Annotated in this window: 56 protein-coding genes, 1 pseudogene and 1 riboswitch (2 of these 58 running past the window's edge); of the genes and pseudogenes, 45 read left to right on the forward strand and 12 right to left on the reverse strand. The window is 72.9% G+C overall.

The annotated features are described in order from the left end of the window. A protein-coding gene (locus tag AB0C15_RS23600; RefSeq protein WP_357355213.1) for a primosomal protein N' crosses the window boundary here: on the forward strand, positions 1-1,346 show its 3' portion. The gene continues 565 nt to the left of window position 1, outside the view; only the last 1,346 of its 1,911 coding nucleotides appear in the window; the start codon falls outside the window, past its left edge; it ends in the stop codon at positions 1,344-1,346. A gap of 256 nt (positions 1,347-1,602) precedes the next feature. Further along, positions 1,603-2,586, forward strand: coding sequence for an AAA family ATPase (locus tag AB0C15_RS23605; RefSeq protein WP_357355215.1), 984 nt, complete (start codon positions 1,603-1,605; stop codon positions 2,584-2,586). Positions 2,587-2,665: 79 nt separating this feature from the next. On the opposite strand, the gene AB0C15_RS23610 is transcribed toward AB0C15_RS23605, so the two are convergent. Then, positions 2,666-3,958 carry a hypothetical protein gene (locus AB0C15_RS23610; RefSeq protein ID WP_357355217.1) on the reverse strand — a complete coding sequence of 431 codons (1,293 nt, stop codon included), beginning with the start codon at positions 3,956-3,958 and terminating at the stop codon, positions 2,666-2,668. A 241-nt stretch (positions 3,959-4,199) separates the two neighbouring features. Here AB0C15_RS23610 and AB0C15_RS23615 point away from each other — a divergent pair, with 241 nt between their 5' ends. The 4 genes from AB0C15_RS23615 to AB0C15_RS23630 all read left to right on the forward strand — a co-directional run bounded on the left by AB0C15_RS23615 (position 4,200) and on the right by AB0C15_RS23630 (position 9,701). Next, the gene (locus AB0C15_RS23615) at positions 4,200-6,668 is read left to right on the forward strand and encodes a tetratricopeptide repeat protein (protein WP_357355219.1); all 2,469 of its coding nucleotides are present in this window, start codon (positions 4,200-4,202) and stop codon (positions 6,666-6,668) included. Positions 6,669-6,778: 110 nt separating this feature from the next. Then, on the forward strand, positions 6,779-7,336 hold the full coding sequence (gene def, locus AB0C15_RS23620) for a peptide deformylase (RefSeq protein WP_357355221.1): 558 nt from the start codon (positions 6,779-6,781) through the stop codon (positions 7,334-7,336). A gap of 5 nt (positions 7,337-7,341) precedes the next feature. Next, positions 7,342-8,268: a methionyl-tRNA formyltransferase gene (gene fmt, locus AB0C15_RS23625; RefSeq protein WP_357355223.1), complete on the forward strand. Its 927-nt coding sequence runs from the start codon at positions 7,342-7,344 to the stop codon at positions 8,266-8,268. Further along, positions 8,259-9,701: a transcription antitermination factor NusB gene (locus tag AB0C15_RS23630; RefSeq protein ID WP_357355320.1), complete on the forward strand. Its 1,443-nt coding sequence runs from the start codon at positions 8,259-8,261 to the stop codon at positions 9,699-9,701. The genes fmt and AB0C15_RS23630 overlap by 10 nt, the downstream gene beginning before the upstream one ends. 46 nt (positions 9,702-9,747) lie before the next feature. Here the strand turns inward: AB0C15_RS23630 and AB0C15_RS23635 are convergent, their stop codons facing one another. Together AB0C15_RS23635 and AB0C15_RS23640 are read right to left on the reverse strand one after the other, a co-directional pair. Further along, positions 9,748-10,638: a septum formation family protein gene (locus tag AB0C15_RS23635; protein ID WP_357355225.1), complete on the reverse strand. Its 891-nt coding sequence runs from the start codon at positions 10,636-10,638 to the stop codon at positions 9,748-9,750. An 82-nt stretch (positions 10,639-10,720) separates the two neighbouring features. Beyond that, on the reverse strand, positions 10,721-11,611 hold the full coding sequence (locus AB0C15_RS23640) for a septum formation family protein (protein ID WP_357355227.1): 891 nt from the start codon (positions 11,609-11,611) through the stop codon (positions 10,721-10,723). Positions 11,612-11,864: 253 nt separating this feature from the next. Here AB0C15_RS23640 and rpe point away from each other — a divergent pair, with 253 nt between their 5' ends. The 7 genes from rpe (at position 11,865) to ribH (ending at position 18,068) form a co-directional block, all read left to right on the forward strand. Next, complete coding sequence (gene rpe / locus AB0C15_RS23645; RefSeq protein ID WP_357355229.1) at positions 11,865-12,545, forward strand: ribulose-phosphate 3-epimerase; 681 nt, start codon at positions 11,865-11,867, stop codon at positions 12,543-12,545. A gap of 1 nt (position 12,546) precedes the next feature. Then, complete coding sequence (locus tag AB0C15_RS23650) at positions 12,547-13,503, forward strand: response regulator (RefSeq protein WP_357355231.1); 957 nt, start codon at positions 12,547-12,549, stop codon at positions 13,501-13,503. A gap of 78 nt (positions 13,504-13,581) precedes the next feature. Then, a riboswitch (FMN riboswitch) is annotated at positions 13,582-13,752 on the forward strand. 166 nt (positions 13,753-13,918) lie between these two features. Next, on the forward strand, positions 13,919-14,980 hold the full coding sequence (ribD, locus tag AB0C15_RS23655) for a bifunctional diaminohydroxyphosphoribosylaminopyrimidine deaminase/5-amino-6-(5-phosphoribosylamino)uracil reductase RibD (RefSeq protein ID WP_357355233.1): 1,062 nt from the start codon (positions 13,919-13,921) through the stop codon (positions 14,978-14,980). 1 nt (position 14,981) lies between these two features. Next, entirely contained in the window at positions 14,982-15,620 is a 639-nt protein-coding gene (locus AB0C15_RS23660; RefSeq protein WP_357355235.1) for a riboflavin synthase, read from the forward strand. Continuing rightward, positions 15,620-16,303, forward strand: a complete 684-nt coding sequence (gene pnuC, locus AB0C15_RS23665; protein ID WP_357355237.1) for a nicotinamide riboside transporter PnuC — start codon at positions 15,620-15,622, stop codon at positions 16,301-16,303. Before AB0C15_RS23660 ends, pnuC begins: the two co-directional genes overlap by 1 nt. Beyond that, positions 16,300-17,565 (forward strand): bifunctional 3,4-dihydroxy-2-butanone-4-phosphate synthase/GTP cyclohydrolase II, encoded by a 1,266-nt coding sequence (locus AB0C15_RS23670; protein ID WP_357355239.1) that lies wholly within the window; start codon positions 16,300-16,302, stop codon positions 17,563-17,565. The genes pnuC and AB0C15_RS23670 overlap by 4 nt, the downstream gene beginning before the upstream one ends. A 2-nt stretch (positions 17,566-17,567) precedes the next feature. After that, positions 17,568-18,068 (forward strand): 6,7-dimethyl-8-ribityllumazine synthase, encoded by a 501-nt coding sequence (gene ribH, locus AB0C15_RS23675; RefSeq protein WP_130408438.1) that lies wholly within the window; start codon positions 17,568-17,570, stop codon positions 18,066-18,068. 95 nt (positions 18,069-18,163) lie between these two features. On the opposite strand, the gene AB0C15_RS23680 is transcribed toward ribH, so the two are convergent. The 3 genes from AB0C15_RS23680 to AB0C15_RS23690 are packed head-to-tail and all read right to left on the reverse strand — an operon-like array spanning position 18,164 to position 20,616. Beyond that, positions 18,164-18,907 carry an amino acid ABC transporter ATP-binding protein gene (locus AB0C15_RS23680; protein WP_357355241.1) on the reverse strand — a complete coding sequence of 248 codons (744 nt, stop codon included), beginning with the start codon at positions 18,905-18,907 and terminating at the stop codon, positions 18,164-18,166. Positions 18,908-18,910: 3 nt separating this feature from the next. Continuing rightward, entirely contained in the window at positions 18,911-19,747 is an 837-nt protein-coding gene (locus AB0C15_RS23685; RefSeq protein WP_357355243.1) for an amino acid ABC transporter permease, read from the reverse strand. A gap of 5 nt (positions 19,748-19,752) precedes the next feature. Beyond that, complete coding sequence (locus tag AB0C15_RS23690; RefSeq protein ID WP_357355245.1) at positions 19,753-20,616, reverse strand: ABC transporter substrate-binding protein; 864 nt, start codon at positions 20,614-20,616, stop codon at positions 19,753-19,755. Positions 20,617-20,748: 132 nt separating this feature from the next. On the opposite strand from AB0C15_RS23690, the gene AB0C15_RS23695 reads away from it, so the two are divergent. The 10 genes from AB0C15_RS23695 to AB0C15_RS23740 all read left to right on the forward strand — a co-directional run bounded on the left by AB0C15_RS23695 (position 20,749) and on the right by AB0C15_RS23740 (position 30,267). Beyond that, positions 20,749-21,012, forward strand: coding sequence for a phosphoribosyl-ATP diphosphatase (locus AB0C15_RS23695; protein ID WP_110566078.1), 264 nt, complete (start codon positions 20,749-20,751; stop codon positions 21,010-21,012). A gap of 48 nt (positions 21,013-21,060) precedes the next feature. Beyond that, positions 21,061-21,906, forward strand: a complete 846-nt coding sequence (gene hisG / locus AB0C15_RS23700) for an ATP phosphoribosyltransferase (protein ID WP_357355248.1) — start codon at positions 21,061-21,063, stop codon at positions 21,904-21,906. Between the two features lie 450 nt (positions 21,907-22,356). Then, entirely contained in the window at positions 22,357-22,830 is a 474-nt protein-coding gene (locus AB0C15_RS23705; RefSeq protein WP_357355249.1) for a PH domain-containing protein, read from the forward strand. A 905-nt stretch (positions 22,831-23,735) separates the two neighbouring features. Then, a complete protein-coding gene (gene infC, locus AB0C15_RS23710) occupies positions 23,736-24,383 on the forward strand; it encodes a translation initiation factor IF-3 (protein WP_357355251.1) in 648 nt (215 codons plus the stop codon). Between the two features lie 20 nt (positions 24,384-24,403). Continuing rightward, the gene (gene rpmI, locus AB0C15_RS23715; protein WP_007458415.1) at positions 24,404-24,598 is read left to right on the forward strand and encodes a 50S ribosomal protein L35; all 195 of its coding nucleotides are present in this window, start codon (positions 24,404-24,406) and stop codon (positions 24,596-24,598) included. A gap of 32 nt (positions 24,599-24,630) precedes the next feature. After that, positions 24,631-25,023, forward strand: a complete 393-nt coding sequence (gene rplT, locus AB0C15_RS23720) for a 50S ribosomal protein L20 (protein WP_007458417.1) — start codon at positions 24,631-24,633, stop codon at positions 25,021-25,023. Positions 25,024-25,052: 29 nt separating this feature from the next. Beyond that, positions 25,053-25,904, forward strand: a complete 852-nt coding sequence (locus AB0C15_RS23725; protein ID WP_357355253.1) for an RNA methyltransferase — start codon at positions 25,053-25,055, stop codon at positions 25,902-25,904. Positions 25,905-26,123: 219 nt separating this feature from the next. Next, on the forward strand, positions 26,124-27,203 hold the full coding sequence (pheS, locus tag AB0C15_RS23730) for a phenylalanine--tRNA ligase subunit alpha (protein ID WP_357355255.1): 1,080 nt from the start codon (positions 26,124-26,126) through the stop codon (positions 27,201-27,203). Between the two features lie 40 nt (positions 27,204-27,243). Further along, a complete protein-coding gene (gene pheT, locus AB0C15_RS23735) occupies positions 27,244-29,793 on the forward strand; it encodes a phenylalanine--tRNA ligase subunit beta (RefSeq protein WP_357355257.1) in 2,550 nt (849 codons plus the stop codon). A 3-nt stretch (positions 29,794-29,796) separates the two neighbouring features. Beyond that, positions 29,797-30,267 carry a S26 family signal peptidase gene (locus AB0C15_RS23740; RefSeq protein WP_357355259.1) on the forward strand — a complete coding sequence of 157 codons (471 nt, stop codon included), beginning with the start codon at positions 29,797-29,799 and terminating at the stop codon, positions 30,265-30,267. A 64-nt stretch (positions 30,268-30,331) separates the two neighbouring features. Here the strand turns inward: AB0C15_RS23740 and AB0C15_RS23745 are convergent, their stop codons facing one another. Then, positions 30,332-30,547, reverse strand: a complete 216-nt coding sequence (locus AB0C15_RS23745) for a hypothetical protein (protein ID WP_357355261.1) — start codon at positions 30,545-30,547, stop codon at positions 30,332-30,334. Positions 30,548-30,702: 155 nt separating this feature from the next. On the opposite strand from AB0C15_RS23745, the gene AB0C15_RS23750 reads away from it, so the two are divergent. From AB0C15_RS23750 to AB0C15_RS23760, 3 genes are read left to right on the forward strand one after another with little or no spacing between them, the layout of a single operon-like run. Continuing rightward, complete coding sequence (locus AB0C15_RS23750; RefSeq protein ID WP_357355263.1) at positions 30,703-31,257, forward strand: MauE/DoxX family redox-associated membrane protein; 555 nt, start codon at positions 30,703-30,705, stop codon at positions 31,255-31,257. Positions 31,258-31,291: 34 nt separating this feature from the next. Next, positions 31,292-31,831 (forward strand): hypothetical protein, encoded by a 540-nt coding sequence (locus tag AB0C15_RS23755; protein ID WP_357355265.1) that lies wholly within the window; start codon positions 31,292-31,294, stop codon positions 31,829-31,831. Then, the gene (locus tag AB0C15_RS23760) at positions 31,828-33,672 is read left to right on the forward strand and encodes an ABC transporter ATP-binding protein (protein WP_357355267.1); all 1,845 of its coding nucleotides are present in this window, start codon (positions 31,828-31,830) and stop codon (positions 33,670-33,672) included. Before AB0C15_RS23755 ends, AB0C15_RS23760 begins: the two co-directional genes overlap by 4 nt. Here the strand turns inward: AB0C15_RS23760 and AB0C15_RS23765 are convergent. Then, positions 33,642-35,477 (reverse strand): BTAD domain-containing putative transcriptional regulator, encoded by a 1,836-nt coding sequence (locus tag AB0C15_RS23765; protein ID WP_357355269.1) that lies wholly within the window; start codon positions 35,475-35,477, stop codon positions 33,642-33,644. The two genes, AB0C15_RS23760 and AB0C15_RS23765, sit on opposite strands and share 31 nt — an antisense overlap. 201 nt (positions 35,478-35,678) lie before the next feature. On the opposite strand from AB0C15_RS23765, the pseudogene AB0C15_RS23770 reads away from it, so the two are divergent. Further along, a pseudogene (locus AB0C15_RS23770) lies at positions 35,679-36,048 on the forward strand (N-acetyl-gamma-glutamyl-phosphate reductase); the annotation flags it as partial. A gap of 209 nt (positions 36,049-36,257) precedes the next feature. Here the strand turns inward: AB0C15_RS23770 and AB0C15_RS23775 are convergent. Further along, positions 36,258-37,256, reverse strand: coding sequence for an alcohol dehydrogenase catalytic domain-containing protein (locus tag AB0C15_RS23775; RefSeq protein WP_357355271.1), 999 nt, complete (start codon positions 37,254-37,256; stop codon positions 36,258-36,260). Positions 37,257-37,429: 173 nt separating this feature from the next. Here AB0C15_RS23775 and AB0C15_RS23780 point away from each other — a divergent pair, with 173 nt between their 5' ends. The 8 genes from AB0C15_RS23780 to argH all read left to right on the forward strand — a co-directional run bounded on the left by AB0C15_RS23780 (position 37,430) and on the right by argH (position 45,778). Next, a complete protein-coding gene (locus tag AB0C15_RS23780; protein WP_357355273.1) occupies positions 37,430-38,125 on the forward strand; it encodes a type 1 glutamine amidotransferase domain-containing protein in 696 nt (231 codons plus the stop codon). Between the two features lie 136 nt (positions 38,126-38,261). Further along, a complete protein-coding gene (argC, locus tag AB0C15_RS23785) occupies positions 38,262-39,263 on the forward strand; it encodes an N-acetyl-gamma-glutamyl-phosphate reductase (protein ID WP_357355275.1) in 1,002 nt (333 codons plus the stop codon). Between the two features lie 55 nt (positions 39,264-39,318). After that, positions 39,319-40,491: a bifunctional glutamate N-acetyltransferase/amino-acid acetyltransferase ArgJ gene (gene argJ, locus AB0C15_RS23790; RefSeq protein ID WP_357355277.1), complete on the forward strand. Its 1,173-nt coding sequence runs from the start codon at positions 39,319-39,321 to the stop codon at positions 40,489-40,491. Between the two features lie 114 nt (positions 40,492-40,605). Further along, positions 40,606-41,511 carry an acetylglutamate kinase gene (gene argB / locus AB0C15_RS23795; RefSeq protein WP_357355279.1) on the forward strand — a complete coding sequence of 302 codons (906 nt, stop codon included), beginning with the start codon at positions 40,606-40,608 and terminating at the stop codon, positions 41,509-41,511. Then, positions 41,508-42,737, forward strand: coding sequence for an acetylornithine transaminase (locus tag AB0C15_RS23800; RefSeq protein ID WP_357355280.1), 1,230 nt, complete (start codon positions 41,508-41,510; stop codon positions 42,735-42,737). The genes argB and AB0C15_RS23800 overlap by 4 nt, the downstream gene beginning before the upstream one ends. Beyond that, on the forward strand, positions 42,734-43,702 hold the full coding sequence (gene argF, locus AB0C15_RS23805) for an ornithine carbamoyltransferase (RefSeq protein WP_357355282.1): 969 nt from the start codon (positions 42,734-42,736) through the stop codon (positions 43,700-43,702). Before AB0C15_RS23800 ends, argF begins: the two co-directional genes overlap by 4 nt. Next, the gene (locus tag AB0C15_RS23810; protein ID WP_357355284.1) at positions 43,699-44,214 is read left to right on the forward strand and encodes an arginine repressor; all 516 of its coding nucleotides are present in this window, start codon (positions 43,699-43,701) and stop codon (positions 44,212-44,214) included. The genes argF and AB0C15_RS23810 overlap by 4 nt, the downstream gene beginning before the upstream one ends. Positions 44,215-44,314: 100 nt before the next feature. Beyond that, positions 44,315-45,778 (forward strand): argininosuccinate lyase, encoded by a 1,464-nt coding sequence (gene argH, locus AB0C15_RS23815; RefSeq protein WP_357355286.1) that lies wholly within the window; start codon positions 44,315-44,317, stop codon positions 45,776-45,778. A gap of 43 nt (positions 45,779-45,821) precedes the next feature. Here argH and AB0C15_RS23820 read toward each other — a convergent pair whose 3' ends face one another. Beyond that, complete coding sequence (locus tag AB0C15_RS23820; protein ID WP_357355289.1) at positions 45,822-46,175, reverse strand: MmcQ/YjbR family DNA-binding protein; 354 nt, start codon at positions 46,173-46,175, stop codon at positions 45,822-45,824. 133 nt (positions 46,176-46,308) lie between these two features. Continuing rightward, on the reverse strand, positions 46,309-46,734 hold the full coding sequence (locus tag AB0C15_RS23825) for a DNA-binding protein (RefSeq protein ID WP_357355291.1): 426 nt from the start codon (positions 46,732-46,734) through the stop codon (positions 46,309-46,311). 169 nt (positions 46,735-46,903) lie between these two features. Here AB0C15_RS23825 and AB0C15_RS23830 point away from each other — a divergent pair, with 169 nt between their 5' ends. The 5 genes from AB0C15_RS23830 (at position 46,904) to AB0C15_RS23850 (ending at position 50,937) form a co-directional block, all read left to right on the forward strand. After that, a complete protein-coding gene (locus AB0C15_RS23830; protein ID WP_357355322.1) occupies positions 46,904-47,548 on the forward strand; it encodes a DNA-3-methyladenine glycosylase in 645 nt (214 codons plus the stop codon). Positions 47,549-47,634: 86 nt separating this feature from the next. Beyond that, positions 47,635-48,720, forward strand: coding sequence for an exo-alpha-sialidase (locus AB0C15_RS23835; RefSeq protein WP_357355293.1), 1,086 nt, complete (start codon positions 47,635-47,637; stop codon positions 48,718-48,720). A gap of 2 nt (positions 48,721-48,722) precedes the next feature. Continuing rightward, positions 48,723-48,998, forward strand: coding sequence for a ubiquitin-like small modifier protein 1 (locus AB0C15_RS23840; RefSeq protein ID WP_357355295.1), 276 nt, complete (start codon positions 48,723-48,725; stop codon positions 48,996-48,998). Between the two features lie 164 nt (positions 48,999-49,162). Continuing rightward, the gene (locus AB0C15_RS23845) at positions 49,163-50,305 is read left to right on the forward strand and encodes an LLM class flavin-dependent oxidoreductase (RefSeq protein ID WP_357355297.1); all 1,143 of its coding nucleotides are present in this window, start codon (positions 49,163-49,165) and stop codon (positions 50,303-50,305) included. Beyond that, complete coding sequence (locus AB0C15_RS23850) at positions 50,302-50,937, forward strand: FMN reductase (protein ID WP_357355299.1); 636 nt, start codon at positions 50,302-50,304, stop codon at positions 50,935-50,937. Before AB0C15_RS23845 ends, AB0C15_RS23850 begins: the two co-directional genes overlap by 4 nt. Here AB0C15_RS23850 and AB0C15_RS23855 read toward each other — a convergent pair. Further along, positions 50,930-51,802, reverse strand: a complete 873-nt coding sequence (locus tag AB0C15_RS23855; RefSeq protein WP_357355301.1) for a universal stress protein — start codon at positions 51,800-51,802, stop codon at positions 50,930-50,932. The two genes, AB0C15_RS23850 and AB0C15_RS23855, sit on opposite strands and share 8 nt — an antisense overlap. Positions 51,803-51,926: 124 nt before the next feature. Between AB0C15_RS23855 and AB0C15_RS23860 the strand changes: the two genes are divergently transcribed. The 5 genes from AB0C15_RS23860 to AB0C15_RS23880 all read left to right on the forward strand — a co-directional run. Further along, positions 51,927-52,427 carry a helix-turn-helix domain-containing protein gene (locus tag AB0C15_RS23860; protein WP_357355303.1) on the forward strand — a complete coding sequence of 167 codons (501 nt, stop codon included), beginning with the start codon at positions 51,927-51,929 and terminating at the stop codon, positions 52,425-52,427. Positions 52,428-52,468: 41 nt separating this feature from the next. Next, positions 52,469-53,941, forward strand: a complete 1,473-nt coding sequence (locus AB0C15_RS23865) for a serine hydrolase domain-containing protein (RefSeq protein WP_357355305.1) — start codon at positions 52,469-52,471, stop codon at positions 53,939-53,941. 46 nt (positions 53,942-53,987) lie between these two features. Next, entirely contained in the window at positions 53,988-54,488 is a 501-nt protein-coding gene (locus AB0C15_RS23870) for a GNAT family N-acetyltransferase (RefSeq protein ID WP_357355307.1), read from the forward strand. Positions 54,489-54,497: 9 nt separating this feature from the next. After that, entirely contained in the window at positions 54,498-55,139 is a 642-nt protein-coding gene (locus AB0C15_RS23875; RefSeq protein WP_357355309.1) for a hypothetical protein, read from the forward strand. A gap of 180 nt (positions 55,140-55,319) precedes the next feature. Continuing rightward, positions 55,320-55,644, forward strand: partial view of a hemolysin family protein gene (locus tag AB0C15_RS23880; protein WP_357355310.1) — the 5' end (the start) only. It continues 1,007 nt past the right edge of the window; the window shows 325 of its 1,332 coding nt (coding positions 1-325); its start codon is at positions 55,320-55,322; its stop codon lies beyond the right edge, outside the window.

A 55,644-nucleotide genomic window follows, 5' to 3' on the forward strand; every position in this document is an offset into this window, starting at 1 on the left:
ACGCCGCGCTCACCGTCGTGCTCGGCCCGGGGCGGCACGTCAGCCTCTCCGCGGCGCTCGGCCCGGCCCGGCGGTACCGGGCGTTCCTCGCCGCTCGCCGTGACCAGGTGCCGGTGGTGATCGGCACCCGGGCGGCGATGTTCGCCCCGGTGGCCCGGCTCGGCCTGGTCGCCATCTGGGACGACGGTGACGATCTGCACTCCGAGCCCCGGGCGCCGTACCCGCACGCCCGTGACGTGCTGCTCACCCGCGCCCACCTCGCCGAGGCCGGCGCGCTCGTCGGCGGGTATGCCCGTACGGCCGAGGCGCAACTGTTGGTGGAGACCGGCTGGGCTCCGGAGGTGGTCGCCGACCGGGCCACCGTGCGGGCCCGGATCCCGGCCATCGCGCCGACCGGAGACGACCCGCAGTTGGCCCGTGACCCCGGGGCCGCCACCGCCCGGCTGCCCAGCCTGGCCTGGACCGCCGCCCGGGACGCCATCCGCCAGGACCTGCCGGTGCTGGTGCAGGTGCCCCGACGCGGCTACCTGCCGTCGATCTCCTGCGCCGAGTGCCGCACCCCGGCCCGCTGCGCGCACTGCGCCGGCCCGCTCGCGCTGCCCTCGGCCGGCGGCACTCCGGCCTGCCGGTGGTGCGCCCGGGTGGCGGCCGCGTACGCCTGCCCGGAGTGCGGTGGGCGGCGGCTGCGGGCCGCGGTGACCGGCGCCCGGCGGACCGCCGAGGAGCTGGGCCGGGCGTTCCCCGGTGTCCCGGTGCGCACCTCGGGGCGCGAGGAGGTGCTGACCGACGTACCGGGCGGGGCTGCCCTGGTGGTGGCCACCCCGGGTGCCGAGCCGGTCGCCGAGGGCGGCTACGGCGCGGTGCTGCTGCTCGACTCGTGGGCCCTGCTGACCCGGGCCGACCTGCGCGCCGGTGAGGAGGCGCTGCGCCGCTGGCTGGCGGCGGCGGCCCTGGCCCGGCCGGCGCCGGCCGGTCGGGTGGTGGTGGTCGCCGACGGTGCGCTCGCCCCCGTGCAGGCGCTGCTGCGCTGGGACGCCGGCTGGTTCGCCGGCCGGGAGTTGGCCGAGCGCCGTGAGTTGGGCTTCCCGCCGGCCGTCCGGATGGCGAGCGTCACCGGCCCGGCGGAGGCCGTGGCGGACCTGCTGGCCGCGGCCCGGCTGCCGGCCGACGCCGAGGTGCTCGGGCCGGTGCCGGCCGACGAGGGGCGGGAGCGGATGTTGGTCCGGGTGCCGCGGGCGCGGGCCGCCGCGCTCGCCGAGGCGCTGCACTCGGCGGCGGGCGCCCGGGCGGCCCGTAAGGCCGCCGATCCGGTTCGTCTCCAGGTCGATCCGCTGAGCCTGTTCTGAGGAGTTTCGGCCGGTGCCGCCCCTGGCGGGCCTCGCCCGCCGTGGTGGTCCTCGCACACCGCGTCCGGCGAAGCGGTGGCGTCCGAGTGGTAGCATCGCCCGTCATGCTGAGGCGTACGAGGGGCTCCGGGTCGCGAGGGAGCGTCAGACGCGCCGAGCTGGAGCCGCCGTCTGCTGGCGTGGCGACGGCGGGAGCGCGTCGGTCGGGCGCGAGGTCGATGATGTCAATGAGCCGGTGATCAGGGGTGGACCAGTCGTGACCGTTGGACAATCGATCGTCTTCAACGGCGACCTCGGCAGCGGCAAGAGCACCGTGTCGGTCGAGATCGCCAAGCGGCTCGGCATGCGCCGGGTCAGCGTGGGGGACCTCTACCGGGAGATGGCGCAGCAGCGGCAGATGACCGCGTTGCAGCTCAACCTGCACGCCGAGCTCGACCAGGCGGTCGACGGCTACGTCGACCAGCTCCAGCGGGACATCGCCGCTTCCGGCGAGCGCCTCATCATGGACTCCCGGTTGGCGTGGCACTTCTTCACCGACGCGCTCAAGGTGCACATGATCACCGAGCCGGGTGAGGCGGCGCGCCGGGTGCTCGCCCGACCGTCCGGGCCGGCGGAGAGCTACGCCTCGCTCGACGAGGCCAAGGCCAAGCTCCGGGAGCGCAGCGCGAGCGAGCGCAGCCGGTTCATCATCCGGTACGGCGTGGACAAGGCCCGTCTGCGCAACTATGACCTGATCTGCGACACCACCCGGGCGTCCGCCGCCGAGGTGATCGAGCACATCGTGGCCGCGTACGAGGGCACGCTCGGCGCCGAGGTGCTGCGCGACGGGCCGCCGCTGCTGCTGCTGGACCCGGCCCGGGTCTACCCGACCGAGGACATCGCCACCCTGCGGGGTCTGTGGGACACCGACTTCGTCGGTGGGGTGGCCGAGGCCGGCGACGAGGCCCTCGAACCGCTGAAGATCGGGTTCACCGGCGAGTACTTCTTCGTCGTCGACGGCCACCGCCGCCTCAGCGCCGCCCTGCAGAACGGGTTCTCCCTGGTCCCCGCCCAACTGGTCGCCGAGGTCGACGAGCCGGTGGTGGGCGGGATGACCGCGATCGACTACTTCGCCGCCCAGGTGCGCCCCGGCCTGATCTACGACTGGGGGGCGGCTCACAAGATCCAACTGCCGTTGCCCGAGCCGGCGCTGCTCCGTGGCGACGCGGTGCTCGCGGGGGACCCGGGCGCCAGCGTCTGAACCGGCGTGTGACCGGACCGACGCGCGGGGTACGCGCGTCGGCCCGGCCACCGAGTCGTTCGGCGGTCGCCGAGACGGCTCAGCCGAGGACGACGCCCGTGGCGCCGACGCCGGCCATGCCGGAGAAGATGTCCTCGTAGTAGAACCGCCAGGCGCAGACCCGGCCGGTCTTCACGTAGCCGGTGCAGGCCGTCGACGTGTTGGTGTCGTCGATGGCGGTGTTGGTGCCGGTCGCCCAGACCTGGAGCGTGTTCGCCGCGTTCACGATCTCCACCGGGCCACCGCTGTCGCCCTGACCGACGGCGTTGCCGCCGGTGGTGTTCTCCGCCTGGACCTGGCCGCAGACCTGACCGAAGTCGCGCACGTTGATGCACAGGTTGCGGGCCTTCACCTGGATCGAGCAGCGGGTGCCGGAGTACGCGCCCGAGGTGCACACCCAGTTGCCGACCTGGCTGGCCGACGCGCCGATCACCTGGTTGTTGAACTCACTGACCACGTCGCCGTTCGCGGCGGTGCTGTTGTTGAAGACCCGGCCGCCGGCGCCGGCCGACAACAGCAGCGTGTCGGTGCCGGCGTTGCGGGTGCTGACGGTGCCCATCGACTGGCCGGTCGGGTCGGTCGCGACGTTGTTGAGGTTGCCGCAGTGCGCGGCGGAGAGGATCCGCGCGTTCCCGTTCTTGAAGACCCCGAAGCCGGTCGAGCAGCCACCGCCGGTGCTGGCGTTGCGCCAGGCGGCACCGCCCCACCACGGCGCGCTGTCGTCCCACCGGGTCGCCGGCGCGGCGGCGACCTTGGTCTGCACGGTCACCGGCACGCCGGCCATGGCCGTCGCGCCGAGCAGCCCGTCCTGCGTGCCGACGAGCAGGCCGGCACCGTCGGCGCGCGGTCCGACCGTGGTGATCTCGTTTCCGGCCCTGGCCCGCAGCCGATCGGCTGCGGCGAGCAGTTCCCGCTGCGAGTACGCGGCGGGGAGCACCTTTGTCGCGACGGTGGCCCGAGCGGTGGCCACCAGGCTCGCCGGCGGCTCACCCTTCCAGTAGACCTGGAGGTGGCGGTTGGTGGGGTCGGCGACGATGCCGGCGAAGCCGGAGTTCGGGCTGCGCTCGGCCACCTTCGTGATCCGCTCGGCGGCGTTGTTCATGCGCTGCTGCAGCCGGAGCAACTCCGACCAGGAGGCGAAGCCACCGGGCACCGGCGTGCTGTCGACGAAGGATCCGGTGGCGGCGGCCTTGCCGCCAGGTGCGGCGGCGGGTGCGGCCGCGGCGGGTGTGGCGGTCATGCCCGCGGCGAGCAGCGCGAGACTCACCGCGGTGACGGCGGCGCGACGCAGCATCGCCACGGGGCGCCGGGTGGTCGGGTGTGGACGGATCATCGGGTACCTCTTCCCCCAGGGATCGTGGAGCGGGCCGTGCCCGCACCAGGGACGGTGGCAGGGGCGTCGGCGCGGCGCGGCGGATCCTGGACGGGGCTGGACACGGTTGGACACCGTCGGACGGGGGAACGGTCCGCAGTGGAACTGTCATACATTGGCTGTTGTCTATCGAGCGGTGCGGGGGTGGAATTACCCTGCCCGTGCGCATCCGGGGGGCCGGATGACCGGGGGTGGGGGCCGCATGTCCGACCAGTGGGTACCTTCCGGTACTCGTCAGACGTCAGACGGGTCGTCCGGAACGTTCGAACTGGGCCGTGCCGGCGCGGAGGCGCAGACCCTGCCGGAGCTGGCCGGGTTGCTGCGCCAACTGCGCCGTCGGGAAGCCCGCCAGCAGGGCGAGACGCTGCTGACGTACCGGCAGTTGGCCGCGAAGACCGGCTGGTCGCGCGGGATCATCGGGGAGTACTTCTCCGGCAACGTCCTGCCGCCGCCGGAGCGCTTCGACGCCCTCATCCGACTGCTCGGGGCGACCCCGGCCGAGCAGGGGGTGCTGGCCACCGCGCGGGACCGGGTCGAGGAGCGGCGTCGACACCTCACCAGGGACCACCCCACCACCGGGCGGGTGGGCGTTCGGCCCAGGGCCGGTGGCCCGCGCACCGGCACCGCGTTCCCGCCGCTTCCGGTGCCCCGCCAACTGCCCCCGGCGCTGCCCGGGTTCGTCGGACGGGCAACCCACCTCGCGCGGCTCGACGCCGAGTGCGCGGTGTCCCCGGCGCCCGGGGACGACGAGGTGGCGTCGGTCACCGTCCTGACGGTGTCCGGTACGGCCGGGGTCGGCAAGACGACCCTCGCCGTCAACTGGGCGCACCGGGTCGCCGACCGATTCCCGGACGGCCAGCTCTACGTCGACCTGCGCGGGTTCGACTCCACCGGAACGGTGGTGTCGGCCGTCGAGGCGGTGCGGGGCTTCCTCGAGGCCCTGGAGGTGCCGCCCGAGCGGATCCCCACCCACCTGCCCGCGCAGGTGGGCCTCTACCGCAGCCTGCTCGCCGGCCGCCGGATGCTGGTGCTGCTGGACAATGCCCGTGACGCCGACCAGGTCCGGCCCCTGCTGGTCGGCAGTGCGAGCTGTCTGGTCCTGGTCACCAGTCGCAACCGGCTCGCCGGCCTGGTCGCCACCGAAGGTGCCCGGCCGGTCGGCGTCGACCTGCTCAGCACCGCGGAGTCCTGGCAGTTGTTGGCCCGGCGGCTCGGTGCGAACCGGCTGGCTGCCGAGCCGGAGGCGGTGGACGACATCATCGAGCGGTGCGCGCGGCTACCGCTGGCGCTTGCCGTCCTCGCCGCGAGAGCCGCGGCGAACCCGGCGTTCCCGCTGGCCACCCTCGCGGCCGAACTGAACGCGGCGCCGCGACCACTCGACTCGTTCGACGGAGGTGACACCAGCACCGACGTGCAGGCCGTCTTCTCCTGGTCGTACCGGGGCCTGACCCCACCGGCGGCACGCCTGTTCCGGCTCCTCGGCTGCCATCCCGGCCCGGACATCGGGGTCGCCGCCGCGGCCAGCCTGGCCGGGCTGCCCCGGGCCGAGGTGCCCCGGCTGCTGGCGGAGCTGGCCCACGCGCACCTCATCACCGAACACGCCCCCGGCCGGTACGGCGCGCACGACCTCCTCCGGGCGTACGCGGCCGAGCAGGTCGAACGGCTCGAACCGGCGTCGGCCCGGCGGGCCGCGATCCGGCGTGGGCTGGACCACTACCTGCACACCGCGCACGCGGCGGCGCTGCTGCTGCAACCCGGACGGGATCCGGTCACCCTCGCCGCCGCCGCGCCGGGTGTGCTGCCGGAGGAGATCACCGACCTCGGTCAGGCGCTCGCCTGGTTCGGCGTCGAGTATCCGGTGCTGCTGGCGGCGGTAGCCCACGCCACCCGGGCCGGGTTCGACGGCCACGCGTGGCAGCTCGCCTGGACACTCGTGGACTTCCTGCAACGCAGGGGGCGGTGGCCGGACCTGGCGGTGGCCCAGCGCAACGCCCTGGACGGGGCGCGGCGGGCCGGCGACCGACCCGGGCAGGCGAACGCCCACCGCGACCTCGCCCGGGTGCAGTACCGGCTGGGCCGGGTGGACGAGGCGGCGAGGAACTACCGCCAGGCCCTGGTGATCTTCGCCGAGCTGGGCGACCACACCGGGCAGGCGCGTACCCACCGGGCGTTCGGCGCGATGCTCGACGGGATCGGCCGGCACGCCGAGTCGCTGGAGCAGAGCGAGCGCGCCCTGGCGCTGTACCGGGCCGCCGGGCACGCGGCCGGGGAGGCCAGCGCCCGCAACGCGGTGGGCTGGGCGCACGCCCAACTCGGCCAGTACGAGCCGGCGCTCGGGCACTGCCGGGAGGCGTTGCGGCTGCTCCGGACGACCGGGGACCGGCACGGTGAGGCGAACACCTGGGACAGCCTCGGCTTCATCCATGCCCGGCTGGGCGAGCACCGTGCGGCGATCCGCTGCTTCCAGCGGGCGATCGGGCTGTATCGGCAGGTCAGTGACCGCTTCGACGAGGCGGACACGCTGTCCCGGCTCGGCGAGAGCCGGCAGGCGGTGGGGGACACGACCGGCGCCGCGCGGAGCTGGCGACGAGCCGTGGGCATCCTCGACGACCTCGGCCACCCGGCCGCCGAACGGGTGCGTGACCTGCTGGCCCGGGCCGCCCGCCGGTGACGCTCGGCACACCGGCGGCGGGTGATCGAGGTGCGCCGCCGGGCCGGTGGCCGGGCACTCCGTAGACTGGTACGGCACCGCCCGTCCACCCACCGAAGGAGCCGTCCCGCGTGACCGTCCAGCCCATCCGTCTGTTTGGGGATCCGGTGCTGCGCACGCCGGCCGATCCGGTCGTCGACTTCGACGCCGAGCTACGTCGGCTCGTCGCCGACCTCACCGACACTATGCGGGAGCAGAACGGCGCCGGCCTGGCCGCGCCGCAGCTCGGTGTGAGCCTGCGGGTGTTCACCTTCGACGTCGACGACGTCCTCGGGCACCTGATCAACCCGGTGCTGGAGTTCCCCGACGAGGAGGAGCAGGACGGCCCGGAGGGCTGCCTGTCGATCCCCGGGCTCTACTTCGACACCAAGCGTCGGCAGAACGTCGTCGCGAAGGGCTTCAGCTCGTTCGGCGATCCGATGCAGATCGTCGGCACCGGTCTGATGGCACGGTGTGTGCAGCACGAGACCGACCACCTCGACGGGGTGCTCTTCCTGGACCGACTCGACCAGGAGGGGCGCAAGGAGGCCATGAAGGCGATCCGCCAGGCCGAGTGGTATGACGCGGCGGCCCCGCCCACGGTCAAGCTCAGCCCGCACATCAGCGATCCGTTCGGTCTGGGGCGCTGACCCGGATGCGCGTGATCTTCGCCGGAACACCGGCCGTCGCCGTGCCCGCCCTGGCCGCCGTCGCGGCCTCCCGACACGAGCTGGTGGCCGTGGTCACCCGGCCCGACGCGCCCGCCGGGCGGGGGCGGGGTCTGTCCCGTTCCCCGGTCGGTGCGTGGGCCGACGAGCACGGCGTGGAGGTCCTCACGCCGGCCCGCCCGCGCGACCCGGAGTTCCTCGACCGGCTGCGCGAGCTGGAGCCGGCCTGCGTGCCGGTGGTCGCCTACGGCGCGCTGGTGCCGCCGGCGGCCCTGGAGATCCCCCGACACGGGTGGATCAACCTGCACTTCTCCCTGCTGCCCGCGTGGCGCGGCGCCGCGCCCGTGCAGCACGCCGTGCTGCACGGCGACGAGCTGACCGGGGCCAGCGTCTTCCAGCTGGAGGCGGGCCTGGACACCGGCCCGGTCTACGGCACCCTGACCGACGAGATCCGCGCCGCCGACACCTCTGGTGATCTGCTGGAGCGGCTCGCCGACTCCGGTGCCGGGCTGCTGGTGGCGGTGCTCGACGCGATCGCCGACGGTACCGCCCGCGCCGAGCCGCAGCCGGCCGACGGGGTGTCGTTGGCGCCGAAGTTGACAGTTGACGACGCACGGGTGCGCTGGAGCGACCCGGCCTTCGCGGTGGACCGGCGGATCCGGGCCTGCACGCCCGCGCCGGGTGGCTGGACCACGTTCCGGGACGAGCGGGTGAAGCTCGGCCCGGTCGTCCCGGCGCCCGACGGCCCCCCACTGAAGCCGGGGGAGTTGTCGGTGGAGAAGTCCCGGGTGCTTGTCGGCACGGCGACCGTGCCGGTGCGTCTCGGAGAGGTTCGCGCCGCGGGCAAGCGGGCCATGGGCGCGACCGACTGGGCGCGCGGCGTCCGGGTCGGCGCCGGAGAGGAATTCGCGTGACGGCACCGGAGGGAACCCGCCCGACGCGCTCCGGCTCGTGGGCCGATCGGGGCGGGGATCGCCGCCCGACCCGACCACCGATGGACCGGCCGCGCCGCGCCGCGTACGAGGCGGTGGCGGCGGTGCACCGCGACGACGCGTTCGCCAACCTGGTGCTGCCGCTCATCCTGCGCGAGGAGGGGCTGTTCGGTCGGGACGCCGCCTTCGCCACCGAGCTGACCTACGGCACCCTGCGCCATCTCGGCACCCTGGACGCGATCCTCAGCGACGCCGCCGGCCGGGAGGTGGCCCGGATCGACCCGCAGGCGCGCGACGCGTTGCGGATCGGCGCGTACCAGTTGCTGCACACCCGGGTGCCCCCGCACGCCGCCGTGTCGTCGACCGTGGACCTGGTCCGCTCGGTCGCTCCGGGCGCCGCCGGGTTCGCCAACGCGGTGCTGCGTGAGGTGTCGACCCGCGACATCGACGCCTGGGTGGCCAAGCTCGCCCCGCCGATGGAGACCGACCCGATCGGGCACCTCGCGTTGGCGTACAGCCACCCGCAGTGGATCGTGCGGGCCTTCTCCGAGGCGCTCGGCGGCGACCTGGGTGAGACGACCCGCCTCCTGATCGAAGACAATGAGCGCCCGCCGGTGCACCTGTGCGCCCGGCCCGGTCTGATCGACCCGGTCGAGCTGGCCGACCAGGTCGGCGGTGCGCCAGGCGCCTTCTCGCCGTACGCCGTCTATCTGCCCGGTGGCGCGCCGGGCGACATCCCGGCGGTGGCCGACGGCCGCGCCCACGTCCAGGACGAGGGCTCCCAGTTGGTGGCCGCCGCGCTCGCCACCGCGCCGCTCGACGGCCCGGACGGGCGTTGGTTGGATCTGTGCGCCGGCCCGGGTGGCAAGGCCGGCCTGCTCGGTGCGTTGGCCGCGCAGCGGGGTGCCCGGGTGACCGCGGTGGAGGTGGCCGAGCACCGGGCCCGGCTGGTGTCCCAGGCGACCCGGGGTCTGCCGGTGGCCGTGCTCGCCATGGATGGTCGGGAGGTCGGCGGCGACCCGAAGCTGCCGGAGCAGCACTTCGACCGGGTGCTTGTGGACGCACCGTGCACGGGGCTGGGCTCGCTGCGTCGTCGGCCGGAGTCGCGCTGGCGTCGCCAGCCGTCCGACCTGCCGCCACTGACCCGGCTGCAACGGGAGTTGCTCGGCGCGGCGCTGCGGGCGGTGCGCCCGGGTGGTCTGGTCGCCTACGTCACCTGCTCGCCGCACACCGTCGAGACGCACGTGACGGTGACCGAGGCGGCGCGCCGCAGCGGGGTCCAGGTGGACTTCGTGGACGCCCGGCCGCTGTTGCCGGCCGGCATGCCCGGTCTCGGTGACGGGCCGACCGTGCAGCTCTGGCCGCACCGGCACGGCACCGACGCCATGTTCCTCGCCGTCCTGCGCCGAGGCTGACGACGTACGCGTCCGGCCGGTCGGGTGACCGGCCGGACGCCGTGCGCTAGGTGACCGGTAGGCCCTTGGTGCCGGCGTTCTTCATCGAGCGGGTCAGGTTCCGGTCGGAGATCCAGAGGAAGCACTGGACGCCCCGGTTGCCGTTGCGCCACTCCTCCTCGTACGGCTGGTAGTAGATCGTCCCGGCGCGGAAGTCGAGCTGGGAGTTGTCCGGCACCTTCGCGTACTTGGCGATCATCGACTGGCAGGCCCGGTGGGTGCGCTTGGTGGTGCGGGTGAACTCGGCGTAGCTGACGTCCGGGCCCTGCCACACCCCGACGAACTCGGCGTGGTGCTTGGCGGTGCAGGAGACCGGCACCATCTGGTCGATGTCGTCCTTGACCAGCTTCGGGTCGAAGCAGCGGTAGGCCAGAGGCGCGGCGCCGGACAGCGCGCCCCGCAGGCTGCCGGTGCGCAGGTCGACAGCGGTGTCGTCGATGCTGGCGATCTCGGTGACGTCACAGCGGTACCAGCGGGCACCGCCCGCCCACGCCGGCGGAGACGGGAGCACGACGGTCAGGCCGAGCCGCCCGGAACGCCAGTCGCCGCCCACCGCCTTGTTGACCGCCGTGTCGCAACCGGCCTGGGCGGCCCGCATGCCGGCCGAGCCGGGCTGCGGGGGCGTGCCGCCCTCGGCCCCCCGGCCGGTGAGGGTGCCGACGTGCATGGTCTCCACCCGGTGCGCCTCGGTGCACGCCGTCGGGTTGTAACCGGTCAGGAAGCCGACCTGCTGGGAGCTGTGGTGGCAGACGTCGGCGGCGGGGACGAACTGCTGCGCCGCGACGGGCGCCGGCCAGTCGTCGACGAGGTCACGGTCGAGTCCGGCGGGTGCGCCGCACCCGGACAGCGCCAGGGCCAGGACCCCACCCCCGGCGAACGCCGCAAACCACCGTCGCATCCCGACCTCCCGCCGCTGGTGGCCCCCGACCGGACCCAGCCGGTCGGTACCGCCACGGCGCAGCAGCATACGGCACCGATGCTCAGATCGCCGGCAGTCCCTCGGGGCCGGCGCCGCGCATCGAGCGGGTGAGTTTGCGGTCGTCGCTCCACAGGAAACAGCGCACCCCACGGTCGCCCTCCTCCCACTCCCGCTGCGACGGTGGGTAGTAGATGGACCCGGCCCGGTACGGCAGCTCGCTGTTGTTGGGCACCGCCGCGTACTCGGCGATCAGCGCCATGCAGCGCCGGTGGGCCTGCTCGGCGGACTTGGCGAACTCCGCCCAGCTCATGTTCCGCTCCTCGTACACGCCCACGAACTCGGCGCGGTGCGGCTCGGTGCAGAGCACCGGCGCCATGTAGTTGAGGTTGTCGCCGATGAGTTTGGGGTCGAAGCAGCGGTGTGTCAGGGGTGAGTCGCCGATCAACGCGCCGCGCAGGCTGCCGGTGCGGTTCACCGGGCGGGTGTTGTCGATGCTGCCGGTCTCGCTGAGGTCGCAGCGGTACCAGCGGGCGTCACCGGCCCAGGCGGGTGCGGAGGGCAGCGCGAGGGACAGCGCGAGTCGGGCGGTGTGCCAGTCACCGCCGAGCACCTGACGGGCCCGCTGGTCGCATTCCGCGCGGGCGGTGCGCAGCGCCGACGACCCGGGCTCAGGTCGGGTCTCGCTGAGCGCGTCGGGCCCGACGAAGGTGCCGACGTGGATGGTCTCGGCCAGGTGGTTGCGCGCGCAGTCCACCGTCTCGTACGTGCTGGCCTGCACGACCGAGGCGATCCGTGGCAGGCAGGTGTCGGTGGCGGGGGTGAACGGCTTCGGGACCCGCAGCGCCGGCCAGTCGTCGGTGAGATCACCGTCCGCGCCCCGCGCCGGCGCGCAGCCGGCCAGCAGCACCGTCGTGACGCCGGCCAGCACCAGCGCTGGAAGCCACCGTCGCATCGTCCGCCTCCCGGAAGCTGGCGGCCGGTCGTCGCGCCCCGCGGCGCGACTCCGGCGGGCGTGCAGCTTACGGCACCGTCCCGCTTGGAGTGTCGTCGCGTTTCCGTCGATCGGCCAGCCGCTGATGTCTGTTCGTCCGGATTCGGGGGTCCGGAGCGTCCAATTCTGCACCACTGGTCACTGCTGGGTCACAGCGCGTCCCCGATGGTGGCGCGATGCTGGTGGCAGGTCGCCACGTTCGTACACTGGCCCCGTGACCGTACCGCCGCCGATCGTCGCGCCGAGCATCCTGGCCGCCGATTTCGCCCGCCTCGCCGAAGAGGTCCGTGCCGTCGAGGACGCCGCGGACTGGTTGCACGTGGACGTGATGGACAACCACTTCGTGCCGAACCTGACCATCGGGCTGCCCGTGGTGCAGAGCCTGCGGGCTGTCACGGCGATGCCCTTCGACGTGCACCTGATGATCGAGGACCCGCGCCGGTGGGCTCCCGGGTACGCCGACGCCGGGGCGTACAACGTCACCTTCCACGCGGAGGCGTCCGACGACCCGGTGGCGCTGGCCAAGGACCTGCGCTCGGCCGGTGCGAAGGCGGGCCTGGCCATCGACCGGGACACCCCGATCGAGCCCTACCTGGACCTGCTGCCCAGCTTCGACACCCTGCTGATCATGACGATCAAGGCGGGCTTCGGTGGGCAGCGGTTCCTCCCGCAACTGCTCGACAAGGTGCGGACCGCCCGGCGGCACGTGGACGCCGGGCACCTGGAGCTGCGCATCGAGGTGGACGGCGGAATCGCCGCCGACACCATCGAGCAGGCGGCCGTCGCGGGCGCCGACGCGTTCGTGGCCGGCACCGCCGTCTACGGGGCCGCCGACCCGGCCGAGGCGGTACGGCACCTGCGGGCACTGGCGGAACGCGCGGCTCCCGGGGCCTGAGGTGGAGCCCGAGGCCGACCGCAAGGACATCATTCTCGTCGTGGACGACGACGAGGACATCGCTCGTTTCGTCGAGTTCAACCTGCGGCTGCACGGCTTCGAGGTGATCCACGCCAGCGACGGTCAGGAGGCCCTGGAGGTCATCGAGCGCCAGCGGCCGGACCTGGCGGTGGTCGATCTCATGATGCCCCGGATCGACGGGCTGGAGCTGACCCGGCGGCTGCGCGCCGACCCGATGACCTCGGCGCTTCCGGTGATCATGTTGACCGCCAAGGGGATGACCGTCGACAAGGTGCACGGGCTCAGCGCCGGTGCGGACGACTACCTGGTCAAGCCGTTCGACACCGCCGAGCTGGTGGCCCGGGTCTCGTCCACGCTGCGCCGCAACAAGGAGTTCCGGGAGGTCTCCCCGCTGACCGGGCTGCCCGGCAACAGCCGGATCCGGCGGGAGATCCGCGACCGGGTCCGCAACGGTGTGGACTACGCGGTCGGCTACGTCGACATCGACAGGTTCAAGAGCGTCAACGACAGGTACGGCTTCGTCCGCGGCGACGACTTCATCTCCGCGCTGGCCCGCAGCCTGCACCGGGCGGTGGTGGGTGTCGGGCTGCCACCGGCCTTCCTCGGCCACGTCGGCGGCGACGACTTCGTCATCGTCTGCGCGCCGGACCAGGTGCGTCCGCTGACCTCCCAGGCGGTGGTCGACTTCGAGACCGCCGCCGACACCCTCTACGACCCGACCGACCGGGAGCGCGGCTTCGTCGAGTTGAAGGACCGGCGGGGCAACATCCGGCGCGCGGCCCTGGTCACCCTCTCCATCGGGGTCTCGCTCTCCGACGCCGGCAAGCGGTTCTCCGACCCCCTGGAGGCGATCGCGATGGCCTCGGAGATGAAAACCGTGGCCAAGAGCCAACCGGGCTCGTACGTGGCGGTGGACCGGCGTCGCGGCGTCACCTGAGCGTGATACCGCTGTGAAGTAGCTCGCCTAGGTGGCGGCGGAGCCGCATCGGCGTGTAAGACTTCCCGTGTACCCACCACGCGCTGGCGGGACTCGGTGAAATTCCGAACCGGCGGTGATCCACGGTCCAACCGTGGTCAGCCCGCGACCCGGACGGCTCTGCCGTCCGGTGGACCTGGTGAAAATCCGGGGCCGACGGTTGGGGGCGGTTCGTCCGCGCCCAGACAGTCCGGATGGGAGACAGCGCGCGGGACGGACGGGTCCGAGCCGACCGCTGGCTTCAGCGTGCCGCGCCGACCCCCCGGGGCGGCTGTGCCGTTCCCGGAATCCGCCACCGCCTGCCCGTGGCCCCATGGCCACCGCCTCCCTGACCGCCCGCGCGCGGACCGGCGAGTGAGAGGGCAGGGGCAGGGCGATGGCCAGCGTCTCCGTTGATGAGGCGATGCGGCGTGCGATCGAGTTGGCCGCGCGCGGGCTCGGCACCACAAGCCCCAACCCGGTCGTCGGGTGTGTGCTGCTCGACGAGGACGGCCAGGTCGTGGGCGAGGGCTTCCACGCGTACGCCGGTGGCCCGCACGCCGAGATCGTCGCCCTGGCGCAGGCCGGAAGGCGGGCCAAGGGCGGCACCGCGGTCGTCACTCTGGAACCCTGCGACCACACCGGCCGCACCGGCCCCTGTAGCTCCGCGCTCGTGCAGGCGGGGGTGGGCCGGGTGGTGATCGCCGTCCCCGACCCCAACCCGGTCGCTTCCGGGGGCGCCGCCACCTTGCGCGCCGCGGGGGTCCGGGTCGATCTGGGGGTACGCGGCGAGGAGGCCGAGGCCGGCAACGTGGCGTGGCTGACCTCGATGCGCCGAGGCTGGCCGTACGTGATCTGGAAGTACGCCGCAACCCTCGACGGGCGCTCCGCCGCCGCCGACGGCACCAGCATGTGGATCACCTCGGAGGCCGCCCGGATCGACGTGCACGCGTTGCGCGGCACTGTCGACGCGGTCATCGCCGGGGTGGGCACCGTGCTCGCCGACGACCCCCGGTTGACCGCCCGGAACCTGCGCGACGGCAGCCTGGCCATCCGGCAGCCGCTGCGGGTGGTGGTGGACAGCTCGGGGCGTACCCCGGCCGACGCCCGGGTCCGCGACGGCGCGGCGCGGACGTGGATCGCGACCGCCGACGAGGTCGGCGCCGACCCGGACGGCCGGGTGGACCTGCCGGCGCTGCTGGCGGCGCTGCACCAGCGCGGGGTCCGTGCGGTGCTGCTGGAGGGCGGCCCCCGACTGGCCGGCGCGTTCCTGCGGGCCGGCCTGGTCGACAAGATCGTCGGATATGTCGCGCCGCGGTTGCTCGGCGCCGGTCCGACCGCGCTCGTCGACGCGGGAGTGACCACCATCGCTGAGGCCATCGATCTGGAGTTCGTCGACGTTACGCAGATCGGTCCGGATCTCCGGATCACCGCTTTGCCCCGCAAAAGGGAGGGCTGAGATGTTCACCGGCATTATTGAGGAACTGGGCGAGATTGTCCGGGTCGCGCCGACGGCGGGTGATTCGGCGCTGCTCGGTGTCCGTGGCCCGCTCGTCACGTCCGACGCCCGGCACGGCGACTCGATCGCCGTCAACGGTGTCTGCCTGACCGTCGTGGAGGTGGCCGACGGCGTCTTCACCGCCGACGTGATGGGCGAGACGCTGCGCCGCTCGGCGTTGGGTGCGCTGCGCCCCGGCGACCCGGTCAACCTGGAGCGGGCCGCCGCGCTCGGCAGCCGCCTCGGCGGGCACCTGGTGCAGGGGCACGTCGACGGCGTCGGTGAACTGATCTCCCGGGAGCCGGCCGAGCAGTGGGAGACCGTCCGGTTCCGACTGCCCGCCGGCCTGTCCCGGTACGTGGTGGAGAAGGGCTCGATCACCATCGACGGTGTCTCGTTGACGGTGGCCGAGGTCGGGGCGGACGAGTTCGCCGTCGGGCTGATCCCGACCACGCTGAAGCTGACCACGCTCGGCGCGAAGGGCGTCGGCGACCCGGTCAACCTGGAGGTGGACGTGCTGGCCAAGTACGTCGAGCGGCTGCTCGGCGACCGGCTCGGTGACACCCGTGGGGCGACCACGATCCCGGGTGGGGTGGCCTGATGGGCCCGCTGAGCTGGCTCCTCGACGCCCAGGTGCAGGTCGCCGGCTCGCCGGTGCTGGCCCGGGAGATCGTCGGCAACGCGTTCGGGCTGGTCTCGGCGCTGCTCGGGCTGCGCCGGCTGGTCTGGGCGTGGCCGGTCGGCATGATCGGCAACGCGCTGCTCCTCACCGTCTTCCTCGGCGGGGTGTTCGCCACCCCGCAGGCACACGACCTGTACGGGCAGGCCGGCCGCCAGGTGTTCTTCTTCGCGGTGAGCGTCTACGGCTGGTGGCGTTGGCGGCGCAACCGTCGCGCCGACGCCGGGCAGGCGGCGGTCGTGCCGCGCTGGGCCACCGCACGGGAACGGCTGGTGCTGCTGGTGGCCGCCGTGCTCGGCACCGCCGCGGCGTACCCGGTGCTCAAGGCCCTCGGCTCGTGGGGCCCGCTGCCGGACGCCTGGATCCTCACCGGCAGCCTGCTGGCCACCTACGGCATGGCCCGCGGCTGGGTGGAGTTCTGGCTGCTCTGGATCGCGGTGGACGCGGTCGGCGTGCCGCTGCTGCTGCGCGGCGGGTTCTACCCGTCGGCAGTCATGTACCTGATCTACGGCGCGCTCTGCGTCTGGGGCTTCGCCGCCTGGTGGCGCACCTCGCGCGCCACGGCCACCGCCCCTCAACCCACCTACCGGGAGGCGCTCGCATGACCAGCTTCGGGGATATCGAGCAGGCGCTCGCGGACATCGCGGCCGGCCGGCCGGTCGTCGTGGTCGACGACGCGGACCGGGAGAACGAGGGCGACCTGATCTTCGCGGCCGAGTTGGCCACGCCGGAGCTGATGGCGTTCATGGTGCGCCACACCTCCGGCTACGTCTGCGTGGCGCTCACCGAGAGCGAGGCCGACCGGCTCGACCTGCCGCCGATGCACCACACCAACCAGGACCGGCGCGGCACCGCGTACACGGTGACCGTGGACGCCCGCGAGGGGGTCAGCACCGGCATCTCGGCGGCCGACCGCGCGCACACCAGCCGGCTGCTCGCCGGCGCGGCCACCGACCCGACCGACCTTTCCCGCCCTGGGCACGTGGTGCCGCTGCGGGCCCGCGAGGGCGGGGTGCTGCGCCGACCGGGGCACACCGAGGCGGGCATCGACCTGACCCGGCTGGCCGGGCTGCGTCCGGCCGGCGTGCTCTGCGAGCTGGTCAACGACGACGGCACCATGATGCGCCTGCCGGACCTGGAGAAGTTCTCCGCCGAACACGGCCTCACGCTCGTCACCATCGCCGACCTGATCGCCTACCGGCGGCGGACCGAGAAGCAGGTCGAGCTGGTCGCCGACGCCAGGATGCCGACGAAGCACGGGGTGTTCCGGGCGCTCGGCTACCGCGCCGAGCACGACCCGGCCGAGCACGTCGCGATGGTGCTGGGTGACCTCGGTGACGGCCAGGACGTGCTGGTCCGGGTGCACTCCGAGTGCCTCACCGGGGACGTCTTCGGCTCGCTGCGCTGCGACTGTGGGCCGCAGTTGGACGCCGCGCTGGCTCGGGTCGGGCAGGAGGGCCGGGGCGTGGTGCTCTACGTCCGTGGGCACGAGGGGCGCGGCATCGGGCTGCTGCACAAGTTGCAGGCGTACCAGCTCCAGGACCTGGGCCGCGACACCGTCGACGCCAACCTCGACCTGGGCCTGCCGGCCGACGCCCGGGACTACGGCACCGGCGCGCAGATCCTCTACGACCTGGGCGTCCGGTCGATGCGGTTGCTGACCAACAACCCGGCCAAGCGGGCCGGGCTGGAGGGGTACGGGTTGACCATCACCGGCCGCGAGGGGCTGCCGGCCGGCGCACACCCGGAGAACATGCGCTACCTGCGCACCAAGCGGGACCGGATGGGTCACCTGCTGGACGAGTTGGACGAGGTGTCCGAGGCGCCCCTGGGGCGTCCGGTCGCCAACGACGAGATCGGAGCATGACGATGGCGGGTTTCGGTGAGCCGGGAGTCGAGGCGGTCGACGCCGCGGGGCTGACCGTCGGGGTCGTCGCCGCCCGCTGGCACGGCGAGTTGACCGACCACATGCTGGAGCGTGCGGTGGCCGCCGCCGAGGCGTGCGGCGCGCGTTCCGTGGTCGCCCGGGTCGCCGGTTCGGTCGAGCTGCCGGTGGTGGCGCAGGCCCTCGCCCGTCGCTGCGACGTGGTGGTCGCGCTCGGCGTGGTGGTCCGCGGTGCCACCGCCCACTTCGACTACGTCTGCCGCTCGGTCACCGACGGGCTGACCAGGGTGGCGCTGGACGAGGGCAAGCCGGTGGCGCACGGGGTGCTGACGGTGGAGACCATCGAGCAGGCCCGCGACCGCGCCGGCCTGCCCGGCTCGGCGGAGGACAAGGGCTGGGCGGCCACCGTCGCGGCGCTCGACGCGGCGCTTGCCGTGCGGACCGTGGCGGCGGGCAACGCCCAGCGGGTCGGCTTCGCCGGCTGACCCTGGCTTCGGTGCTTCGGTGCTTCGGTGCTTCGGTGCTTCGGTGCTGCCGTGCTTCCTTGCTCCCGTGCTTCCTTGCTCCCGTGCTTCCGTGCTCAGAGCCGACCCGCCTCGATGATCCGGCGTAGGAACTGCCGGGTACGAGGCTGGGTCGGCTCGCCGAGCACCTGCTCGGGCGGGCCGCTCTCGACGACCCGCCCGGCGTCGAGGAAACACACCTGATCGGCGACCTCCCGGGCGAAGCCCATCTCGTGGGTGGCCAGCACCATGGTCATGCCGTCGGCCTTCAGGCCACGGATCATCGTCAACACCTCGCCGACCAGCTCCGGGTCGAGCGCGGACGTGACCTCGTCGAGCAGCATCAGCCGAGGTGAGTTGGCAAGCGCCCGGACGATCGCCACCCGCTGCTGCTGCCCGCCGGAGAGCCGGTCCGGGAAGGCGTCCGCCTTCGCGCCGAGGCCCACCCGGTCGAGCAACTCCCGGGCCTGCGCCTCGGCTTCCACCCGGCCCCGCCGGTGCACCCGACGCGGCGCGAGGGTGATGTTGTCCAGGACGCTGAGGTGCGGAAAGAGGTTGTACGCCTGGAACACCATGCCGATCCGCCGCCGGACCCGGTCCGGGTCCACCCGCGGATCGGAGATGTCCTCCCCGTCCAACTCGATGGTGCCGTCGTCGAGGTCGTCGAGCAGGTTGACGCAGCGCAACAGGGTCGACTTGCCGGACCCGGACGCGCCGATCAGGGCCACCACCTGGTGTTCGGCGACGGTCAGATCGAGCTGGTCGAGCACGGCGTGCCCACCGAACTCCTTGCGTAGGCCCCGGCAACGCAGCAACGCCATGGGTCAGCCTCCCGACTGTCGACGGGCCGCGCGCAGCGTCACCCAGTCGGTGACCGCGATCAGCGGGATCGCGAGCAGCACGAAGAGCACCCCCGCCACGACGTACGGCGTGTAGTTGAAGGTCTGGGCGGTGGCGATCTGGGCGGCGCGGACCGCGTCGATCGGCCCGGCGAGGGAGACCAGCCCGACGTCCTTCTGCAACGCCACCACGTCGTTGAGCAGCGGTGGCGCCACCCGGCGGACGGCCTGCGGCAGGACCACGTGCCGCATCGTCTGCCGGTGGGTCAGGCCCAACGAACGGGCCGCCGCGAGCTGACTGGAGTGCACCGACTCGATGCCGGCCCGGAACACCTCGGCCAGATAACCGCCGTAGGTGAGGACCAGCGCGATCCCACCCAGCACCAGCACCGGCGGCATGCCCTGCAACCGCAGCCCCGGCACACCGAGGGTGAGCAGGTACAGCACGATGATCAGCGGGAGGCCGCGGAAGGTGTAGGTGTAGCCGGCGGCCAACGCGCGGACCGGGAAGAAGACCGGCCCGCGCAGCGTCCGCAGCACGGCGATCACCAACCCGAGCAGCAGCGCGCCCACCGCACAGCAGACCAGCAGCCGTACGTTGAGCCAGAGCCCGCTCAGCACCGTCGGCAGGGCGTCGCGGGCGATCTCCGGATCCAGGAACGAGCGCCGGACCCGGTCCCAGCCCGGCGCGCCGGTCACCACGATCACCAGCAGTGTGCCGAGCGCCGCCGTGGAGGACGCCGCGACCAGCACGCTGACGACGGTCTGCCGACGCCGGTACGCCGAGCGCCGCAGCTGCGCCTCGGACGGCACGTGACCCATAAGCGTCACTGAAGCTCGGCCGCCCCCGCCACCTGCGCCAGCCACTTCTGCTCCAACTCCGCCAGCGTGCCCGCCTCGGCGAGCTGACCGACCGCGCCGGTCACACAGGAGGTCAGCGGGGAGTCCTTGTCCAGCAGCAACCCGAACGCCTCGGGCGTACCGACCTGCGGCACCTGCCCGACGATCGTCGCGTCGGTAATCTCCGCGCCGGTGATGTAGAAGGCGGTCGGCAGGTCCACCACCAGCCCGTCCAACTGCCCGTTCTGCAGCGCCTTCTTGGCGTCGTCGTTGCTGTTGTAGACCTGCGGCTCGACGGTCGGCTTGATCACGTCGGTGATCGCGCGATAACTGGTGGTGCCGACCTGGGCGCCCAGCCGAGCGTCGCGCAGCTCGGCCAGCGACTTCCGGCCGGCGATCTTCGAGGACTTCAGCGCGATCACGGTCTGCCGCACCAGGTAGTACGGCGCGGAGAAGTCGACCGCCTTCTTGCGCTCCTCGGTGATGGAGAACTGGTTGATGTCGAAGTCGAAGGCCTTCGGCCCCGGCGCGATGGCGGTGTCGAACTTGACCCGGGTCCAGGTGACGTCGGCGCGGGCGTAACCGAGCTTCTCAGCCACCGCGTACGCCACGGCGGACTCGAAGCCCTCGCCGCTGTCCGGCTTGTCCTTCGAGAACCACGGCTCGTACGCGGGCTGGTCGGTGGCGATGGTCAGCTTTCCTGCCGTACGCGTGGGCAGGCTGTCCTTCGCGCACGACGGCGCTGCGGTGACTACGGGGGTGGGCTTCTCCACCTGTGGCGCGCACCCGGCGGTGGCGACGACGGCGGCACCGGCGACGGTGAGCGCGAGGAGACGTGAGCTGCTGGCCATGGCGGACAGCGTAGGGTCGATGACCGTCGATCGACAATTGTCCTACCATTTTGGTAGGGAATTGTCCGATTGCTGGATTCCGGCGGACCCGGACGTGGGGTGCCGCCCGGGTGGCTGGAAGAATCGTTCCCCGTGAAGACGTTCGAGGAGTTGTTCGCCGAGCTGCAGGCCAAGGCCGCCGCCGGCACCCCGGGCTCGGGCACCGTCGCCGCGCTGGACAAGGGCGTGCACTTCATCGGCAAGAAGGTCGTCGAGGAGGCGGCCGAGTCGTGGATGGCCGCCGAGCACGAGGGGCCGGAGCGCACCGCCGAGGAGATCTCCCAGCTGCTCTACCAGGTTCAGGTGCTGATGCTCGCCAGTGGTCTCGACCTCAAGGACGTCTACCGACATCTGTGAGTGCCCCCACCCCGTTGATCGCCATCCGGATCGAAGGAGCACTCCGTCATGCTGCGTGTCGCCATTCCCAACAAGGGCACCCTGGCCGAACCGGCCGCCCAGATGCTGCGCGAGGCGGGCTACCGCCAGCGCACCGACCCCAAGGACCTCGTCTGCCGCGACGAGCCCAACGACGTCGAATTCTTCTACCTGCGCCCGAAGGACATCGCCACCTACGTCGGCTCCGGTGACCTCGACCTCGGGATCACCGGCCGGGACCTGCTGATCGACTCGGCCGCGCCGGCCGAGGAGGTCGTCGACCTCGCCTTCGGCCGGGCCACCTTCCGCTTCGCCGCCCGCCCCGACGACATCGCCTCCGTGCAGGAGTTGGGCGGGCACCGGATCGCCACCGCGTACCCGGGGCTCGTCGAGCGGCACCTCGGCGAAGTGGGCGTCAAAGCCGACGTGATCCGCCTCGACGGCGCCGTCGAGAACGCCGTACGCCTCGGCGTCGCCGACGTGATCGCGGACGTCGTGGAGACCGGCGCGACCCTGCGCCAGGCGGGCCTGGTGGTCTTCGGTGAGCCGCTGCTGCGCTCGTCGGCCGTGCTGGTCCGCCGCGCCGGCGCGCCCGCGCAACCGCAGGCCGAGCAGTTGCTGCGCCGCCTGCACGGTGTGCTGGTGGCCCGTCGCTACGTGATGCTCGCCTACGACGTGCCGGCCGGCCTGCTGGACCGGGCGAGCGGGCTCACCCCGGGCATCGAGTCGCCCACCGTGTCGCCGCTGCACCGCGAGGGCTGGGTGGCGGTGCAGGCGATGGTGCTCCGCGACGACGTGCACCGCATCATGGACGAGCTGTACGAGCTTGGCGCCCGCGCCATCCTCGTCACCAACATCCACGCCTGCCGCCTCTAACCACACCCCCCGGCTCGCCACCCCCCGGCTCGCCACCCCCCGGCTCGCCACCCCCCGGCTCGCCACCCCGCGGCTCGCCACCCCCCGGCTCGCGTCGATCATGGACTTATGGTGGCCGATTGAGCCGCCTTCGTTCCTTATGTCCACCACCACAACTCCATGATCGACGGGGCGGCGGGGTGCCCGGGGGTTGTTGGAGACGGAAGATCGTGCTCGATCATTGAAGTAGTGGCCTTCTCTTCGACGGAGACCACTCGATCCTGGATCGAGCACGATCTTGCGGCGGTGCGGCGGTGCGGCGGTGCGGCGGTGCGGCGGTGCGGCGGTGCGGCGGTGCGGCGGTGCGGTGCGGTGGTGACTGATCGGCTCGGTGGGCGGCGGGATGGGGAGCGGGTGGTGGCTTGGCGGGTGGTGCGTTCGATGACCGAGCGCGGATGGCAGACTGGTGCGGTGAGTGAAACCGAGCTGGTCCGCCTGAAGCCCCGCCGCATCCGCGTGGTCTGCTGGTCGGCAGCGGCTGCCCTGGTGGTGGTGTTCAGCCTGGTCGCCACCTCGCTGAGTGGCCCGACCGGCGATGGCTACGGCAGCTTCCAGCGTGGTGACCAGATTGCGATGATCGGCCTGGGCGTCTTCGGCGCGCTGGGTTTCCTGTTGTTCACGCGTCCGCGGGTGGAGGCGGACGAGCGGGGCATCCGGGTGCGTAATGTGATCAGCTCGTACGAGCTGCCCTGGGAGGTTGTCCGGGGGGTTCGCTTCGACCGGGGCGCGCCGTGGGCCAGCCTGGAACTGCATGACGACGACCTGCTGCCGATGGTCGCGTTGCAGGCCGCCGACAAGGAGTTGGCCGTCGACGGGGTCCGCGCGCTGCGCCGGCTGCACGAGGCCCACCGGGTCCGCCTCGCCGAACGCGCCGTCGGTCGCTGACCCCGGCGACACCGCCCACGCCGGTGCGCGGCCGAACCGCCGACCGTCGATCTCGCGTCGCCGCCCACGCCGGTGCGCTGGCCGAACCGACGACCGTCGACCTCGCGCGGCCGCCCACGCCGGTGCGCGGCCGATTCGCCGACCGTCGTCGCCGCCACGCCGGTTCGGGGCCGAACCGCTGACCGTCGACCTCGCCCACGCCGGTTCGGGCCAGAACCGCGGACCTCACGTCGCCGCCCAGCGGCCAAGCATGCCGCGCACCCTCGCCAAGATCTGGACAACTTCCCTGAAGATGCTGCCTCCCAGCGCCCTGAGGCAGCATCTTCAGGGAAACTGCGCGGATCTTGAGGCGGCGCCGGGCGTGTGGGGGCGGCGCCGGGACGCGTCGGGGCGGTGCCGGGCGTGTGAGGGCGGCGCCCCCACGCGTCAGGGCGGCGCCAGGACCGTCAGGACGCGCCAGGGCCGTCAGGACGCGCCAGGACACGTCAGGACGCGCCAGGATGGAAACGGGCGACACCGGGGCGACACTAGGGGCGACACCGGGGCGCTACGCAAGGGGCGGTCGCGCTCGTGTCTGGCCGCAGGTCGTGCCCGGTTTGGGGGTGGCCGGGGCGTCGGTGTAGTGTTGTCGAGTCGACCAGGCTGTCTCCGCATGCGAGCAGGCAGCCTTGAAAGCGGAGCGCCTGCTCCCACCCGAGTCGCCGCTACGGTGGCCGGGTCCGGTCACCGGTTCCGGGCATGTCCCGGTGCTGGATGCGCGATCCTGTGATCGTGCTGACCGGTCGAGCGGGCCCTGGCATCTGCCGGGGCCTTCTGTTTTCCGGGTCGGTTCCCATCCGGGAGCCGCAGGGGTCGGCACCTGAGCAGAAACGACTCGAGGAGGCCCCATCAGCGTCGAACCACGCGTGAACGAGCAGATCCGGGCACGTGAGGTCCGACTGGTCGGCCCAGAGGGTGAGCAGGTGGGCATCGTCCCGCTGGAGCGCGCTCTTCAGCTGGCCGCGGACGTCGATCTGGACCTGGTCGAGGTTGCGCCGATGGCGCGCCCGCCGGTGTGCAAGCTCATGGACTTCGGCAAGTTCAAGTACGAGAGCGCACTCAAGGCGCGCGAAGCGCGGCGTAACCAGCAGCAGACCGTCATCAAGGAAATGAAGCTTCGGCCGAAGATCGACCCGCACGACTACGAGACCAAGAAGGGTCACGTGGTGCGGTTCCTCAAGGCGGGCGACAAGGTCAAGGTGACGATCATGTTCCGCGGTCGCGAGCAGAGCCGCCCGGAGCTGGGTTACCGGCTTCTGCGTCGGCTCGAGTCCGAGATCACGGAACTGGGATACGTCGAGGCCGCTCCGAAGCAGGACGGTCGAAACATGATCATGGTTCTCGCTCCGCATCGGGCCGTCAAGGCTTCCGCGGTCGCCGCCACGGCGTCTCGCGGTGGCCCTCGGGACCGGGCCGCGGACGAGTCCGCCGCTCCGGCAGCCGATGACACCGCGGCGGTCGGCGAGACCGCAGCAGCCGGTGACACCGGCACCGCCGCCACCAGCGGCGAGTAACAGGGGAGAAGACGTTCCACATGCCGAAGATGAAGAGCCACACGGGTATGGGTAAGCGGGTCAAGGTGACCGGCAAGGGCAAGATCGTTGCCCAGCAGGCCGGCCTTCGCCACAACCTGGAGAAGAAGCCCTCCACCCAGACCCGCCGGCTGACCGGCACGGTCGTGCTGGCCAAGGCCGACGTCAAGCGCATCAAGAAGCTGCTCGGCCGCTGACGCGCGCCACCTTTACGTAATTAGGAGTTGAGATGGCACGCGTCAAGCGGGCTGTAAACGCCCAGAAGAAGCGTCGTACCCTGCTGGAGACCGCGAGTGGTTACCGCGGTCAGCGCTCCCGCCTGTACCGCAAGGCCAAGGAGCAGGTGCTGCACTCGATGCAGTACGCCTACCGGGACCGTCGCGACCGCAAGGGCGACTTCCGGCAGCTGTGGATTCAGCGGATCAACGCGGGCGCCCGGGCCAACGGGATGACCTACAACCGTCTGATCCAGGGCCTGCGTCTGGCCGGCATCGAGGTCGACCGCAAGATCCTGGCCGACATGGCTGTCAACGACGCCGCCTCGTTCGCGGCGATCGTCGAGCTGGCCCGGGCCGCGGTCACGGCCGAGGGCACCGGCGGCGCGGCGGCTCAGGCCGCCTGATCCCCACGCACCAGAGCGAGGCGTCTCCCGTGTCGGCACCGCCGTCCGGGGGGCGCCTCGATCGTGCCGGAGGAACCCACACCATGGCCTTCACCCCGCGTACCCCGAGGGTTGTCGCCGCCCGCCGTCTGCAACGCCGCCGGGACCGCGACGCCACCGGCCGTTTCCTGGCCGAGGGCCCGCAGGCGGTCCGCGAGGCCCTCGCGCGGCCGGAGGTGGTCACCGAGCTTTTTGGTACGACCACCGCGCTCGACAGGTACCCGGAGTTGGCCGCCACGGCGGCCCGCGCCGACGTGCCGGTCTCCGAGGTGACCGACGACGCCCTCGCGGCGCTGACCGAGACCGTCGCCCCACAGGGGCTGGTGGCCGTCTGCCGGCACCTGGACGTGTCGTTGGAGCAGGCCCTCGCGGGTGCGCCCCGGCTGGTGGCGGTGCTCGCCGAGATCCGTGACCCGGGCAACGCCGGCACGGTGCTGCGCACCGCCGACGCGGCCGGTGCGGGTGCGGTGATCTTCGCCGGGGACGCCGTCGACCCGTACAACGGCAAGTGTGTGCGGGCCTCGGCCGGCAGCCTCTTCCACGTCGACGTGGTGCGCGCCCCCGACCCGGTCACGGTGGTCGACGCGCTGCGCGCCGCCGGGCTGTCGATCTTCGCCACCACCGGGTACGGCGACAACGACCTGGACGACCTGACCGACTACGGCCGGCTCGTCGGGCCCACCGCCTGGCTGTTCGGTTCCGAGGCGCACGGGCTGCCGGAGGAGTTGACCGCCGCCGCCGACACCACGGTGCGCGTGCCGCTGTACGGGCGCGCGGAGAGCCTCAACCTGGCTGCCGCCGCGGCCGTGTGCCTGTACGCTTCAGCGAGAGCACAGCGCTGACGGTGTCCACACCCGGCGCGACCGACAGCAGGGGAGAGCGTCCGTCCATGAACGCGCCACGGCGTTCGTTTAGCCAGCCCGCCGGTGTCGGCGGGCGGCGGGCCTGACCTGCTCCCTGCGCAACTCCTACCGGCGGGCTGCGGCACAGCCGCGCGTCCGTAGACTCGCTACGCCGCCCCGGTGAGGGCTGGCGCCGCCGTGAGGGAGTGCCCGTACGCCATGAGCTACCGCAACGATCCGTACGACCCGAAGCAGGTCGCCCTGCTCGACCCCGCCGCCCTGGCCGAGGCCGTCGCGGACGCCACGAAGGCGTTCGACGCGGCCACCGACCCGGACGCGCTGACCGCGCTGCGCCCGGTGCACCTGGGTGACCGTTCCCCGGTCTCGTTGGCGCGCCGGGAGATCGGCGCGTTGCCGCCGGCCGCGAAGTCCGACGCCGGTAAGCGGGTCAACGAGGCCCGCCGCGCCATCGAGTCCGCGTACGCGCAGCGCGCCGAGGTGGTGGAGCGCGAGCAGGCCGAGCGGGTGCTGGTCGAGGAGCGGGTGGACGTCACCCTGCCCTACGACAGGCGTCCGCGCGGTGCCCGGCACCCGTTGAGCACCCTGATGGAGTCCATCAGCGACCTGTTCGTCGGGATGGGCTACGAGGTGGCCGAGGGGCCCGAGGTCGACCTGGAGTGGGTCAACTTCGACGCGTTGAACATCCCCGCCGACCACCCGGCGCGCGGGTTGATGGACACCTTCCACATCGCATCCCCTGACGGCTCCGCGGGCTCGGGCCTTGTTCTACGAACGCACACGTCCACGGTGCAGACCCGCACGATGCTCAGCCGCAAACCGCCGATCTACGTGATCGTGCCGGGCCGGGTCTACCGCACCGACGAGATCGACGCCACCCACAGCCCGGTGTTCCACCAGGCCGAGGGCCTGGTGGTCGACAAGGGCATCACGATGGCCCACCTGCGGGGCACCCTCGACCACTTCGCCCGGGCGATGTTCGGGCCGGAGGCGAAGACCCGGTGGCGGCCGCACTACTTCCCGTTCACCGAGCCGTCGGCGGAGTTCGACGTGTGGTTCCCGGAGCACCGCGACGGCCCACAGTGGGTCGAGTGGGGTGGCTGCGGCATGGTCAACCCGCGGGTGCTGCGCGCCTGCGGCGTCGACCCGGAGGTCTACTCCGGATTCGCGTTCGGCATGGGCATCGACCGGACCCTGATGATCCGGCACGGGGTCAGCGACATCCGCCATCTCTTCGAGGGCGACGTGCGGTTCAGCCGCGCGCTCGGGACCGGGGCGTAGGCGATGCGGGAACGAGACACGGGAACGGTGGTCTGAAGTCATGCGAGTTTCTGTCAGTTGGCTGCGGGAGTACGTCGACCTCCCCGACGACCTGCCCACCGGTGACCTGGAGCAGGCCCTGGTCGACCTCGGCATCGAGGTCGAGTCCGTGGTGGACCTGCGCGAGAGCGTCACCGGTCAGCTCGTCGTCGGTGAGGTCCGCGAGATCGAGGAGCTGACCGGTTTCAAGAAGCCGATCCGGTTCTGCCGGGTCGACGTGGGTGCCGCGAACGGCACCGGCGAGCCGCAGGAGATCGTCTGCGGGGCGCGGAACTTCGCCCCCGGTGACCGGGTGGTGGTGATCCTGCCCGGCGGTGTGCTGCCCGGCGGGTTCGCGATCGGCGCCCGTAAGACGTACGGGCACAACTCGGCGGGCATGATCTGCTCGGCGAAGGAGCTGGGCCTGGGCGACGACCACTCCGGCATCATCGTGCTGGGGCCGGACGTGACGGCCAAGCCGGGCGACGACGCGCGCCCGGTGGTCGGCCTCGACGACGTCGTGTTCGACCTGGAGATCACCCCCGACCGGGGGTACGCGTTGAGCCTGCGCGGGCTGGCCCGGGAGTTGTCGCACGCGTTCGAGGTGCCGCTGCGCGACCCGGCCCTGGCGCCGGCTCCGGCGGGCACCGAGACGCCCGCGTACCCGGTGGAGGTCCGCGACACGGTCGGTTGCGACCGGTTCACGGCCCGGCTGGTGCGGGGCGTCGACCCGACCGCGCCCACCCCGTCGTGGATGGCCCAGCGGCTCGTCACCGCAGGCATCCGGAGCATCTCGCTGCCCGTCGACATCACCAACTACGTGATGCTGGAGCTGGGCCAGCCGATGCACGCGTTCGACGCCGACCGGATCGCCGGGCCGCTTGTGGTCCGTCGCGCCGAGGCGGGGGAGAAGCTGACCACCCTGGACGGGGTCAAGCGGGTCCTCACCGCCGACGACATGGTCATCTGCGACGACACTGGGCCGATCTCCCTGGCCGCGGTGATGGGCGGGGAGACCAGCGAGGTGGTCACCGGCGCCACCACCACCGTGCTCTTCGAGGCGGCGCACTGGGACCCGGCGATGGTCGGGCGCACCGCCCGCCGGCACAAGCTGTTCAGTGAGGCCGCGAAGCGTTGGGAGCGGGGCGTCGACCCGGCCGTGGCGCTTGTCGCCCTGGAACGTGCCGTGGGGCTGCTCACCGAGCACGGCGGGGGCACGGCGGGCGCGGAGATCCTGGACATCGACCACGTCCGGCCGCGTACCCCGATCAGCCTCCCGGCGGACCTGCCGACCCGGCGGGTCGGCGTCGAGTACCCGCCGGCGCGGGTGGTCGCCCTGCTGGAGCGGGTCGGCTGCACGGTCGCGCAGGGCGCGGACCGGTTGTCCGAGGACCCGGGCGCGGCCGGCGTGGCCAGCGGCGTCGGGGTGGTGCTGAGCGTCACCCCGCCGACCTGGCGGCCCGACCTGACCGACCCGGCCGACCTGGTCGAGGAGGTGGTCCGCCTCGACGGGTACGACAAGGTGCCGTCGGTGCTGCCGACCGCGCCTGCGGGCCGCGGTCTGACCCCGCGGCAGCGTCGCCGCCGGGCCGTCGCCGACTCGCTCGCGGAGCGGGGGTACGTGGCCGTGCTCGCGCACCCGTTCGTGTCGCCGGAGCTGGCCGACCAGCTCGGCCTGCCGGCCGACGACAGGCGCCGGCCGGCGGTGCGGCTGGCCAACCCGCTCTCCGAGGAGGAGCCGCTGCTGCGCACCACGCTGCTCGGCCCGCTGCTCGGCGTCCTCAAGCGCAACCTCGGCCGGGGTCTGCGCGACCTCGCGCTCTCCGAGATCGGTGCGGTCTTCCACCCGCGCGTCGGCGCCGGCAGCCCGCCGGCGATGGGCGTGGACCGGCGCCCCACCGACGAGGAGTTCGCGGCCGCCGACGCGGTGGTGCCGGCGCAGCCGGTGCACGTCGCGGTGGTGCTCTCCGGCGACCTGGACCCGGCCGGCTGGTGGGGGCCGGGTCGACCGGCCGGCTGGGCGGACGCCATCGAGGCGGCCCGGGACGTGCTGGCCGCCGCCGGGATCCCGGACGAGCGGGTCGAGGTGCGCGCCGCCGAGTACGCGCCGTGGCACCCGGGCCGCTGCGCCGAGCTACGGGTCGACGGGTCGGTGGTCGGTCACGCCGGTGAGCTGCACCCGGTGGTGGTGGCGGCGTTGGAGCTGCCGCGCCGCACCAGCGCGATGGAGGTGAACCTCGACGCGTTGCCGCCGACGCCGGTGACGTCCGCGCCGACGGTCTCCGGCTTCCCGCCGGCACTCATCGACGTGGCGTTGGTGGTGGACGACTCGGTGCCGGCGGAGCAGGTGCGCCGGGCGTTGGAGGCGGGCGCCGGTGAGCTGCTGGAGGACGTGCGGCTGTTCGACGTCTACTCCGGCGCGCAGCTCGGCGAGGGTCGCCGGTCGCTGGCGTACAAGCTGACGTTCCGGGCACCGGACCGGACGCTCACCGTCGAGGAGGCGGTCGCGGCCCGGGACGCGGCGGTCGCGGTCGCCGCGGAGCGCGTCGGCGCGACGCTGCGCGGCGCCTGAGTGATGCCGGCGCTGGGATGGTTCGCGGTGGCCGCCCTGCTCGCGGGGGCCACCGCCGGCCTGCTCTGGGCCCGCCGACACCTGTTGTTGGTCGCGGTGGTGGGGCGCAGCATGGAGCCGACGTTGCGCTCCGGTGACCGGGTGCTGGCCCGGCGTGTGCCGCTGGCCCGGGTCCGACCCGGGGACGTGGTCGTCGTGGTGGCACCGGCGGCGATGACCGCCGGCCACCCGACCCGGCCCGAGGCGGAAGGCCCCGGCCTGCTGATCAAGCGGGCGTACGCGGTGCCCGGCGACCCGGTGCCGGTGGACCGGGTGCCGCTGCTGCGCTCGGCCGGTGACGAGGTCGTGCCGGCGGGTCGGCTGGTGGTGCTCGGCGACAACCCGTCGCACAGCTACGACTCCCGCGAGTGCGGTTACATCCCCGAGCCGGATCTGCTCGGCGTGCTGGTCCGGCCGCGACCGCGCGCGGACTGACCAGCCGCGCCGCCACGCGGACGGCGTGCCGCCCGGCCGGAGCCGGACGGCACGCCGTGACCGCTCAGCAGAGGGCGGTCATCGTGCTCGCACCTGCGCTGCAGGCGCCGCCACAGCCGCCGCAGTACACCTTGCAGGCACCGTTGTAGCTGCACCGCTTCAGGTAGCACGTGGCGCAGACGGCACAGAACGGGTCCGGCGGACAGCCGGCCGCGGCCGTCACCTTGGGTACGAACACGCCGAGCATCCGCTCGCCCAGGGTCTCCAGTCGACGGAACATTCGTTCACCTCCTCTCGATACTGATGGATGTCCGGACGCTACGGCGGCTCGCTACACCGCCCGTACAGCCGCTCCGGCTCACGGTGATCGTCGATGTATCCCTGATGTATCCGCCGCTCCTAGCCTGACCCTCCCGGCAAGGAGGTGGTGTAGCGATGCGAGCCCTGGAGTTGACCGCGCGGCTGTTGCTGGCCCTGGTGTTCGCCGTCGCGGTGATCGGCAAGCTGCGTACCCGAGCGGGTTTCGCGGAGTTCGTCGGGTCGGTCCGCCAGTTCGGCGTGCCGGCTCGCTGGGCATCGCCGACCGCCCGCGTCGCGGTCGCCGCCGAGGCGGCCGTTGTCGTCCTGCTCGCCGTATCGCGGACCGTGCCCGCCGGGCTGCTGATTGCCGCCGGGCTGCTCGGCGTGCTCACCGCCGCGATGGTCGTCGCGCTGCGACGGGGGGCCCGGCCGGCCTGCCGCTGCTTCGGGGCCGGTGACGCGCCGATCGGGGGTCGGCACGTCGTCCGCAACGTCGCCCTGGCCACTGTCGCGTTGCTCGGCCTGCTGGGCTGGGCCACCGGCAGCGGGCCGCCGCCGTCCGCGCCGACAGTGCTGTTCGCCGTCGGCGTCGCGGTCCCGCTCGCCGCCGTGGTGGTCCGTCTCGACGACTTGGTCGCGCTCTTCGCACCCACCCGGTCCCGGGCGCCCCGCCCGGTTCGTCGGTCCTGATTCCGGTCCGTCCCCGCACCCCGAAGGAGTCCTCATGGCGCTGTTGACCGTGGCCGTCGTCCTCGTCGCCGCTCTCGGCCTGCTCAACCTGATCCTGATGCTCGGCGTGATCCGACGCCTGCGCGAGCACACCGAGTTGCTCAGCGACCAGCAGAGCGCGCCGCCGCCGGTGATGCTGGAGGTCGGCTCGATCCCTGGCGAGTTCCTGTCCACCACGGTGGACGGTCGAGTGTTCGAACGGTCCGACATCCCGCCGATGACCATGATCGCGTTTCTCTCGCCGAGCTGCGAGCACTGCGAGGAGCAGGTGCCGGTGCTGATCGACCGGGCGCGGAGCATGCCCGGCGGCGCCGACCACGTCTGGATCGTGGTGGTCGGCAAGGGTCCGGACACCCAGCCGTACGCCGATCGGTTCGCCGGCCTGGCGACCGTCTTCGTCGAGCCCGGCAACGGAGGGCTGCCCATCGCGTTCGGGGTGAAGGGATACCCGGCGTTCGGTCTGCTCGACGAGCGCGGCATCGTCGGGGCGACGGCGTTCGGCATCGCCCGGTTGGACCTTCCGGTGGCACGGTGAGCGACCTCCGGCTGACGCCCCGACGGGCCGCCCGGTACGCCCGGGCGGCCCTCGGCCTGACCTGGCGGGCGGCCCCCGGGGGCACGGCGGCGGATCTGGTCCTCGCGGTGCTGGCCGGGCTCACCCCGGTGGCCGTCGCCGCGCTGACCAAGATGCTGCTGGACCGTCTCACCAGCGTCGGCTCGGCCGGTACGGGGCTGGCCGCGCTCGCCGTCGGGCTCGCCGTCGCCGCCGCGTTCAACGCGATCCTGCCGCAGCTGCGCACCTACGTGGCGGCGGAGCGGTCCCGGGCGGTGTCCCGGCTGGTGCGCCGCCGGTTGCACGACGCGGTGCAGCGCCTGGTGGGGCTGGTGCGGCTGGAGGACCCGGAGTTCCAGGACCGGTTGCAGGCCGCCCAGCAGACCGGGCACCTCGGCCCGACCCAGTTGACCGGAAACGCGTTCGGCGTGCTGCAGAGCGTCCTGGCGATGGGCGGTTTCCTCGGCATCCTGCTGGTGCTCAATCCGCTGATCGGGGCGCTGGTGCTCCTCGCCGCCCTGCCCACTCTCTGGATGCAGTTGCGGCTCAACCGGGCCCGGGCGGCGATGGTGCTGCGCCTGGAGCACTTCCAACGACGGGACATGTTCTTCGCTCAACTGTTGGTGGGCGTGGCCGCGGCGAAGGAGGTGCGGCTGTTCGGTCTCGGCCGGTTCTTCGGCGACCGGATGCTCGACGAACTGCGCGGCATGCACCGGGTGGAGCAGCGGCTGGACCGCCGGGAGGTGCGCGCCCAGGCAATGCTCGGCCTGCTCGGCGCGGCGGTGGCCGGCGTCGGCGTGGTGTACACCGTGTCGGTGGCCCGCTCGGGTGGGCTGACCCCCGGTGACGTGGTCATCTACCTGGCGGCCGTGCCGGGTGTGCAGGGCGCGCTGGGCAGCCTGGTCAGTCAGATCGGCGCGATCCACCAGGCGCTGCTCCTCTTCGAGCACTACGACCAGGTGGTGCACGTCGAGCCGGACCTGCCGGTGCCGGCCACGCCCCGGCCGGTGCCGCCGCTGACCGAGGGCATCGAGCTGCGCGACGTGTGGTTCCGCTACTCACCGGACCATCCGTGGGTGCTGCGCGGGGTGGACCTGTTCCTGCCGGCGGGCGCGACGACCGCGCTGGTCGGGCTCAACGGCGCCGGCAAGAGCACCCTGGTCAAGCTCCTCTGCCGGTTCTACGACCCGGAACGCGGCAGCATCCGGTGGGACGGGGTCGACCTGCGGGAGCTCGATCCGGCGGCGCTGCGGGAGCGGCTGGGCGCGGTGTTCCAGGACTTCATGCCGTACGACCTGAGCGCGGCGGAGAACATCGCGCTGGGTGATCTGAGCGCGCGTGACGATCCGGAGCGGTTGCGGGCCGCTGCCCGGGACGCGGGCATCGACGACGTGTTGACGGCGCTGCCCCGCGGGTACGACACCCTGCTGACCCGGATCTTCTTCGACGGCCCGGACCGGGACGACCCGCAGGCCGGGGTGGTGCTCTCCGGTGGCCAGTGGCAGCGGGTGGCGCTGGCCCGGGGGTTCCTGCGGGCCGACCGGGACCTGCTGATGCTCGACGAGCCCAGTTCCGGCCTGGACGCCGAGGCCGAGCACGACCTGCACCGCCGGTTGGGCGAGCTGCGCCAGGGGCGGACCAGTCTGCTCATCTCACACCGGCTCAACGCGGTCCGTGACGCGGATGCCATCGTCGTCCTCGCCGACGGGCGGATCGTCGAGCAGGGTGACCACGAGCAACTGCTCGCCGCCGGTGGCGGGTACGCCCGGCTGTTCACACTGCAGGCCCGTGGCTACCGGGAGGACGCCCCCGCGCCGGCCTGACCGACGACCTGTCCGTTGCCCTCGCTGGCGGCGAGTTCGGCGGCGAAGAGCCGCACCAGCGCGCCGATGTGGAACCGGCCCGGTCCGGCCGGTTCGGCGAGCTGTGCGGCGACCAGTCGGTCCAGAGCCCGTGCCGCGTCCTCGCGGGGGGCTCCGGTCAGCGCGGCGGCCAACTCCGCGGTGACCGGCCCGGGGTGGGCCCGGCCGAGTCGGAGGAAGGTCGGGGCCGCCGGGCCGAGCCGGCGGTAGCTCGCGCTGAGGCGGGGGCCGAGCCCGGTCTCGGCGAGCCGGTACCGCTCGTCGCGCAGCAGCCGCGCCAACCTGCCCAGTGACCAGTGCGGTCCTTCGCTGAGCCGGCGGGCCGCGGTGCGCAGCGCGAGCGGTAGCCGCTCACAGAGGTTGACCACCGCCGAGGCGGCCTCCGGCTCCTCGTCGACCGGGCGGTCCCCGGTGGTGGCCCGCAGCAGCGCCAGCGCGTCGGCGGTGGGCAGCGGGTCCAGCCGCAGCGCCGGGGCGTGCCCGGTGGTGACCGACGTGCGGCTGGTGACCAGCAGCGCGCACCCGCCGCGTACCGGCAGCAGGTCGTCGATCTGGTCGGCGTCGGTCGCGTTGTCGAGCACCAGCAGCACCCGCCGGTCGAAGAGCAACGACCGGACCCGGGCGCGGGCCTCGGCTTCGCTAACCGGCTCCGGCTGGTCGGCGCCCGGTTGCAGGGCCCGCAGCACCCGCCTGGCGACCTGCAACGGCGGCGGTGGCGCGTCGGCGACCGATCCGCCGAGGTCGAGGTGGAGCTGGCCGTCGGGGAACGCGTCCAGCGCCTGGGCGGCGGCGTGCAGCGCCAGGGCGGACTTGCCGGTGCCAGCCATGCCGTAGATGGCGACGGTGACCGGTAGCCGCCGGGCGTCGACCAGCGCCTCGCGCAGCCGGGCCAGCTCGGCTCGGCGGCCCACGAAGGGCCCGGCGGGGCAGGGCAGCTCGTGCGGTACCCGTTGTTGCTCCACGGAACGCCCTCGGGCACGGGTGTCACCGGCACGCCGGGCGGGGGTCGGCCGGTGCCGTTCGTGCCGGCTCACCAAGCGGTACAGCTCGGTCAGCTCCGGCCCGGGTGCCACCCCCAACTCGCCGTCGAGCGCCCGGCAGGCCGCCCGGTAGGTGCGGACCGCGCCGGCCTGGTCACCCGCGCGGTGCAGGGCGGTCATGAGCAGTGCCCACGCCGGTTCGCGCAGCGGGTGCTCGGCGAGGTGCTCGCGGAGCAGGGTGAGCAACGCCGGCGTGCCGCGGTCGCCGAGGTCCAGGCGGCAGGCCGCGTACGTCTCTCGGGCGCCGGCCCGTCGCTCGCGCAGCCGCTCGAAGGCCGCTGCGGCCGTCGGCCCGTACGCCGGGGGCGGTTCGGTCGGCGACCAGAGCGCCAGCGCGCGGCCCAGCAGCGTGGCGGCCAGCTCGGGTTCGCCGCTGATCCGGGCCGCGTGGCCCTCGGTGACGAGTCGGTCGAACTCGGCGGCGTCCAGCTCGCCCGCCTCGACCCGGAGGACGTACCCGCCGTGCTCGGCGGGCAGCCGGGGCGGGGCGCCGGGGGAGTCGAGCAGGTGCCGGAGCTGGCTGGCGTGGCTGCGCAGGTTCGCCACGGCGGAGGCCGGGTACCGGGTGCCCCACAGCTCCTCGCGGAGGCGTTCGACGGGCACCGTCATGCCGGCCTTCAACAGTAGGGTGACAAGCAGGGCGCTGGGCCGGCCGGCCGGCACCCGCAGGGCCAGGTCGTCGCGGCGCACCCGGACCGGACCGAGGATCTCGAACGACAGCCCCACGCGCGCCTCCGTCAGGTGCCCCCACGCGAGCCGGACAGGCCGACCCACCACCGTCGAAAAATCATGCTAGTCGATTTTTCGACAGCTCCGCTGGTTTCGTTGAGCGGTAGCTCGATCACATCAACATACAGTCGACTGTATGAACTTGCAGTCGCTGATCTCTCTTGCCAGCCTTCGCTGTATAGTCATGCGGAGGTGAGTATGGGGATTCGAGTCGCGGTCGCTGGAGCGAGCGGCTACGCCGGAGGCGAGCTGCTGCGCCTGGTCGCCGGGCACCCGGAGTTCGATCTGGTCGCCGCCACCGCGCACAGCCAGGCTGGGCACCGCGTCGACGTGGTGCACCCGCAGCTGACCGGGCTCGATCTGGTGCTCGGGGAGACCGACCCGGCCATCCTGGCCGACGCGGACCTCGTCTTCCTGGCCCTGCCGCACGGTCAGTCGGCGGCTCTCGCGGCCCAACTCCCGGCCGCGGTGCGGATCGTCGACCTGGGTGCCGACCACCGGCTGCTAGGCCGCCGCGATCACCCTGGCGCTCGCGCCGCTTGTCGCCGACGGTGCGGCCAGCCCCGCGGGTCAGGGCTCCGAGTCCCTGGCGGCGCACCACGAGATAGGCCCTGAACTGGTGGTTCGCACTGGGTCAGGGCCTTTTTTCGGGTACGCGACTGTCGCTCGTCGGCGGTGAACTCGCGGCGAAAGTGCGCGGCGTGGCGCGTGTGGCGGTCAGGTCGGGCGACGGCACGGGTCAGCGGAGCGTGCCCGAGGCGCCGGAAACGGCGAGGTTCAGGTGGTGAGCACGATCCGGAACCGGGCCTGCCCGGCCATCATCCGGTCGTAGGCGGGCCCGGCCTGGTCCAGGGAGGTGGTCTCCACGATCGGCCGCACCCCGGTCAGGACGGCGAACCGTAGCGTGTCCTCGCTGTCCTTGGCCGTGCCGGAGGCGTGCCCGCCGACGGTCCGGCTGCTCAGGATGAGGTCGGGTGCGGAGACCTCCATGGGCGCGACCGGGACGCCGACCACGACGAGCTGACCGCGGGTACGCAGACCCCCGACGACCGCCGTGGTGGCCGCCGCGTCGGTGACCGTGGAGAGCACCGCTTTGGCGCCGCCGAGGCGGTTCAATCCGGCGGCGACGTCCTCCCGGGTGCTGTCGATGTAGTGGTGGGCGCCGAGTTGGCGAGCGAAGTCGCCCTTTTCCGCGCCGCGGGCGATGGCGACCACCTCGAAGCCCATCTTGGCGGCGAACTGGACGCCGAGGTGGCCGAGGCCACCCAGGCCGACGATGCCCACCATGTCACCGGGTCGGGCACCGCTTCCCCGGAGGCCGTGGAAGCAGGTGACTCCGGCGCACATCAGCGGCGCCGCCTCGACGTCGCTCAGCTCGTCGGGCACGGCGGCCAGCGCGTCGGCCGGCGCGAGCACGTAGTCGGCGTACCCACCGTCCCTGGTGAGGCCGGTGATCCAGCGCTGCACGCAGGAGATGAAGTCGCCTTCCCGACACGGCGTACAGACGAAGCAGGCGCCGCCGAACCAGCCGATCCCGACCCGCTGGCCCACCGTCCACTGCGGTACGCCATCGCCGACCGCCTCGACCGTGCCGGCCACCTCGTGCCCCGGCACCCGCGGGTAGGCATCGGCCAGGCCGCCCTTGGCCATCGCGTCGCTGTGGCAGACGCCGCAGGCCGCCACCCGGACCAGCACCTGCCAGTGCCCGGGCTGCGGAACCTCCCGTTCGACGAGTTCGAAGTCTCCGCCAGCCGTGGCCACCTGAACCGCTCGCACCTCGTCCTCCTCGCTGTGGCGGTCGATCGCTGTCACCCGCTGCGGACATACCCGGCGATCACCGGACCACACTGCCGCCCAGTGGGAGCCGCTGGCACGGCCAGACGCGTGTCGACGCTGAAATTGGTTACTCCCATCCAGCAGGCCAAGCGGGATGAGGAGGCGATCGGGCAATGGCGAAAGTCCTGTTCATAGTGAGCGGAGCGACGTACTGGGTGCTCAAGGACGGCAGCAGGTATGCGACCGGATATTGGGCCGAGGAGTTCGCAAACCCGTACAAGTTGCTTACCGACGCCGGGCACCAGGTCGTGGTCGCGACGCCGGGCGGGACCACCCCGAACGTCGACATGATGAGCCTGCGCCCCTCGATGGTGGGCGGCGAGCAGGCAGCCCTCGATCTGGAAGCGATCATCCGGGATGCGGAGGTCATGCGGCGGCCGCTCAAGCTGTCCGACGTCCGCCTGGAGGACTATGACGCGGTCTACCTGCCCGGCGGGCACGGCCCGATGTCCGACCTCGCGTTCGACGCCGACGCGGGCCGGCTGTTGACCGCCCAGCTCGAATCGGGCAACCCGCTGGCGATCGTCTGCCATGCGCCCGCAGCCATGCTGGCCACCAGGATCCACGGCGTTTCGCCCTTCAAGGGCTACAAGGTCACCGGCTTCGCGAACGAGGAGGAGGAGGCCGTCGGGCTGGCCCCCAGGGCGACGTGGCTGCTGGAGACGGACCTGAAGGAGAAAGTGGGCGTCCAGTACAGCCGCGGCCCGATCTGGGAGCCGTACATGGTGGAGGACCGTAACCTGATCACCGGACAGAATCCGCACTCGGCCGCAGTCTTGGGAAATCGGCTGCTGGAGATCCTCAAGTAACGACTCCGCCGTCGGCGCGGGCCCGCCGCCAGACGCTGAGGTGGGGCGCGCACATTACCATGCAGTCTGCTGTATTAAGTTGCAGTGGGCCGACGGTCGCTGTTAACCTTCGCTGCATAGTCATGCGGAGGTGAGTATGGGGATTCGAGTCGCGGTCGCCGGAGCGAGCGGCTACGCCGGAGGCGAGCTGCTGCGCCTGATCGCCGGGCACCCGGAGTTCGATCTGGTCGCCGCCACCGCGCACAGCCAGGCTGGGCACCGCGTCGACGTGGTGCACCCGCAGCTGACCGGGCTCGATCTGGTGCTCGGGGAGACCGACCCGGCCATCCTGGCCGACGCGGACCTCGTCTTCCTGGCCCTGCCGCACGGTCAGTCGGCGGCTCTCGCGGCCCAACTCCCGGCCGCGGTGCGGATCGTCGACCTGGGTGCCGACCACCGGCTGGCCGACCCGTACGCCTGGGCCCAGTACTACGGCGGCACGCACGCCGGGCAGTGGACCTACGGCCTGCCTGAGCTGCCCGGCCAGCGGGAGCTGATCGCCGGCTCCACCCGGGTGGCGAACACCGGCTGTTACGCCGCCGCGATCACCCTGGCGCTCGCGCCGCTTGTCGCCGACGGCGCGGCCAGCCCCGCCGACGTGGTGGTGGTCGCCGCCTCCGGCACCTCCGGCGCCGGCCGCGCGACCAAGGCGCACCTGTTGGCCAGCGAGGTGATGGGCGACCTGTCGCCGTACCGGGTGGGAACGCACCAGCACGTTCCGGAGATCAAGCAGGCCACCGGTGCCACCGGCCTGTCGTTCACCCCGGTCCTGGCGCCGATGCCCCGCGGCATCCTGGCCACCGTCACCGCGGTGCCGGCGCGCGGCGTCGACCCGCAGCAGGTGCTGGCGCGGGCGTACGCGGACGCCCCGTTCGTGCACGTGCTGCCGGAGGGCCGGTGGCCGCACACCGCCGCCACCCTCGGCTCCAACTCGTGCCACCTCCAGGCCACCGTCGACGTCGACTCGGGTCGTCTGATCGTGCTCAGCGCCCTGGACAACCTGGGTAAGGGCGCTGCCGGTCAGGCCGTCCAGAACGCCAACCTGATGCTCGGCCTGCCGGAGACGACGGGCCTGTCGATCTGGGGAGTTGCCCCGTGAGCGCGAGGAGTGCAGCGCAGCGGAGCCCCGCAGTCGCGAACGAAAGGCCGATGGCATGAGTGTCACCATCCCTCGGGGGTTCCGGGCGGCCGGTGTGGCCGCCGGTCTCAAGTCCAGTGGCGGCGCGGACGTCGCCCTGGTGGTCAACGACGGCCCGGACGCCGGTGTGGCCGGTGTCTTCACCACCAACCGGGTCAAGGCCGCGCCGGTTCTCTGGAGTCAGCAGGTCGTGCAGGGCGGTGTGGTCCGCGCCGTTGTGCTCAACTCCGGTGGCGCCAACGCCTGCACCGGCCCGGCCGGCTTCCAGGACACGCACGCCACGGCCGAGCACGTCGCCGCCGTGCTGACCTCGGTCAGCCCACGGTTGATCCTCGGCGCCGGTGAGGTCGCGGTCTGCTCGACCGGCCTGATCGGTGAGCGGCTGCCGATGCCGAAGTTGCTGCCGGGCGTCCGCTCGGCGATCAAGAGCTTGTCCCGCGACGGTGGCCGGGCCGCCGCCGAGGCCATCATGACCACCGACACCCGACCGAAGACCACTGTGGCCCGGGGGAGCGGCTGGACGGTGGGTGGCATGGCCAAGGGCTCCGGCATGCTCGCGCCGGGGATGGCCACCATGCTCTGCGTGTTGACCACCGACGCGGTGGCCGGGCCGGCGACGCTCGACGCGGCGTTGCGGGCGGCCACCCGGGTCACCTTCGACCGGGTCGACAGCGACGGCTGCATGTCCACGAACGACACGGTGCTGTTGCTGGCCAGCGGGGCGAGCGGTATCGAGCCGACGCCAGCCGAGCTGGAGGCCGCTGTCACCGCTGCCTGTCACGACCTGGCCCAGCAGTTGGTGGGCGACGCCGAGGGCGCCACCAAGGAGGTCGCCATCGAGGTGGTCGGCGCGGCGAGTGAGGACGAGGCGGTCGAGGTGGGCCGCACGGTGTCCCGCAGCAACCTGGTCAAGACCGCGTTGTTCGGCAACGACCCCAACTGGGGTCGGATCCTCGCCGCCGTCGGCACGACCGCTGCGGCGTTTGATCCCGACGAGGTGGATGTGGCGGTCAACGGGGTGTGGGTGTGCCGGCGTGGCACCGGGGCCGAGGACCGCTCGAGCGTCGACCTGACCGGGCGGGACGTGACCATCCGGATCGACCTGCACGCGGGCACGTCCGCCGCGACGATCTGGACGAACGACCTGTCCCACGCGTACGTACACGAGAATTCGGCGTACTCGACGTGAGCGCGAGGAACGCAGCGCAGCGGAGTCCCGCAGTCGCGAACGAAGGGGCGGCACGGTGAGCGCGAGGAACGCAGCGCAGCGGAGTCCCGCAGTCGCGAACGAAGGGTCAGTACGGTGAGTCTCAGCAGCGACCTGGCCCGGGCGCAGGTCAAGGCGGAGACGTTGATCGAGGCGTTGCCCTGGTTGGCGCGCTTCTCCGGCTCCACGGTCGTGGTGAAGTACGGCGGCAACGCGATGACCGATCCGGAGTTGCAGCGGGCGTTCGCGGCCGACATGGTCTTCCTGCGTTATGCCGGCCTGAAGCCGGTGGTGGTGCACGGCGGCGGTCCGCAGATCTCCGCGATGCTTGGTCGCCTGGGCATCACCAGCGAGTTCCGGGGTGGTCTGCGGGTGACCACCGCCGAGGCGATGGACGTGGTCAGGATGGTGCTTGTCGGCCAGGTGGGCCGGGAGCTGGTCGGTCTGATCAATTCGCACGGTCCGTACGCCGTCGGCCTCTCCGGCGAGGACGCCCGGCTGTTCACCGCGGTCCGGCGTCCGGCGTACGTGGACGGGGTGCCTGTCGACGTGGGTCAGGTCGGGGACGTCGAGTCGGTCGACGTGTCCGCGGTGACCGACCTTATCGAGGCCGGTCGGATTCCGGTGATCTCCACGGTGGCGCCGGACGTGGAGGGGGTGTTGCACAACCTCAACGCGGACACCGCCGCCTCGGCGCTGGCCGTCGCGTTGCGGGCGCGCAAGCTGGTGGTGCTCACCGATGTGGCCGGTCTCTACGCCGACTGGCCGGACACCACGAGCCTGGTCTCCGAGATCACGGCGGACGACCTGGCCAAGCTGTTGCCCAGCCTGGAGTCGGGGATGGTGCCGAAGATGGAGGCATGCCTGCGTGCGGTGCGTGGGGGAGTGCCCGCGGCGCACGTCGTCGACGGCCGGGTGGCGCACTCGACGTTGCTCGAGGTGTTCACCTCGGAAGGGTTCGGAACGATGGTGGTGCCGACAGACGGGACGGACGCGACATGAGCACGTTGGCGCAGCGGTGGGAACAGTCCATGATGGCCAACTACGGCACGCCGCCGCTGGCGTTGGTGTCCGGCGCCGGTGCCGTCGTGGTCGACGACGCCGGTCGGGAGTACCTCGACCTGGTCGGCGGGATCGCCGTCAACGCCCTCGGTCACGCCCATCCGGCGGTGGTGGCGGCGGTGTCGAAACAGGTCGCCACCCTCGGGCACGTCTCCAACCTCTACGTGGCCGAGCCGCCGGTCGCCCTCGCCGAGCTGTTGTTGGCGCTCGCCGGCCGACCCGGCCGGGTGTTCTTCGCCAACTCGGGCGCGGAGGCGAACGAGGCGGCGTTCAAGCTCTCCCGGCGCACCGGCCGTACCCACGTGGTGGCCACCGCCGGCGGCTTCCACGGCCGTACGATGGGCGCCCTCGCGTTGACCGGCCAGCCGGCCAAGGCCGACCCGTTCCGGCCGCTGCCGGGCGAGGTGACCCACGTCGACTACGGCGACGTCGCCGCCCTCGACGCGGCCGTCTCCGACGCCACCGCCATGGTGATCCTGGAACCGATCCAGGGCGAGAACGGTGTGCTCGTCCCGCCGGCGGGCTATCTCGCCGCGGCCCGGCAGATCACCGCCCGGCACGGCGCCCTGCTGGTGCTCGACGAGGTGCAGACCGGCATGGGGCGTACCGGGCACTGGTTCGCGCACCAGGCCGAGGGCGTGGAGCCGGACGTGGTCACCCTGGCCAAGGGGTTGGGTGGCGGGCTGCCCATCGGCGCCACGCTGGCCTTCGGCCCCGCTGCGGACCTGCTCACCCCCGGATCGCACGGCACCACGTTCGGCGGCAACCCGGTGAGCTGCGCGGCGGCGCTCGCCGTGGTGGCGACGATCGCCAACGAGGGCCTGCTCGACAACGTCAAGCGGGTCGGTGAGCGGCTGCGTCGCGGCATCGAGGCGCTGGGCCACCCGCTTGTCGCCGGCGTACGCGGTGCCGGTCTGCTGCTCGGCGTCGCGCTCACCGCGCCGGTGGCGTCGGTGCTGGCCGACGCCCTGCGGGAGGCCGGTTTCCTGGTCAACCCGGTGCAGCCGGGCGTGCTCCGGCTGGCTCCGCCGCTGATCCTCACCGCCGACCAGGCGGACTCTCTCCTGGCGGCGCTGCCCGCCGCGCTGGACGCGACCGCTCCGGCCGCCGCCGGCGCGCAGACCGCACCATCCACCCTCACCACCACGACGGGGACGACTCGATGACCCGGCACTTCCTGCGCGACGACGACCTCTCGCCCGCCGAACAGTCCGCGGTCCTCGACCTGGCGGCCCGGATGAAGGTGGACCGGTTCGGCTACCAGCCGCTTGCCGGTCCCCGCTCGGTGGCGGTGCTCTTCGACAAGCAGAGCCTGCGGACCAGGATCTCGTTCGACGCCGGCATCGCCGAGTTGGGCGGGCACCCCCTCGTGGTGGACACGCAGGTCACCCACTTCGGTCGCGGCGAGTCCCTCGCGGACGCGGGGCGCGTGCTGTCCCGCTACGTCGCGGCGGTCGTGCTGCGGACCCACGGGGACGAGCGGATCGCCGAGGTGGCGTCGGGCGCCGACGTGCCGGTGGTCAACGCGCTCACCGACGGTTTCCACCCGTGCCAGCTCCTGGCCGACCTGCTCACCATCCGGGAGCGGTGCGGTGGCACGACCGGCCGTACCCTGGCGTACGTGGGGGACAGCGCGAACAACATGGCGCAGTCGTACCTGTTGGCCGGGGCGACGGCCGGGATGCACGTGCGGGTCGCCGGCCCGGCCGGGTTCGCGCCGGACGCGGCGGTGGTGCAACGGGCCACCGAGATCGCCGCGGCGACCGGCGGGTCGGTGCGGGTGCTGACCGACCCGACCCAGGCGGTACGCGACGCCGACGTGCTCGCCACCGACACCTGGACGTCGATGGGGCAGGAGTCCGACGGGTTGGACCGGATCACCCCCTTCCTGCCGTACCAGGTCAACAAGGAGCTGCTCGGCCAGGCCGCACCGGACGCGATCGTGCTGCACTGCCTGCCGGCACACCGCGGCGAGGAGATCACCGACGAGGTGCTCGACGGCCCGCAGAGCGCGGTCTTCGACCAGGCCGAGAACCGGCTGCACGCACAGAAGGCACTGTTGACGTTCCTGCTGGACACCGCCACCGGGGGTGCCGCCGCGGGCGACACCGCGACCGGGGGGTCGCGATGACCGCCCCGCTGACCCGCGCGGCCCGGCACGCCCGGATCGTCGAGCTGATCCGGGACGGGGCGATCCGGTCGCAGACCGAGCTGGCCGACCTGCTCGCCGCCGACGGCGTGGGCGTCACCCAGGCCACCCTCTCGCGAGACCTGGAGGAGTTGGGCGCGGTCAAGGTGCGCGGCGGTGACGGCCCCGCCGTCTACCTGATCCCCGAGGACGGGCAGCGACCGTTGCGCGACGCCGAGGCCGCCCCGGCCCGGCTGGTACGGCTGCTGCGCGAACTGCTCAACGGGGTCGACTCCAGCGGCAACATCGCCGTGCTGCGGACACCGCCGGGCGCAGCCCAGTACCTGGCCAGCGCGTTGGACCGGGCGGGCCTGCCGGAGATCGTCGGCACCATCGCCGGTGACGACACCATCCTCGTCGTGGCCCGGGACGCCGTCGGTGGGGCCGCGCTCGGCGAGAAGCTCGCCGGCTGGGCCCGCCGGGACGACAGCGTGGAAGGGACCAGCACGTCATGACCGAGCGGGTCGTGCTGGGGTTGCCGAGCCCGATGGGCGAAGCGCGGAACGCCCGGTTGGGTGGCCCCGCGCTCGTGAGTGGAAGCCAAGGAAAGCGATGATGGGCGACGTGGACGACAAGAGCCTGACCGAGAACAGCGCCGCCACCAACCGGACGAGCCTCTGGGGTGGCCGGTTCGCGGGTGGCCCCGCCGAGGCGCTCGCCCGACTGTCGGTGAGCGTGCAGTTCGACTGGCGGCTGGCCCCGTACGACATTGCCGGTTCCCGGGCGCACGCCCGGGTCCTCGCCGGCGCCGGCCTGCTCGACCCGGAGGAACTGGGCCGGATGCTTGCCGCGCTCGACGACCTGGAGGCCGCCTGCGCCTCCGGGGCGTTCCGCCCCACCATCGACGACGAGGATGTGCACACCGCGCTGGAGCGCGGTCTGCTGGAGCGCCTCGGCAGCCTCGGCGGCAAGCTGCGTGCCGGCCGGTCCCGCAACGACCAGGTCGCCACCGACCTGCGGCTCTACCTGCGCGACCACGCCCGGGGCGTGGCCAGCCGCCTGGTCGAGCTGGCGGAGGCGCTCGTCGAGCAGGCCGAGCGGCACATCGACACCGCCGCGCCGGGCATGACCCACCTTCAGCACGCCCAGCCGGTCACCTTCGGGCACTGGCTGCTCGCTCACGTGCAGCCGCTGCTGCGCGACCTGGAGCGGCTGCGTGACTGGGACCACCGGGCGGCGATCAGCCCGCTCGGCGCGGGCGCCCTGGCCGGTTCCGGGCTTCCGTTGGATCCGGTGGCGGTGGCGAAGGAGCTGGGCTTCCGGACGTCGTTCGCCAACTCCATGGACGCCGTCGCCGACCGGGACTTCGTGGCCGAGTTCCTGTTCGCCACCGCCCTGATCGGGGTGCACCTGTCCCGCCTCGGTGAGGAGGTGGTGCTCTGGACCTCGCACGAGTTCGGTTGGGTGGAGCTGGACGACTCGTTCGCCACCGGCTCGTCGATCATGCCGCAGAAGAAGAACGCGGACATCGCCGAGCTGGCGCGGGGCAAGTCGGGGCGGCTGGTCGGTGGGCTGATGACGGTGCTCACCATGCTCAAGGGCCTGCCGATGACCTACGACCGGGACATGCAGGAGGACAAGGAGCCGGCCTTCGACGCGGTCGACACCCTCGAGCTGCTGCTTCCGGCCCTGGCGGGAATGATCTCCACGATGACGGTCCGGGTGGACCGGCTCGTCGCCGCCGCCCCGGTCGGCTTCTCCCTCGCCACCGAGGTCGCCGACTGGCTGGTCCGACGCAACGTGCCGTTCCGCGACGCGCACGAGATCACCGGCCAGTTGGTGGCGCTCTGCGCGGCGCGGGAGTGCGAGCTGAACGACGTCTCCGACGAGGACCTGACCGCGATCAGCGAGCACCTCGACCCGTCGGTGCGCGACGTGCTCTCGGTCCGGTCGGCCCTCGCGGCCCGGACCACCCCCGGTTCCACCGGTCCCGGCCCGGTCGCCGATCAGCTCGCCGCCGCGGCGGACCGGCTGGCCGGCTGGCGGGAGTGGGCCACCGAACGGGTCGTCCCGCGCTGAGCGGTGCCGTGGCGTCGGCGTCCGCCGCCGGCGCCGCGGCCGTTCAGGCCGTCGGGCGCTCCCGCTTGGGGAGCTTGGCCACCACCATGTCGTACGACGAGTCGACCGCCTCGGTCAACTCGTCGTCGTCGATCCCACCGTCCAGGCGTAGCGTGTTCCACCCGGACCGGCCGATGTAGGCCATCACGCTGGCGTCGTCGGGGTATCGGTGCAGCCACTCGTCGGCCACCTCCCGGGTCGGCCCGCACTTGATGCCGACCGTCGGGTTGCCGCCGCCGCTGCCGAGGAACGCGAAGATCCGGCCGCCCACCTTCACCACCTCGTCGCCCTCCCACGGTCGGTCCAGCCACGCTCCCGGCTTGGCCAGGCAGTACGCCAGCATCTCCGCGCGCTCCATGGGTGCCTCCTCGTCGGAGCCCCACCCCATTCGTGCGTCGATCTTGCAGTTTGTGTTGTCGATACGCGGGGTGATCACCCCTTTTGTCGCGACAGCATGTGCAAGATCGGCGTGGATGGAGGGTTGGGACTGGTCAGGGCTGGTTTTCCGTCGAGCGGGCGGCGATCCGCTCGTAGCGCTGGCGGGCTGCCTGTGCGCTGCCCAGCCCCAGGCCGTACGCGATTGCCTGCCAGGTGAGGCCCCGGTCGCGGGCCAGCGTCAGCAGGCCGGCCTCCAGGGCGTCCAGCTCGGCGCGGACGTGCGGCAGCAGGGTCAGCGCGGCGGTCAGGTCGGCGGCGTCGACCGGCTCCTCCGTGGGCTCCCGCTCGGCCCCGCCGGCGGCCAGCGCGGTGACGAGGGCGACCGCCTCCCAGGGGTCGAGCACGTACGGGTGGGCCCACCGGCCCCGCCGCGTGTCGGTGCCGGCGTGCCGCTCGCTGATCCGCTGTAACGCCTCGTGGGTGCGGTGGGCGCGCGCCCGGCCCGGGTCGGGCGCGGTGAAGATGTCCTCGGTCGTCATACCCCGAGCACACCCTATCAACGCTTGATTGTCAACGAAATGTTGAAGTCCGGTGACGCGGCCACGCCTCGTCCCCGGGGCGGTCGGCTCGCCCGCTGCCTGGTTCCGCTTCGTCATGGACGGCACGCTGCCCGGGTGCCGGCCGGGTGTGGTGGGTACCGTCGGGGTCATGGCCCTGTCGTCGTTCGGTGACCACACCACCGACACCGACCTGACGGCGCTTGCGGACCTGCTCGCCGGCCCACTGCTGCCGGCGGCTCGTGGCCTGCTGGGCTGCCGGCTGCACGCTGGCGGGGTCACCGTCCGGATCACCGAGGTCGAGGCGTACGCGGGAACCGGCGGCGATCCCGCCTCGCACGCCCATCGGGGCCGCACCCCCCGCAACGCCGTGATGTTCGGGCCTGCCGGGTACGCCTACGTCTACTTCACCTACGGCATGCACTGGTGCGTCAACGTGGTCACCGGGGTCGAGGGGGAGGCCTGCGCCGTGCTGCTGCGCGCCGGTGAGGTGGTCGACGGGCTGGCCACGGCACGGGAGCGCCGGCCGGCCATCCGGCGGGACGTGGACCTCGCCCGAGGGCCCGCCCGGCTCTGCTCCGCGCTCGGCATCGACCGTGCGGCGTACGGGGCGTACCTGCTCGGCGGCGGCCCGGTCCGGCTGCGGCCGCCGGCCGGTCCGGTGCCGCCGGAGACGGTGGTGGCGGGCCCCCGGGTCGGCGTCACCGGCGCGCACGACCTGCCGTGGCGGTTCTGGCTCGACGGTGATCCCACGGTCAGCGCGTACCGCCGGCACGTGCCCCGCATCCGACGCTGAGCGACCTGCGGCGTGTGGGCGACTGGGGTTGTCGGGGGGTGTGGCCATAATCACCGGACCTGCTCACCGACGGCTCGGAGGACGTCATGGCAACACTGCTCGCGATCGGCACGGCCAAGGGTTTGTTCCTCGCCACCAGCACCGACGACCGGCGCAGTTGGGAGATCACCGGCCCGCACTTCCCGATGACCGGTGTCTACGCGGTCGCCGTCGACACCCGGCGCCCCACCCCTCGGCTGCTCGTCGGCATGACCAGCTCCCACTTCGGCCCCAGCGTCGCCACCAGCGACGACCTCGGCGCATCCTGGGACGAGCCGGACGCCGCGCCGGTCGCGTTCCCGGCCGACACCGGGGTCTCCCTCGGGCGGGTCTGGCAGTTGATGCCGGCCGGCCCCGACGAGCCGGACGTCGTCTGGGCCGGCACCGAGCCCTCGGCGTTGTTCAGGTCCACCGACGGTGGTCGCAGCTTCGAGTTGGTCCGTTCGCTCTGGGACCACCCGCACCGCCCCCAGTGGGAGGCCGGCTTCGGTGGCCAGGCCGTGCACACCGTGCTGCCGCACCCACGTGACCCCGCTCGGCTGCTGGTCGCCATGTCCACCGGTGGGGTCTACCGCTCGGAGGACGCCGGGGCGAGTTGGGCGCCCGGCAACACGGGCATCCGCGCCTACTTCATGCCCGACGAGTGGCCGGAGTTCGGTCAGTGTGTGCACAAGGTCGCCCGGGACGCCGGCAACCCCGAGCGGCTGTACGCGCAGAACCACCACGGCGTCTACCGCTCCGACGACGACGGCCGCACCTGGTCCTCGATCGCCGACGGGCTGCCCAGCGACTTCGGCTTCCCGATGGTGGCCCACCCGGGGCGCGGTGGCACGGTGTGGGCCTTCCCGTTGGTGGCCGACGGCGAGCGGTTCCCGACCGACCACCGCTGCCGGGTGTTCCGTTCCGCCGATGCCGGCGGCAAGTGGGAGCCGCTCTCGGTGGGGTTGCCCGAGGGGCCGTTCTACCCGGCGGTTCTGCGCGACGCGATGTGTGCCGATGACGCGACCCCGGGTGGGGTCTACTTCGGCACCCGCTCCGGCTCGGTCTTCGCCAGCCGCGACGAGGGTGACTCCTGGTCGTCGGTGGCGGCGCACCTGCCCGACGTGCTCTGCGTTCGCGCCGCGCGGGTCTGAGCGTGGTCACCGTGTTGCTGCCCGGCCCGCTGCGCGGCGAGGCCGGGGGCGCGAGTCGGCTGAGTGTCACCGCCACCGGGACGCTGCGGGCGGTCCTCGACGAGATGGCGCTCGCGCATCCCCGGCTGGCCCGGCGCATCCGCGACGAGCGCGGCGAGCTGCGTCGCTACGTCAACGTCTTCGTCGACGGGGAAGACTGCCGCCACTCCGGCGGTCTGGCCACGCCCGTCGAGGACGGCGCGGAGGTGCAGGTGCTCCCCTCGGTCGCGGGCGGCTGACCGGGTAGCCAGCGTGGGGAGTTCTCGACCCGGATGTCGTGGTGTGCGAGGTGACCCGTACCACTGTCAGGCGTCCCGCCGACGGAATAGTTGCGTCGTCAAATAAGTTGTGAGCTGCGTCCGGGTACCACGGCGGCACCCGGTTGACACGCGAGGAGCTGGTCATGCAGTTCGGGATCTTCACCGTCGGTGACGTCACGGTCGATCCGACCACCGGTCGGGAGCCGACCGAGCATGAGCGGATCAAGGCGATGGTCGCGATCGCGTTGAAGGCCGAGGAGGTCGGTCTGGACGTCTTCGCCACCGGCGAGCACCACAACCCGCCGTTCGTGCCGTCGTCGCCGACGACGATGATGGGTTACATCGCGGCGCGCACCGAGCGGCTGCTGCTGTCCACCGCCACGACGCTGATCACCACGAACGACCCGGTGAAGATCGCCGAGGACTACGCGATGCTCCAGCACCTGTCCGACGGCCGGGTGGACCTGATGATGGGTCGGGGCAACACCGGCCCGGTCTACCCGTGGTTCGGCAAGGACATCCGCGCCGGCATCCCCCTGGCCATCGAGAACTACGACCTCCTGCACCGGCTGTGGCGCGAGGACGTGGTCGACTGGAAGGGCAAGTACCGCACGCCGTTGCAGTCGTTCACCTCGACGCCGCGCCCGCTCGACGGCGTGCCCCCGTTCGTCTGGCACGGCTCCATCCGCAGCCCGGAGATCGCCGAGCAGGCCGCCTACTACGGTGACGGTTTCTTCGCCAACCACATCTTCTGGCCCAAGGAGCACACCCAGCGGATGGTCGGGCTCTACCGCCAGCGGTACGCGCACTACGGCCACGGCTCCGCCGACCAGGCGATCGTCGGGCTCGGCGGGCAGGTGTTCATGCGTCGCAACTCGCAGGACGCGGTCCGGGAGTTCCGGCCGTACTTCGACAACGCCCCGGTCTACGGGCACGGGCCGTCGCTCGAGGAGTTCACCCGGGAGACCCCGCTGACCGTGGGCAGCCCGCAACAGGTCATCGACCGCACGCTCGGCTTCCGGGAGTACGTCGGTGACTACCAGCGGCAGCTTTTCCTGATGGACCACGCGGGGTTGCCGCTGAAGACCGTGCTGGAGCAGCTCGACCTGCTCGGCGAGGAGGTCGTGCCGGTGCTGCGTAAGGAGTTCGACGCGCTGCGCCCCGCGCACGTGCCGGCCGCGCCGACGCACGCCTCGCTCGTCGCCGCGGCGGGCGGCGCCAAGGACAGCACCGTGCACGCCGTGGACGACGTGACGGGCAAGGCTCCGGAGGGGGCGACCCGATGACCCGCCGCACCCTGGCCGTGGTCTCGGCGGGGCTGAGTCAGCCCTCGTCGACCCGGCTGCTCGCCGACCAGCTCGCCGCGGCCACCCGCGACGAGTTGGTCCGGCGCGGCCACGAGGTGCAGCTGCACGTCGTCGACCTGCGGGAGTACGCCCACGACGTGGTCAACAACATGCTCACCGGGTTCGCGCCGGCAGCGCTACGCGAGGTCGTCGACACGGTGACCGGGGCGGACGGGGTCATCGCCGTCACCCCGATCTTCAGCGCCTCGTACAACGGGCTGTTCAAGTCCTTCTTCGACGTGTTGGACTCCGAGTCGCTCGTCGACCGGCCGGTGCTGATCGGTGCCACCGGCGGCACCGCCCGGCACTCGCTCGCTCTGGAGCACGCCGTCCGCCCGATGTTCGCCTACCTGCGGTCGGTGGTGGTCCCGACCGCGGTCTTCGCCGCTCCTGAGGACTGGTCCGACGGCACCGCCGACGGCGCGTTGCGCGGTCGGATCCGGCGCGCCGCCGGGGAGTTGGCCGACCAGATCGAGCGCCGGCCACCGGCCACCGGGCCGGCGGACCCGTTCGCCCTCACCACCGACTTCCTGCAGATGCTCGGCCGGGGTGACGGCGCGCCGGTCAACTGACCGGGTGGGCGACAAGCACCGGGCAGTGCGCGTGCTGGATGGCCGCCTGACTGACCGACCCGAGCAGCAGACCGGCGAACCCGGCCCGGCCCCTGGAGCCCACGACCAGCAGCGACGCCGTGCCGCTGGCCTCGATGAGCCCCTGGGCCGCGCCGGTCGCCCGGACCGGATGCTCCCGTACTACCAGGTCGGGGTGCGCGGCACGCACCACGGCGGACGCGTCGGCAAGTAGCCGCACCGCCTCGGCCTGGTACGCGGCCTGCGTCTCCTCGATCTCCTCCGGCACCGTCCGGCCCCCGTCCGCGGGACCGACGTGCACCAGCACCAGCGGCACGGTGCGCAGCGCCGCCTCGTCGGCGCCGAGGCCCACCGCGAGGCGTGACGACTCGGACCCGTCGACGCCGACAAGCACCGGACTGTCCACCGGGATCGGCTGCTCGTCCGGGCGGACCACAAGCACCGGGCAGTGCGCGTGCGCGGCCACCTGCGCGCCCACCGAGCCGAGCAGCAGCCCGGCGAACCCGCCGAGGCCACGGCTGCCCACCACGACCAGGTCCGCCCGCCGGGACTCCTCGACCAGGGTGGCTCCGGGGCCTGCGCCGACCTGGCGTACCTCGACGGTGAGGCCGGGCCACCGCTCGGTCAGCTCGGCCGCCGTGCGCCGCACCATGTCCTGCGCCTCCGCCGAGGGCACCGGTGTCCCGAACTCGTACGGGTTGAGCGGCACCCCGGAGCCGAACGGATGCAGGTAGCCGTGCACCACGAGCAACGGTCGGGACCGGAGCAGCGCGGCCCGTGCCGCGTGTTCGGCGGCGACGAGGCTGGAGGGCGATCCGTCCACGCCCACCACGACAGGTCGGTTCATCGGCGCTCCCCGGGTCGGTCAGGTCATTGTCGGCCGCGGGGCGCCCCGGCGGGGTCGGACGCGCCAGCCGGGCTCCTCGGGATCCGGGGTTGCACGTAACTACGTAAGTTCGTAATATCGACGTGTGACCACTGTGGAAAATCGACTCGCCGCGCTGGAGGCACAGGTTGCCGCGTTGAGCGAACGGTTCGCCGACGCACCACCGCCGCCCGCGCCCGAGGGCACCTTCTGGGCTCTCGACGGCCTCAAAGCCCGCCTGCCATCCGACGGGCCGGGCGCGGTCCTCTACACCGGCACCGTCCGGGTCGCCGACCAGCACTACGACTGGCAGTACGGCCGCACCGTCGACGACCTGCTCGCCGCCGACTGGACCGAGCTGGCCAGCACCCTCTCCGCGTTGGCCCACCCGGTGCGGCTGCGGCTGCTGCGCGAGATCCTCGGCGGCCGGCAGAGCACCAGCGAGCTGGCCGAGATCGACGAGTTGGGCACCACCGGCCAGCTCCACCACCATCTGCGCCAGATCACCGCCGCCGGTTGGCTGCGCAGCGCCGGTCGGGGCCGGTACGCCGTCCCGGCCGAACGCGTGGTGCCGCTGCTGGCCATCCTCACCGCCGCCGGCCGCTGACCAGCGGCTCACTCCCGATGACCCACTCCGAAGGAGCCACCATGCGCCGGACGACCGTCACCGCCCTCGTCGTCGCGTTGATCGCCGGTCTGGTCGGGGTGGCGCTGATGCCCCGGGCGCCCCGACTCGGCGCGCAGACCACCGGCGACCGCGAGCTGGCCGCCGCCGTCCGGTCCGCCGCACCCGACCCGTCCGGGCACCGGGGGCTCGCCGTCGCCCTGGTCGAGAACGGGCGGATCCGCACCGCCGGCCTGGGCGACCGCGACCCGGCCGGCCGACCCGTCGAACCGGGCACCCCGTTCGAGATCGGCTCGGTCACCAAGGCGCTCACCGGCATGCTCCTCGCCGACCAGATCGCCGCCGGGGTCGTCCACCCCGACGACCGGCTCGGCGTCACCTGGCCCGAGGTGACCGGCCCCGCCCGTGACGTCACGCTCGCCGAACTCGCCAGCCACCGCGCCGGCCTGCCCCGGCTCGCCCCCGGCTCCCCGCTGGGGTGGGCACGCATCCTCTGGTCCAACGTCTCCGGCGGCAACCCCTACGCCGGGCAGGGCGTCGACACCATCCGCGGCGCCGCCGACCGGGTCGATCCGGACGACAAGCGCGGCGAGGTCCACTACTCCAACGTGGGGCCGTCCGTGCTCGGCCACGCGCTCGCCGTGAAAGCCGGCGTCGCGTACCCCGATCTGCTGCGGGCACGGCTGCTCGACCCGCTCGGCATGACGGCCACGGTCGTCGCCACCCGCGACGGCGACCTGCCGGCCGGCCGCGCCCACGGCAGCCGGGCCGGCGGCCGACCACTCGACCCGTGGACGGGTGCCGGTTACGCCCCGGCCGGAGCTGGCCCCTGGTCGACGGCCGAGGACCTGGGCAGGTTGCTCGCCGCGACCCTCGCCGGCACCGCGCCCGGCGCCGACGCCGCGACCGCCCGTTTCCGCGAGGACGACGACACCCGCATCGGGTACGGCTGGTTCACCACCCGACACGGTGACCACGACGTGGTCTGGCACAACGGTGCGACCGGCGGGTTCCGCTCCTACGTCGGCTTCGAACGTGCCACCGGCCGGGCGGTGGTGGTGCTCGGCAACACCGACAAGGGCGTCGAGCCGATCGGGCTGCGGCTGCTCGGGGTGCCGCAGAAGCAGGCCGACTCGGCGGCGTCGGTGGTGCTGCCCTGGATCGGCGCCGGTCTCGCGGTGGCCTTCACCTTCCTCGGCGGCCTGTCCCTGCTCGGCACCGCCCGCCGCCGCCGACTGGACCAGGTGACGGTGCTGGCGGCGGCGGTCTGGGCGTTCGCCTATCTGGGGTTGGGGCACCGGTTGGGGGACTGGTCGGTGGTGCCGGCCTGGCTGTGGCCGGTCGGAGCCGGCCTGTCCGCGGCGGGGGTGGCGCTGGCGGCGACCCGGTGGCGTGCCCTGCCGGTGGTCGACGCGCGGGCGCCGTGGCGTCGGCTGCTGTCGGTGGCGAGTTCCGTGGTGGCCGCCGTGCTCGCGGTCGTCGCCGTCGCCGGCTGAGTGCGCGCCGCCGCCGGGTGTCACCGCCGTTGCGTACCCTCGTCCGATGACCCGCGACGTGCTGCTGCGCCCCGTCCTCGAGGACGACCTCGTCGAGTTCTTCCTGCACCAGCAGGACCCGGAGGCCAACCGGATGGCCGCGTTCGGGCCCAAGGACCCGTCCGACCGCCGGGAGTTCGCCGCACACTGGGCCCGGGTGCTCACCAACCCGGCCAACCGGGTCCGCACCGTCGAGGTCGACGGTGCGGTGGTCGGCTACGTGAGCGCCTTCCCGGTCGACGACCAGACCGAGGTCAGCTACTGGATCGACCCGGCGTGCTGGGGCCGGGGGCACGCCACGGCGGCCCTGGCCGCCCTGCTGCGCGAGCTGCCCCGGCCGGTGCACGCCCGTGCCGCCAAGGACAACGCCGCCTCCCTCGCGGTGCTCCGCAAGTGCGGGTTCGTGGTGGTCGGTGAAGACTCGGGGTACGCGAACGGGCGCGGCGAAGACGTCGAGGAATGGCTCCTGGAGCTGCCCGCCGACGCCGCTGACCTGGGCGGGCACTAGTCTCGCGGCGTGAACTGGTTGGATCTCGTCGGCTGGGCCGGCTCCGCGGTGCTGGTCTGGTCGCTGCTGCAGTCGCGCATCCTGCGGCTGCGGGCGCTCAACCTCGTCGGCTGCTTCGTGCTGATCGGCTACAACGCCGCGATCGAGGTCTGGCCCGGGGTCGGGCTCAACGTCGTGCTCGCGGTGATCAACATCTGGTACCTGCGCGGAATGCTCGCCACCCGGCACGACGAGAAGACCTACCAGGTGGTGGAGGTCGGCGTCGACGACCAGTTCCTCGCGCACACGCTGCGGGTGCACGCCGCCGACATCGCCCGGTTCAACCCCGGCTTCCGCTGGGACCCGACCGCGCCGGGGCGCTCGGCGTTCCTCGTGGTCACCGCCGACGAGGTGGTCGGGGTGGTGCTGTCGCACGCCGAGGCTTCCGGCGTCGCCCAGATCGACCTGGACTACGTGACCCCGAAGTTCCGTGACTTCACCCCTGGCGAGTTCGTCTACCGGCGCAGCCACCTGTTCACCGAACGCGGCTTCCACCGGGTGGTCAGCCCGCCCCGGATGGTCGCCCCCTACTACCACCGGCTCGGCTTCCGCCCCGAGGGCGACTCGTACGTCCTCGACCTGCCGACGTCACCTTCGCCCCAGTCGGCGTAGCGACACCGTCGCCCCAGTCGGCGTAGCGTCACCGTCGCCCGATTCGGCGTAGCCTCCCCGGGGCAGGATTCGGCCGGCGCCGGACGGGGCAACTACAACGCCTATGCCGGGCGGGCTCGCCGACCGGCGGGTGCCGTGCACACCGGCCGGTGCCACCACCGCAGAGGGAGCGAACCGGGCGTGCAGAGCTACGGGGGCCAACTGGCCCTGGTCGGAGTCCTGGTCGTGATCAACGCGCTCTTCGCGGGCAGCGAGATGGCGCTGGTGTCACTGCGAGACAGCCAGATCCAGCGGCTGGAGCGCACCAGCCGGGCCGGTCGGGTGCTGGCGCGACTCGCCAAGGACCCGAACCGCTTCCTGGCCACCATCCAGATCGGCATCACCCTCGCCGGCTTCCTGGCCTCCGCCGCGGCGGCGGTCTCCCTCGCCAAGCCCCTGGTGCCGCTGCTCGGGGTGTTCGGCAACGCCGCCGAGACGGTGGCGATCGTGGCGGTCACCCTCGCGC

The organism is Micromonospora sp. NPDC048835 (assembly GCF_040649995.1).
Taxonomy (GTDB): Bacteria; Actinomycetota; Actinomycetes; order Mycobacteriales; family Micromonosporaceae; genus Micromonospora.

Coding starts and splice junctions, on each gene's coding strand:
- pheT (WP_357355257.1), top strand. CDS start 27,244: ATGCGAGTTTCTGTCAGTTGGCTGCGGGAGTACGTCGACCTCCCCGAC.
- AB0C15_RS23740 (WP_357355259.1), top strand. CDS start 29,797: ATGCCGGCGCTGGGATGGTTCGCGGTGGCCGCCCTGCTCGCGGGGGCC.
- argC (WP_357355275.1), top strand. CDS start 38,262: ATGGGGATTCGAGTCGCGGTCGCCGGAGCGAGCGGCTACGCCGGAGGC.
- AB0C15_RS23800 (WP_357355280.1), top strand. CDS start 41,508: ATGAGCACGTTGGCGCAGCGGTGGGAACAGTCCATGATGGCCAACTAC.
- fmt (WP_357355223.1), top strand. CDS start 7,342: ATGCGCGTGATCTTCGCCGGAACACCGGCCGTCGCCGTGCCCGCCCTG.
- AB0C15_RS23825 (WP_357355291.1), bottom strand. CDS start 46,734: ATGACGACCGAGGACATCTTCACCGCGCCCGACCCGGGCCGGGCGCGC.
- AB0C15_RS23835 (WP_357355293.1), top strand. CDS start 47,635: ATGGCAACACTGCTCGCGATCGGCACGGCCAAGGGTTTGTTCCTCGCC.
- rplT (WP_007458417.1), top strand. CDS start 24,631: ATGGCACGCGTCAAGCGGGCTGTAAACGCCCAGAAGAAGCGTCGTACC.
- AB0C15_RS23745 (WP_357355261.1), bottom strand. CDS start 30,547: ATGTTCCGTCGACTGGAGACCCTGGGCGAGCGGATGCTCGGCGTGTTC.
- AB0C15_RS23690 (WP_357355245.1), bottom strand. CDS start 20,616: ATGGCCAGCAGCTCACGTCTCCTCGCGCTCACCGTCGCCGGTGCCGCC.
- AB0C15_RS23615 (WP_357355219.1), top strand. CDS start 4,200: ATGTCCGACCAGTGGGTACCTTCCGGTACTCGTCAGACGTCAGACGGG.
- AB0C15_RS23810 (WP_357355284.1), top strand. CDS start 43,699: ATGACCGCCCCGCTGACCCGCGCGGCCCGGCACGCCCGGATCGTCGAG.
- hisG (WP_357355248.1), top strand. CDS start 21,061: ATGCTGCGTGTCGCCATTCCCAACAAGGGCACCCTGGCCGAACCGGCC.
- pnuC (WP_357355237.1), top strand. CDS start 15,620: ATGGGCCCGCTGAGCTGGCTCCTCGACGCCCAGGTGCAGGTCGCCGGC.
- AB0C15_RS23670 (WP_357355239.1), top strand. CDS start 16,300: ATGACCAGCTTCGGGGATATCGAGCAGGCGCTCGCGGACATCGCGGCC.
- AB0C15_RS23750 (WP_357355263.1), top strand. CDS start 30,703: ATGCGAGCCCTGGAGTTGACCGCGCGGCTGTTGCTGGCCCTGGTGTTC.
- AB0C15_RS23870 (WP_357355307.1), top strand. CDS start 53,988: ATGACCCGCGACGTGCTGCTGCGCCCCGTCCTCGAGGACGACCTCGTC.
- argF (WP_357355282.1), top strand. CDS start 42,734: ATGACCCGGCACTTCCTGCGCGACGACGACCTCTCGCCCGCCGAACAG.
- AB0C15_RS23610 (WP_357355217.1), bottom strand. CDS start 3,958: ATGATCCGTCCACACCCGACCACCCGGCGCCCCGTGGCGATGCTGCGT.
- AB0C15_RS23685 (WP_357355243.1), bottom strand. CDS start 19,747: ATGGGTCACGTGCCGTCCGAGGCGCAGCTGCGGCGCTCGGCGTACCGG.
- argH (WP_357355286.1), top strand. CDS start 44,315: ATGGGCGACGTGGACGACAAGAGCCTGACCGAGAACAGCGCCGCCACC.
- ribH (WP_130408438.1), top strand. CDS start 17,568: ATGGCGGGTTTCGGTGAGCCGGGAGTCGAGGCGGTCGACGCCGCGGGG.
- AB0C15_RS23855 (WP_357355301.1), bottom strand. CDS start 51,802: ATGAACCGACCTGTCGTGGTGGGCGTGGACGGATCGCCCTCCAGCCTC.
- AB0C15_RS23830 (WP_357355322.1), top strand. CDS start 46,904: ATGGCCCTGTCGTCGTTCGGTGACCACACCACCGACACCGACCTGACG.
- AB0C15_RS23635 (WP_357355225.1), bottom strand. CDS start 10,638: ATGCGACGGTGGTTTGCGGCGTTCGCCGGGGGTGGGGTCCTGGCCCTG.
- rpmI (WP_007458415.1), top strand. CDS start 24,404: ATGCCGAAGATGAAGAGCCACACGGGTATGGGTAAGCGGGTCAAGGTG.
- AB0C15_RS23820 (WP_357355289.1), bottom strand. CDS start 46,175: ATGGAGCGCGCGGAGATGCTGGCGTACTGCCTGGCCAAGCCGGGAGCG.
- AB0C15_RS23845 (WP_357355297.1), top strand. CDS start 49,163: ATGCAGTTCGGGATCTTCACCGTCGGTGACGTCACGGTCGATCCGACC.
- pheS (WP_357355255.1), top strand. CDS start 26,124: ATGAGCTACCGCAACGATCCGTACGACCCGAAGCAGGTCGCCCTGCTC.
- AB0C15_RS23640 (WP_357355227.1), bottom strand. CDS start 11,611: ATGCGACGGTGGCTTCCAGCGCTGGTGCTGGCCGGCGTCACGACGGTG.
- argJ (WP_357355277.1), top strand. CDS start 39,319: ATGAGTGTCACCATCCCTCGGGGGTTCCGGGCGGCCGGTGTGGCCGCC.
- AB0C15_RS23850 (WP_357355299.1), top strand. CDS start 50,302: ATGACCCGCCGCACCCTGGCCGTGGTCTCGGCGGGGCTGAGTCAGCCC.
- ribD (WP_357355233.1), top strand. CDS start 13,919: ATGGCCAGCGTCTCCGTTGATGAGGCGATGCGGCGTGCGATCGAGTTG.
- AB0C15_RS23680 (WP_357355241.1), bottom strand. CDS start 18,907: ATGGCGTTGCTGCGTTGCCGGGGCCTACGCAAGGAGTTCGGTGGGCAC.
- AB0C15_RS23780 (WP_357355273.1), top strand. CDS start 37,430: ATGGCGAAAGTCCTGTTCATAGTGAGCGGAGCGACGTACTGGGTGCTC.
- AB0C15_RS23755 (WP_357355265.1), top strand. CDS start 31,292: ATGGCGCTGTTGACCGTGGCCGTCGTCCTCGTCGCCGCTCTCGGCCTG.
- AB0C15_RS23865 (WP_357355305.1), top strand. CDS start 52,469: ATGCGCCGGACGACCGTCACCGCCCTCGTCGTCGCGTTGATCGCCGGT.
- AB0C15_RS23660 (WP_357355235.1), top strand. CDS start 14,982: ATGTTCACCGGCATTATTGAGGAACTGGGCGAGATTGTCCGGGTCGCG.